The 56003-nt window shown below is 64.4% G+C and carries 53 protein-coding genes, 1 tRNA gene and 1 pseudogene (2 of these 55 running past the window's edge); 25 read left to right on the top strand and 30 right to left on the bottom strand.

The window, feature by feature from the left end; translation table 11 throughout:
• The 5 genes from ACNJX9_RS05115 to ACNJX9_RS05095 all read left to right on the top strand — a co-directional run.
• Positions 1–300, top strand: the final stretch of a protein-coding gene (locus ACNJX9_RS05115) for an ABC transporter substrate-binding protein (RefSeq protein ID WP_439408030.1). It extends 927 nt beyond the left edge of the window; only the last 300 of its 1227 coding nucleotides appear in the window; its start codon lies beyond the left edge, outside the window; the stop codon is at positions 298–300.
• Positions 301–561: 261 nt separating this feature from the next.
• Complete coding sequence (locus tag ACNJX9_RS05110; protein ID WP_057759520.1) at positions 562–1791, top strand: ABC transporter substrate-binding protein; 1230 nt, start codon at positions 562–564, stop codon at positions 1789–1791.
• A gap of 173 nt (positions 1792–1964) precedes the next feature.
• The gene (locus ACNJX9_RS05105; RefSeq protein ID WP_439408029.1) at positions 1965–3194 is read left to right on the top strand and encodes an ABC transporter substrate-binding protein; all 1230 of its coding nucleotides are present in this window, start codon (positions 1965–1967) and stop codon (positions 3192–3194) included.
• A 202-nt stretch (positions 3195–3396) separates the two neighbouring features.
• Positions 3397–4680 (top strand): glycerate kinase type-2 family protein, encoded by a 1284-nt coding sequence (locus tag ACNJX9_RS05100; RefSeq protein ID WP_439408028.1) that lies wholly within the window; start codon positions 3397–3399, stop codon positions 4678–4680.
• Positions 4681–4887: 207 nt separating this feature from the next.
• Positions 4888–6984: a sensor domain-containing protein gene (locus tag ACNJX9_RS05095; RefSeq protein WP_439408027.1), complete on the top strand. Its 2097-nt coding sequence runs from the start codon at positions 4888–4890 to the stop codon at positions 6982–6984.
• Between the two features lie 24 nt (positions 6985–7008).
• Here ACNJX9_RS05095 and ACNJX9_RS05090 read toward each other — a convergent pair whose 3' ends face one another.
• The 7 genes from ACNJX9_RS05090 to ACNJX9_RS05060 are packed head-to-tail and all read right to left on the bottom strand — an operon-like array spanning position 7009 to position 14425.
• Complete coding sequence (locus ACNJX9_RS05090) at positions 7009–7533, bottom strand: NADH-quinone oxidoreductase subunit B family protein (protein WP_439408026.1); 525 nt, start codon at positions 7531–7533, stop codon at positions 7009–7011.
• A 3-nt stretch (positions 7534–7536) separates the two neighbouring features.
• Entirely contained in the window at positions 7537–9057 is a 1521-nt protein-coding gene (locus tag ACNJX9_RS05085; protein ID WP_439408025.1) for a hydrogenase large subunit, read from the bottom strand.
• A 2-nt stretch (positions 9058–9059) separates the two neighbouring features.
• Entirely contained in the window at positions 9060–10499 is a 1440-nt protein-coding gene (locus ACNJX9_RS05080; RefSeq protein WP_057759531.1) for a hydrogenase 4 subunit F, read from the bottom strand.
• Positions 10496–11158: a hypothetical protein gene (locus ACNJX9_RS05075; protein WP_057759534.1), complete on the bottom strand. Its 663-nt coding sequence runs from the start codon at positions 11156–11158 to the stop codon at positions 10496–10498. The genes ACNJX9_RS05080 and ACNJX9_RS05075 overlap by 4 nt, the downstream gene beginning before the upstream one ends.
• A 3-nt stretch (positions 11159–11161) precedes the next feature.
• Positions 11162–12118: a respiratory chain complex I subunit 1 family protein gene (locus ACNJX9_RS05070; protein ID WP_439408024.1), complete on the bottom strand. Its 957-nt coding sequence runs from the start codon at positions 12116–12118 to the stop codon at positions 11162–11164.
• Entirely contained in the window at positions 12115–14115 is a 2001-nt protein-coding gene (gene hyfB / locus ACNJX9_RS05065; RefSeq protein ID WP_057759538.1) for a hydrogenase 4 subunit B, read from the bottom strand. The genes ACNJX9_RS05070 and hyfB overlap by 4 nt, the downstream gene beginning before the upstream one ends.
• Positions 14116–14155: 40 nt before the next feature.
• Positions 14156–14425 (bottom strand): helix-turn-helix domain-containing protein, encoded by a 270-nt coding sequence (locus tag ACNJX9_RS05060; RefSeq protein WP_057759540.1) that lies wholly within the window; start codon positions 14423–14425, stop codon positions 14156–14158.
• 50 nt (positions 14426–14475) lie between these two features.
• On the opposite strand from ACNJX9_RS05060, the gene ACNJX9_RS05055 reads away from it, so the two are divergent.
• Positions 14476–14712 carry a hypothetical protein gene (locus tag ACNJX9_RS05055; protein ID WP_439408023.1) on the top strand — a complete coding sequence of 79 codons (237 nt, stop codon included), beginning with the start codon at positions 14476–14478 and terminating at the stop codon, positions 14710–14712.
• Between the two features lie 81 nt (positions 14713–14793).
• On the opposite strand, the gene ACNJX9_RS05050 is transcribed toward ACNJX9_RS05055, so the two are convergent.
• Positions 14794–15327, bottom strand: coding sequence for a MarR family winged helix-turn-helix transcriptional regulator (locus ACNJX9_RS05050; protein ID WP_057759545.1), 534 nt, complete (start codon positions 15325–15327; stop codon positions 14794–14796).
• 177 nt (positions 15328–15504) lie between these two features.
• Between ACNJX9_RS05050 and ACNJX9_RS05045 the strand changes: the two genes are divergently transcribed.
• Genes ACNJX9_RS05045 through ACNJX9_RS05035 form a run of 3 tightly spaced genes read left to right on the top strand, consistent with a single transcriptional unit; the run spans position 15505 to position 19050 of the window.
• Entirely contained in the window at positions 15505–16545 is a 1041-nt protein-coding gene (locus tag ACNJX9_RS05045; protein WP_057759547.1) for a branched-chain amino acid ABC transporter permease, read from the top strand.
• Positions 16546–16552: 7 nt separating this feature from the next.
• Positions 16553–18322 carry a branched-chain amino acid ABC transporter ATP-binding protein/permease gene (locus ACNJX9_RS05040; protein WP_439408022.1) on the top strand — a complete coding sequence of 590 codons (1770 nt, stop codon included), beginning with the start codon at positions 16553–16555 and terminating at the stop codon, positions 18320–18322.
• Positions 18319–19050 (top strand): ABC transporter ATP-binding protein, encoded by a 732-nt coding sequence (locus ACNJX9_RS05035; RefSeq protein WP_439408021.1) that lies wholly within the window; start codon positions 18319–18321, stop codon positions 19048–19050. Before ACNJX9_RS05040 ends, ACNJX9_RS05035 begins: the two co-directional genes overlap by 4 nt.
• Here ACNJX9_RS05035 and ACNJX9_RS05030 read toward each other — a convergent pair whose 3' ends face one another.
• Positions 19051–19593 carry a disulfide bond formation protein B gene (locus tag ACNJX9_RS05030; protein WP_439408020.1) on the bottom strand — a complete coding sequence of 181 codons (543 nt, stop codon included), beginning with the start codon at positions 19591–19593 and terminating at the stop codon, positions 19051–19053.
• A gap of 218 nt (positions 19594–19811) precedes the next feature.
• On the opposite strand from ACNJX9_RS05030, the gene ACNJX9_RS05025 reads away from it, so the two are divergent.
• The 5 genes from ACNJX9_RS05025 to ACNJX9_RS05005 all read left to right on the top strand — a co-directional run bounded on the left by ACNJX9_RS05025 (position 19812) and on the right by ACNJX9_RS05005 (position 24973).
• Positions 19812–19896: transfer RNA gene (locus ACNJX9_RS05025), tRNA-Leu, on the top strand.
• 613 nt (positions 19897–20509) lie between these two features.
• Entirely contained in the window at positions 20510–21529 is a 1020-nt protein-coding gene (locus tag ACNJX9_RS05020; RefSeq protein ID WP_439408019.1) for a substrate-binding domain-containing protein, read from the top strand.
• Positions 21530–21567: 38 nt separating this feature from the next.
• The gene (locus ACNJX9_RS05015) at positions 21568–23043 is read left to right on the top strand and encodes a sugar ABC transporter ATP-binding protein (RefSeq protein ID WP_057759557.1); all 1476 of its coding nucleotides are present in this window, start codon (positions 21568–21570) and stop codon (positions 23041–23043) included.
• Positions 23044–23078: 35 nt separating this feature from the next.
• A complete protein-coding gene (locus ACNJX9_RS05010) occupies positions 23079–24026 on the top strand; it encodes an ABC transporter permease (RefSeq protein WP_439410012.1) in 948 nt (315 codons plus the stop codon).
• Positions 24026–24973, top strand: a complete 948-nt coding sequence (locus ACNJX9_RS05005; RefSeq protein ID WP_439410011.1) for an ABC transporter permease — start codon at positions 24026–24028, stop codon at positions 24971–24973. The genes ACNJX9_RS05010 and ACNJX9_RS05005 overlap by 1 nt, the downstream gene beginning before the upstream one ends.
• Before the next feature lie 98 nt (positions 24974–25071).
• Here ACNJX9_RS05005 and ACNJX9_RS05000 read toward each other — a convergent pair whose 3' ends face one another.
• The 6 genes from ACNJX9_RS05000 to ACNJX9_RS04975 form a co-directional block, all read right to left on the bottom strand.
• Positions 25072–28170: an EAL domain-containing protein gene (locus ACNJX9_RS05000; RefSeq protein ID WP_439408018.1), complete on the bottom strand. Its 3099-nt coding sequence runs from the start codon at positions 28168–28170 to the stop codon at positions 25072–25074.
• A 379-nt stretch (positions 28171–28549) separates the two neighbouring features.
• Positions 28550–28882, bottom strand: a complete 333-nt coding sequence (locus ACNJX9_RS04995) for a hypothetical protein (RefSeq protein WP_057759560.1) — start codon at positions 28880–28882, stop codon at positions 28550–28552.
• A gap of 196 nt (positions 28883–29078) precedes the next feature.
• Positions 29079–30701, bottom strand: coding sequence for a chaperonin GroEL (groL, locus tag ACNJX9_RS04990; protein WP_439408017.1), 1623 nt, complete (start codon positions 30699–30701; stop codon positions 29079–29081).
• Between the two features lie 34 nt (positions 30702–30735).
• Positions 30736–31050 carry a co-chaperone GroES gene (groES, locus tag ACNJX9_RS04985; protein WP_439408016.1) on the bottom strand — a complete coding sequence of 105 codons (315 nt, stop codon included), beginning with the start codon at positions 31048–31050 and terminating at the stop codon, positions 30736–30738.
• A gap of 291 nt (positions 31051–31341) precedes the next feature.
• Positions 31342–32259, bottom strand: a complete 918-nt coding sequence (gene rpoH / locus ACNJX9_RS04980) for an RNA polymerase sigma factor RpoH (RefSeq protein WP_439410010.1) — start codon at positions 32257–32259, stop codon at positions 31342–31344.
• A 446-nt stretch (positions 32260–32705) separates the two neighbouring features.
• Positions 32706–32972, bottom strand: a complete 267-nt coding sequence (locus ACNJX9_RS04975; protein WP_083514881.1) for a hypothetical protein — start codon at positions 32970–32972, stop codon at positions 32706–32708.
• A 300-nt stretch (positions 32973–33272) separates the two neighbouring features.
• On the opposite strand from ACNJX9_RS04975, the gene ACNJX9_RS04970 reads away from it, so the two are divergent.
• Entirely contained in the window at positions 33273–33455 is a 183-nt protein-coding gene (locus ACNJX9_RS04970; protein ID WP_157083817.1) for a hypothetical protein, read from the top strand.
• Positions 33456–33507: 52 nt separating this feature from the next.
• Here ACNJX9_RS04970 and modD read toward each other — a convergent pair whose 3' ends face one another.
• Positions 33508–34440: a ModD protein gene (modD, locus tag ACNJX9_RS04965; protein WP_439408015.1), complete on the bottom strand. Its 933-nt coding sequence runs from the start codon at positions 34438–34440 to the stop codon at positions 33508–33510.
• A gap of 236 nt (positions 34441–34676) precedes the next feature.
• Here modD and ACNJX9_RS04960 point away from each other — a divergent pair, with 236 nt between their 5' ends.
• Entirely contained in the window at positions 34677–34952 is a 276-nt protein-coding gene (locus ACNJX9_RS04960) for a hypothetical protein (protein ID WP_439408014.1), read from the top strand.
• A 49-nt stretch (positions 34953–35001) separates the two neighbouring features.
• Here ACNJX9_RS04960 and ACNJX9_RS04955 read toward each other — a convergent pair whose 3' ends face one another.
• Positions 35002–35841, bottom strand: coding sequence for an SDR family NAD(P)-dependent oxidoreductase (locus ACNJX9_RS04955; protein WP_439408013.1), 840 nt, complete (start codon positions 35839–35841; stop codon positions 35002–35004).
• A 317-nt stretch (positions 35842–36158) separates the two neighbouring features.
• Between ACNJX9_RS04955 and ACNJX9_RS04950 the strand changes: the two genes are divergently transcribed.
• The gene (locus ACNJX9_RS04950; RefSeq protein ID WP_439408012.1) at positions 36159–36995 is read left to right on the top strand and encodes a xanthine dehydrogenase; all 837 of its coding nucleotides are present in this window, start codon (positions 36159–36161) and stop codon (positions 36993–36995) included.
• Positions 36992–37153, top strand: a pseudogene (locus tag ACNJX9_RS04945) ((2Fe-2S)-binding protein); the annotation flags it as partial. The gene ACNJX9_RS04950 and the pseudogene ACNJX9_RS04945, both read left to right, overlap by 4 nt.
• Before the next feature lie 311 nt (positions 37154–37464).
• Here the strand turns inward: ACNJX9_RS04945 and ACNJX9_RS04940 are convergent.
• Positions 37465–37914 carry a DUF6314 family protein gene (locus ACNJX9_RS04940; RefSeq protein WP_439408011.1) on the bottom strand — a complete coding sequence of 150 codons (450 nt, stop codon included), beginning with the start codon at positions 37912–37914 and terminating at the stop codon, positions 37465–37467.
• Positions 37915–38022: 108 nt separating this feature from the next.
• Between ACNJX9_RS04940 and ACNJX9_RS04935 the strand changes: the two genes are divergently transcribed.
• The 4 genes from ACNJX9_RS04935 (at position 38023) to ACNJX9_RS04920 (ending at position 43962) form a co-directional block, all read left to right on the top strand.
• The gene (locus ACNJX9_RS04935; RefSeq protein WP_057759589.1) at positions 38023–38256 is read left to right on the top strand and encodes a hypothetical protein; all 234 of its coding nucleotides are present in this window, start codon (positions 38023–38025) and stop codon (positions 38254–38256) included.
• Between the two features lie 267 nt (positions 38257–38523).
• On the top strand, positions 38524–41235 hold the full coding sequence (locus ACNJX9_RS04930; protein WP_439408010.1) for a DUF2235 domain-containing protein: 2712 nt from the start codon (positions 38524–38526) through the stop codon (positions 41233–41235).
• 139 nt (positions 41236–41374) lie between these two features.
• On the top strand, positions 41375–42046 hold the full coding sequence (locus ACNJX9_RS04925) for a response regulator transcription factor (protein ID WP_271603701.1): 672 nt from the start codon (positions 41375–41377) through the stop codon (positions 42044–42046).
• Complete coding sequence (locus ACNJX9_RS04920; RefSeq protein WP_439408009.1) at positions 42043–43962, top strand: sensor histidine kinase; 1920 nt, start codon at positions 42043–42045, stop codon at positions 43960–43962. Before ACNJX9_RS04925 ends, ACNJX9_RS04920 begins: the two co-directional genes overlap by 4 nt.
• A 127-nt stretch (positions 43963–44089) precedes the next feature.
• Here ACNJX9_RS04920 and ACNJX9_RS04915 read toward each other — a convergent pair whose 3' ends face one another.
• Positions 44090–44380, bottom strand: coding sequence for a hypothetical protein (locus ACNJX9_RS04915; protein WP_057759603.1), 291 nt, complete (start codon positions 44378–44380; stop codon positions 44090–44092).
• Between the two features lie 235 nt (positions 44381–44615).
• On the opposite strand from ACNJX9_RS04915, the gene ACNJX9_RS04910 reads away from it, so the two are divergent.
• The gene (locus ACNJX9_RS04910) at positions 44616–44840 is read left to right on the top strand and encodes a hypothetical protein (protein ID WP_439408008.1); all 225 of its coding nucleotides are present in this window, start codon (positions 44616–44618) and stop codon (positions 44838–44840) included.
• An 86-nt stretch (positions 44841–44926) separates the two neighbouring features.
• Here the strand turns inward: ACNJX9_RS04910 and ACNJX9_RS04905 are convergent, their stop codons facing one another.
• The 4 genes from ACNJX9_RS04905 to ACNJX9_RS04890 all read right to left on the bottom strand — a co-directional run bounded on the left by ACNJX9_RS04905 (position 44927) and on the right by ACNJX9_RS04890 (position 47949).
• The gene (locus tag ACNJX9_RS04905) at positions 44927–45607 is read right to left on the bottom strand and encodes a hypothetical protein (protein WP_439408007.1); all 681 of its coding nucleotides are present in this window, start codon (positions 45605–45607) and stop codon (positions 44927–44929) included.
• An 84-nt stretch (positions 45608–45691) separates the two neighbouring features.
• A complete protein-coding gene (locus tag ACNJX9_RS04900) occupies positions 45692–46477 on the bottom strand; it encodes a hypothetical protein (RefSeq protein WP_439408006.1) in 786 nt (261 codons plus the stop codon).
• Positions 46478–46610: 133 nt separating this feature from the next.
• Positions 46611–46859: a hypothetical protein gene (locus ACNJX9_RS04895; RefSeq protein ID WP_057759616.1), complete on the bottom strand. Its 249-nt coding sequence runs from the start codon at positions 46857–46859 to the stop codon at positions 46611–46613.
• 124 nt (positions 46860–46983) lie between these two features.
• Entirely contained in the window at positions 46984–47949 is a 966-nt protein-coding gene (locus tag ACNJX9_RS04890) for an NAD(P)H-dependent flavin oxidoreductase (protein ID WP_439408005.1), read from the bottom strand.
• A gap of 93 nt (positions 47950–48042) precedes the next feature.
• Between ACNJX9_RS04890 and ACNJX9_RS04885 the strand changes: the two genes are divergently transcribed.
• On the top strand, positions 48043–49605 hold the full coding sequence (locus ACNJX9_RS04885) for an AMP-binding protein (RefSeq protein WP_439408004.1): 1563 nt from the start codon (positions 48043–48045) through the stop codon (positions 49603–49605).
• Positions 49606–50013: 408 nt separating this feature from the next.
• Here ACNJX9_RS04885 and ACNJX9_RS04880 read toward each other — a convergent pair whose 3' ends face one another.
• From ACNJX9_RS04880 to ACNJX9_RS04850, 7 genes are all read right to left on the bottom strand, one after another.
• A complete protein-coding gene (locus tag ACNJX9_RS04880) occupies positions 50014–50787 on the bottom strand; it encodes a thioesterase family protein (RefSeq protein ID WP_439408003.1) in 774 nt (257 codons plus the stop codon).
• Positions 50788–50798: 11 nt separating this feature from the next.
• The gene (locus ACNJX9_RS04875) at positions 50799–51767 is read right to left on the bottom strand and encodes an NAD(P)H-dependent flavin oxidoreductase (protein WP_439408002.1); all 969 of its coding nucleotides are present in this window, start codon (positions 51765–51767) and stop codon (positions 50799–50801) included.
• Positions 51768–52014: 247 nt separating this feature from the next.
• Entirely contained in the window at positions 52015–53415 is a 1401-nt protein-coding gene (locus ACNJX9_RS04870) for an aspartate ammonia-lyase (protein WP_057759621.1), read from the bottom strand.
• A 29-nt stretch (positions 53416–53444) separates the two neighbouring features.
• Positions 53445–53972: a hypothetical protein gene (locus ACNJX9_RS04865; protein ID WP_439408001.1), complete on the bottom strand. Its 528-nt coding sequence runs from the start codon at positions 53970–53972 to the stop codon at positions 53445–53447.
• Between the two features lie 38 nt (positions 53973–54010).
• Positions 54011–54613, bottom strand: coding sequence for a YqaA family protein (locus ACNJX9_RS04860; protein ID WP_162268471.1), 603 nt, complete (start codon positions 54611–54613; stop codon positions 54011–54013).
• A 35-nt stretch (positions 54614–54648) separates the two neighbouring features.
• Complete coding sequence (gene hisE, locus ACNJX9_RS04855) at positions 54649–55053, bottom strand: phosphoribosyl-ATP diphosphatase (RefSeq protein ID WP_057759627.1); 405 nt, start codon at positions 55051–55053, stop codon at positions 54649–54651.
• 118 nt (positions 55054–55171) lie between these two features.
• Positions 55172–55537, bottom strand: a complete 366-nt coding sequence (locus tag ACNJX9_RS04850) for a hypothetical protein (protein ID WP_057759632.1) — start codon at positions 55535–55537, stop codon at positions 55172–55174.
• A 303-nt stretch (positions 55538–55840) separates the two neighbouring features.
• On the opposite strand from ACNJX9_RS04850, the gene ACNJX9_RS04845 reads away from it, so the two are divergent.
• Positions 55841–56003, top strand: the start of a protein-coding gene (locus ACNJX9_RS04845) for a glucan ABC transporter ATP-binding protein/ permease (protein ID WP_439408000.1). The gene runs 1643 nt beyond the window's last position; 163 of the gene's 1806 nt are visible here — the first part of the coding sequence; its start codon is at positions 55841–55843; its stop codon lies off the right edge, out of view.

Genomic DNA, 56003 nt, shown 5'->3' with positions numbered 1-56003 from the left:
TTCCTCGCGGCATACGACCCGAAGGCCAACAAGCTCGATGCCGGCATCGTGTTCGGCTACGCCGCGGCGCAGACCATGGTGAAGGTGCTGCAGATGTGCGGCGACAATCTCACCCGCGACAACGTCATGACGCAGGCAGCTTCCCTGAAGGACTTCGCGCCCGACACGCTTCTGCCCGGCATCACGATCAACACCGCACCCGACGATTTCGCGCCGATCAAGCAGCTTCGGATGATGCGGTTCAAGGGCAAGGCCTGGGAATTGTTCGGCGAGGTCATCTCGAGCGAACTGGGCCATTAGCGCGGCTCGCGCCCGGCACAGTCTGAACTTTTGAGACCGGCCTGACGCAACTCAAGGTTCGCGCAGGCGCGTGACGGCGGCAGTCCCGCCGACCGGAATATTCCGCGCTGCATCGATCAAATCGCATCCGCGACAGTCCCGCCCGGGGCGTTCTTCTTGCTGGCGCCGCAGGAAGGGTATTCAATATGACTCGGAGCGTCGCAACACCTGCGCTCCCAATCAAGAACGAACGACACATCGAAACGACCAAGGGAGATCAAGATGCCTGCAATGCATGTGCGTTTGGGGGCCCTTGCGGCTGCCCTCGCGCTCTCTGCGTCCCTGTCGACCGGGGCGTCAGCACAGAAGAAATACGACACCGGCGCTTCCGACACCGAAATCAAGATCGGCAACATCATGGCCTATAGCGGCCCGGCCTCGGCTTACGGCGTGATCGGAAAGACCGAAGAAGCCTATTTCCGCAAGGTCAACGCGGAAGGCGGCATCAACGGCCGCAAGATCAACTTCATCTCCTATGACGACGCGTACTCACCGCCGAAGACGGTGGAGCAGGCACGCAAGCTGGTCGAGAGCGACGAGGTGCTGTTCATCTTCAACTCGCTCGGCACGCCGCCGAACTCGGCGATCCAGAAATACATGAACTCGAAGAAGGTGCCCCAACTGTTCGTCGCCACCGGCGCCACGAAGTGGAACGATCCGCAGAACTTCCCGTGGACGATGGGCTGGCAGCCGAACTACCAGAGCGAGACGCAGATCTACGCCAAGTACATCCTGAAGGAGATGCCGAACGCCAAGATCGCCGTGCTGTTCCAGAACGACGATTACGGCAAGGACTATCTGAAGGGGCTGAAGGATGGCCTCGGCGCCAAGGCAGCTTCGATGATCGTCCAGGAGGAGAGCTACGAAGTTTCGGAGCCCACGATCGACTCGCACATCGTCAAGCTGAAATCGACGGGCGCTGACGTCTTCGTCAACATCACGACGCCGAAATTCGCGGCACAGGCGATCAAGAAGAACGCGGAGATCGGCTGGAAGCCGGTGCATTTCCTCAATAACGTCTCGATTTCAATCGGCAGCGTCATGAAGCCGGCAGGAATAGAGAACGGACAGGGCGTCATTTCGTCGGCGTATCTGAAGGATCCGACGGACCCGCAATGGAAGGACGATGCCGGAATGAAGGCCTGGAACGAGTTCCTCGACAAGTACTACCCCGATGCAAACCGGACAGATAACTCCGTCGTCTATGGCTATACCGTCGCGCAGACACTAGCCCACGTATTGAAGCAGTGTGGGGACGACCTGACCCGAGAGAATGTCATGAAACAGGCCGCGAGCATCAAGGATCTTGAACTCGGAATGATGCTGCCGGGGATCAAGGTCAACACGTCCCCGACCGATTTCGCGCCGCTCTCGCAGCTCCAATTGATGCGCTTCAAGGGCGAGACCTGGGAACGATTTGGCGACGTCATCAGCGGCGACGTCGGCGGCTGACGGCATCATCGGCGCCAACAGCGACTAAAGAAGCAGCCCCTGCGGCCTCCTCGCAGGGGCTTTTCCTTGAAGCTTCCGGCCAAATCGGGTTGAATTGCACCGCGCCGCCAACAACCATGGCGACAAAGAAAAGGAGCGCGCGCACACCAAGAAATTGAAAAAGGGAGATTGGAATGCCCGCTGTCACCGGCAAGCTTGCGGTCGCGTCACTGGCACTCGCGCTCATTGCGGCCTCGACCTCCATCGCATCGGCCCAGAAGAAATATGATACCGGCGCGACCGACACCGAGATCAAGGTCGGCAACATCATGCCCTACAGCGGACCGGCCTCCGCCTACGGCATCATCGGGCGGACAGAAGCCGCCTATTTCAAGAAGATCAACGAGGAAGGCGGCATCAACGGCCGCAAGATCAACTTCGTCTCCTACGACGACGCCTATTCGCCGCCGAAGGCGGTCGAGCAGGCCCGCAAGCTGGTCGAGAGCGACGAGGTGCTGTTCATCTTCAACTCGCTCGGCACGCCGTCGAACTCGGCGATCCAGAAATACATGAACTCGAAGAAGGTGCCGCAGCTGTTCGTCGCCACCGGCGCCACCAAGTGGAACGATCCGCAGAACTTCCCATGGACCATGGGCTGGCAGCCCAACTATCAGAGCGAAACGCAGATCTATGCGAAGTGGCTGCTCAAGAACAAGCCGGACGCCAAGATCGCCGTGCTGTTCCAGAACGACGACTACGGCAAGGACTATCTCAAGGGGCTGAAGGACGGCCTGGGTGCCAAGGCGGCGAGCATGATCGTCGCCGAGGAGAGCTATGAGACCTCCGAGCCGACCATCGACAACCACATGGTCAAGCTGAAGTCGAGCGGCGCCGACGTGTTCATGAACATCACGACGCCGAAATTCGCGGCACAAGCGATCAAGAAGGTCGCCGAGATCGGCTGGAAACCGCTACACTTCCTCAACAACGTGTCGGCCTCCGTCGGCAGCGTGCTCAAGCCCGCGGGCTTCGAAAACGCGCAGGACATTATTTCCGCCGACTATCTGAAGGACGTGTCGGACCCGCAGTGGAAGAATGATCCAGGCATGAAGGATTTCATCACATTCATGGACAAGTACTTTCCGGATGGCGACAAGCTCGACCACGGCACTATCGTCGGCTACGGCGTGGCGCAGACCCTGGTCCAGGTCCTGAAGCAGTGCGGAGATGATCTCACCCGCGCGAACGTCATGAAGCAGGCCGCGAGCCTGAAGGACTTCCGCACCGAGGTGCTGCTGCCGGGCATCCAGATCAACACCTCCCCGACCGACTTTGCCCCGATCAGCCAGCTGCAGCTGGAGCGGTTCAAGGGCGAGAAGTGGGACCTGTTCGGCGACGTGATCAGCGCCGACGTCGGCGGCTAGACCCGACAAGCCCGACAATAGCAAGGCCCCTGCGAGACGATCGCAGGGGCCTTTTGCTATGTGCCGTTTTTGATTACGCGATTGCACAATCGAATGATGGTAAAGGCTGCTTACCCTTTCGCGCCCGATGCGCTAGGCAGGGGCATGGCGACGTCCTCGCCACAGCTTTAGTCTGCTCAAGAGTTAGCCGAAAGCCATCGTCATGACCGACCGACGTCCCCTGCTCCGCGCGCTCTATGATGCCGCGGTGGCCGCCGCCCATCCGAACACGATCCTGGCGCCTCACTTGCGTCCCGCACCGAAGGGGCGCGTGATCTGCCTCGCCGCCGGCAAAGGCGCCGCCGCGATGGCTGCGGCCGCGGAGCGGCACTATCTCGACACGCTGGGGCTCGCGCCGGAACGCCTCGTCGGCATCGCCACCACGCGCCACGGCTACGGCGTGCCGACGCGCCGGATCCGCGTGGTCGAGGCCGGCCATCCCGTGCCCGACGAGGCCGGCCTGAAAGGCGCCGCCGACACGCTCGCGCTGGCGAGCGAGGCCGGCCCCGACGATCTGCTGCTGGTGCTGCTCACCGGCGGCGGCTCGGCAAACTGGATCGCGCCGGTGGACGGGATCAGCTTTGCGCAGAAGCAGGCGGTCAACAAGGCGCTGCTGCGCTCGGGCGCGCCGATCGGCGAGATGAATGTCGTGCGCAAGCATCTGTCGCGCATCAAGGGCGGACGTCTGGCACGCGCCGGCCAGAACGCCGCGGCAATCGTGACGCTCGCGATCTCCGACGTGCCGCATGACGACCCTTCCGCGATCGCCTCCGGTCCGACCGTGCCTGACACGACCACGCTGGCCGACGCGCGTGCGATCGTCGCGAAGTACAAGCTCGCCATCGACGATGCCGTCGCGCACGCGCTCGACAATCCCGCCAACGAAAGCGCCAAGCCCGGTGATGCGGCCTTCGCACGCGCCTCGTTCGAGCTGATCGCGCGCCCCAAGCAATCGCTGGATGCCGCGGTGAAACTTGCGAAGGAGGCCGGCTACGAGGCCATCGATCTCGGCGCCGATCTCGAAGGCGAGGCCCGCGAGGTCGCGGCCGATCACGCCAGGCTTGCGCTCCAGGCCCGCGCGCAAGGCAAGCGTGTCGCCATCCTCTCCGGCGGCGAGCTCACGGTGACCGTGCGCGGCCAGGGGCGCGGCGGCCCCAACCAGGAATACGCGCTGGCGCTGGCCTCGCTGTTGAAGGACACGCCTGACATCGCGGCGCTTGCCGGCGACACCGACGGCGCCGACGGCGGCGCCGGCCATCCCACCGATCCCGCCGGCGCGCTGATCGATGCGGCGACCTTCGCCAAGATGAAGGCGCAAGGGCTTCAGCCACAGACCTATCTGGACAACAACGACGCCACGACCTTCTTCGAAGCGACGGGCGACCTGCTGCAGCCGGGACCGACATTGACCAACGTGAACGACATCAGGGTGATCCTGGTCGACTGACGCCGCGGCGGCCGAAACCGTCTGCGACCGAGGGATCGCCATGGTTAAGGATCTCTGACTCCGCGCCGTACTGCGCCAAGCCGGTCACCGGAATCGCTGTCCTTAACCTCGCGTTCGCCGCAGTTTGAGGAACCTGCTGCTTATTTGGGCAAATCGTTGGGCTCGTTCACCACCGCCTGCTCTAATGCGCGCTCGGGGGCAATGCGCATGACTGAGAGTGACAGGCAGGTGGAAGGCATCGATCCGCTCGTGCTCGGCGAACTGCTGGCGTGCGCCACCAGCAATCTGTGGCTTGGAATCATCCTCTTCAGCAGCGACCGCAAGGTGATTTTCTGCAATCCGCGCTACCGCGAGATGTACGGCCTGTCACCCGAACAGGTTCGTCCGGGCACGCCGATCAAGGACCTGATCGAGCATCGGCTCAAGCTGGGCCTCAACATTCGCGGCGAAGCCGGCGCCTATGTCCGCGCCCGCACCGAAGGTTCGATCGCCAGCGAGCGGACCGTCCAGCAATTCGACGACGGCCGGATCATCGCCTACACCATCCACCCCTTGCCCGGTGGCGGCGGCATGGCGACCCACGAGGACATCACCGAGCGCGAGGAGCTCAGCGCGCGGCTGCAGGAACGCAATTTCCAGTTCGACATCGCCATCAACAACATGTCGCACGGGCTCTGCTTCTTCGACGCCGACCATCGGCTGCGGGTCTGCAATGCGCGCTATATCGACATGTACGGCCTGTCGCCCGATCGCGTCGGGCCCGGCACACCGCTGGCGGAGATCCTCGACATGCGTTTCGAGGCCGGCAGCGTGCCGGCGATGACGCGCGAGGAATATGCCAGATGGCGGACCGATGTCGCCACGTCGGCCGAGCCCACCGACAGCATCGTCGAGATGCGGAACGGACGCACCTTCAAGATCAGGCACCGTCCGATGCCGGATCTCGGCTGGGTCGCAACCCACGAAGACATCACCGAGCAAAGGAAGGCGGAGCTGCAGATCGCGCATATGGCGCATCATGACGCGCTGACGGACCTCGCCAACCGTGCGCTGCTCGGCCAGCGGCTCGGCCAAGCGCTCGAACAAGGCGGCCTGTTCGCCGTGCATCACATCGATCTCGACAAGTTCAAGGCCGTCAACGACACGCTCGGTCACCAGGCCGGCGACATCCTGCTCCGGGAGGTCAGCCGCCGCCTGCGGCGGCTCGCACGGGAGAGCGACACGATCGCGCGCATGGGCGGCGATGAATTCCTGATCCTGCAGACGCCGATTTCAGGCCAAGGCGACGCAGAGGTGCTGGCACGCGAGGTGGTGAGCGCATTGAGCGCACCGTTCGAGCTCGACGAACACCAGGCCATTGCCGGCGCGAGCGTCGGCATCGCCATTGCGCCGCGCGACGGCACGACGCCCGAGCAACTCCTGCACAATGCCGACGTCGCGCTGTACCGGGCCAAAAGCAACGGTCGCGGCGTCTACCGCTTCTTCGATCCGGCCATGGACGAAGAGGCGCAGAACCGTCGCGCGCTGGAGCGCGATCTGCGCAAGGGCCTTGCGGCCGGCGAGTTCGAGCTGCACTACCAGCCGATCGTGAAAGCCAGCGGCCACGAGATCAGCGGGTTCGAAGCCCTGATCCGCTGGCACCATCCGCGGCGCGGGCTGGTCGCGCCCGGCGACTTCATCCCGCTCGCGGAGGAGATCGGCTTGATCGTGCCGATCGGGGAGTGGGTGATCCGGCAGGCCTGCGCCACCGCGAGCCGGTGGCCGAACCATCTGCACGTCGCCGTCAACATCTCGGCCGTGCAATTCCGCCAGCCGGGCCTGGCTGAGGTGATCGTCAGCGCGCTGGCGGCCACCGGGCTTGATCCGGGACGACTCGAGATCGAGATCACGGAAAGCGTGCTGATCCAGGACCGCGATGGCGCGCTCGCGACGCTGCGCCAGCTCCGCGCGCTGGGTGTCAGGATCGCCATGGACGATTTCGGCACCGGCTATTCGTCGCTGACCTATTTGCAATGCTTCCCGTTCGACAAGATCAAGATCGACAGGTCCTTCGTCGGCGGCGTCGGCAACGATGCGGGGTCGCTCAGCATCGTGCGGGCGGTGGCGGCACTGGCGCAGGGCATGGGCATGACCACCACGGCAGAGGGCGTCGAGACCGACGAGCAGCGCGAGCGGATTTCGGCGGAGGGCTGCAACGAGATGCAGGGCTATCTGTTCAGCCCGCCTTTGCCCGCCGCGGAGATCGAGCGCCGTTTCCTCGCCGCTGACAGGCCCGCCATGCCGGACCGGATCGCCGCGGCGTAGTGGGCGCTCGCCCCGCCGCGGGGCTTACCGCTTGGCGCTGACGTGCTCGAGCAGCGCGAGCAGGCCCTTCAACAGGTCCGTCGGCGACGGCGGGCAGCCCTTGATGTGCAGATCCACCGGAATGGTCTCGGATACACCGCCGACGCAGGCGTAGCTGCCTCGGAAAATGCCGCCGTCGATCGCGCAGCCGCCGACCGCGACGACCCACTTCGGATCGGGTGTCGCGTTGTAGGTCCGCTCCAGTGCCTGTCGCATGTTCCTGGTCACGGGACCCGTCACCAGCAGCACGTCGGCATGGCGTGGCGAGGCGACGAAGCGCAGGCCGAAACGTTCGACATCGTAGAAGGCGTTGGACAGCGCGTGAATCTCCAATTCGCAGCCGTTGCAGGACCCGGCATCGACCTCGCGAATGGCAAGAGAACGCCCAAGCCTGGCCTGGGCGGCGCGATCGACTTTCGCGGCGAGCTCGGCCAACGCCGAAGCGTCCGGCGCCGGCGCGGGCTCCGTCAGCGAACCATGGGTGAGGCTTTCGAGCAGGGTCTTGCGCATGGCTTAGAGGTCCGCGCCCGAATAGGAACAGTTGAACGACTTGTTGCAGAGCGGGAAGTCGGCGATGATGTTGCCCTCGATCGCGGTTTCCAGCAGCGGCCACTGGAACCACGACGCATCGCGCAGATGGCAGCGTTCGACGCGTAACTCGCCATCGAGCCGCAGCCACGCCAGGACGTCGCCGCGGAATGCCTCCGTCAGCGCCAGACCTTCGCATCCGCCGCGCCCCGCCGGCGGTGCGGTCCTGATCTCCCCCGGCTCCATCAAGCCCAGGATCTGCGCGATCAATTCGACGCTCTGCTCGACCTCGCGGATACGGATCCAGACCCGCGCGTTGACGTCGCCCATATCCAGCACCGGCACCTCGAACGACAGATGATCGTAGGGCGCGTAGGCAAGTGTGCGGCGTGCATCGAAATCGCGGCCCGAGGCGCGGCCGACATAGCCGCCGGCGCCGAACTGCCGCACATAGTCCGCCTTCACGACGCCCGTGGTGACGGTGCGATCCTGCAAGGATGCGGTGTTGTCGTAAAGCTCGATCAGGCGCGGGAAGACCTTGTTGATTTCCGCAAGCAGCATTCGCAGCGCCGGGAGACCGTCCGGCGCGATATCGCGCGCCACGCCACCGGGCACGACGACGTCCATCATCAGGCGATGGCCGAACGCAATGTCCGCAGCGCGCAGGGTCCGCTCCCGCAGGATACCGGTCTGCGCATGCATCAGCGCGAACGACGCATCGTTGCAGATCGCGCCAATGTCGCCGAAATGATTGGCGAGACGCTCCAGTTCCGCCATCAGCGCCCGCAAATAATTCGCCCGCCGCGGCACCTGGATATCGAGCGCCGCTTCCGCTGCGCGTGCAAAAGCGAAGGCGTAGGCTACCGCGCTGTCGCCGGAGGTACGGTTGGCGAGCTTTGCCGCGGCCTCGAGGTCAGCGCCCTGCATCAAGGACTCGATGCCCTTGTGGGTGTAGCCGAGCCACTGCTCCAGCCGCACCACGTGCTCGCCATTGGCGGTGAAGCGGAAATGGCCGGGCTCGATGATCCCGGCATGGACGGGGCCGACCGCGACCTGGTGCAACGCCTCGCCCTCGGCCGGAAGGAACCGGTATGGCTGCGCGTCGCGCGATGCGTTGCGGCCGGAGAGCGGATAAGACCGGCCCCAGGCATCGTGATCGAGCCATGGCCGCAAATCTGGTCGCAGATCGTCAGCGGCGTCTGGAACAAGCCCGAACAGATCATGGATGGTCCGTTCCAGCCGAAGCGCAGGCGGATGACGGCTGGCGACGCTTGGAAACGTGCCGGCCGGACACGCGTAGGTGACGACCGCGATCTCGGCCGAGCTGCCATCGAGCATTGCCATATGCACAGCGGTCGGCTCGCCCCAGAAGCCGAGCAGCGTGAGGCCTCCCTCGACCAGCCGATCGATCGCCGCCTGCCAGCCCGCCTCCGTCACCACCGCACGTGGCCAGGGCCGATGCGACGGCACCGCATGAACATGGGGGATGCTGTCGAGGATGCCCATCGCTACCCCAGGAGCTTTGCGACGTTCTGGAAGCCGGCGACCAGCCCCGGCGGCAGATAGATGCCGGCCATCAGCACCAGCGCAAGATGCGTGAACATTGGTACATAGGACGCCTCCGCCGGCGCGGTAGGTCCCTTGGGTTCGCCGAACATCACGGCGCCGATGCGCAGCAACAGGCCGCCGAGCGCGATGATGATGCCGAGCACCAGGATGACCGTCAGCCAGGGCGCGTGCGAGAAGGCCGAGCTCACCACCAGGAACTCGCTCATGAAGATGCCGAGCGGCGGCAACCCGACGATGGCGACGACGCCGAGCATCAAGCCCCAGCCGAGCACGGGATTGGTCACCGTCAATCCGCCGATGTCGGCGATCTTCTGCGTGCCCTTGACCTGCGCGATATGGCCGACGGCGAAGAAGATCGCCGACTTGGTCAGCGAATGCATGGTCATGTGGAGCAGGCCGGCAAAATTCGCCAGCGGCCCGCCCATGCCGAAGGCGAAGACGATGATGCCCATATGCTCGATCGAGGAGTAGGCGAACATGCGCTTGATGTCGCGGCGGCGGTAGAGCATCAGCGACGCGAAGATCACCGAGATCAGGCCCATCGTCACCATCAGCGGCCCCGGCGCGATGGCGGCGAGATTGACCGCGAGCATCATCTTGAAGCGCAGCAGGGCGTAGAGCGCGACGTTGAGCAGGAGGCCGGAGAGCACCGCCGAGATCGGCGTCGGGCCTTCCGCATGGGCGTCGGGCAGCCAGGCGTGCAGCGGCGCGAGGCCGACCTTGGTGCCGTAGCCGAGCAGCAGGAAGACGAAGGCGACGTTGAGCAGCGCCGGGTCGAACTGTGCGGCGTGCTTCACCAGCACCGACCACACCATGCCGTCGAGCCCCTCGCCGACCACCGGGCGCGCCGCCATATAGACCAGGATGGTCCCGAACAGCGCCAGCGCGATGCCGACGCTGCCGAGGATGAAATATTTCCAGGCCGCTTCCAGCGCCTCGTGGGTGCGGTAGATGCCCACCATCAGCACGGTCGTCAGCGTCGCCACTTCAACCGCGACCCACATCAGGCCGATATTGTTGGCGATGAGCGCGAGGTTCATCGCGAACATCAGCGTCTGATACATTGCGTGATAGAAGCGCAGGAACGCCGGCGTCAGGCGCCCGGTCTCGATCTCGTGCTGGATATAGCTCGCGCTGAATACCGACGTGGTGAAGCTGACGAAGGTGGTCAACACGATGAAGACCTTGTTGAGATCGTCCACCAGCAGATACTGCCCCGACACCGGCTCGACCACGAACAGCGAAAGCGAAGTCAGGAAGGTCGCGAGCGCCGCCACCACGTTCAGCTTCGCCGTTTGCCGATAGCCCGGCAAGATCGCCAGCAGCGCCGCCGAGACGGCCGGGATCACGAGGATGGCGCTGAGGACGTCAATGCTCATCGCCGCTCCCCGCGAAATCGATCGAGGGCCTGCACGTCCACGCTGTCAAAGCGCTCGCGGATGCGGAACAGGAAGATACCGATCACGATGAAGGCGATCAGCACCGAGAAGGCGACGCTGATCTCGACCACCAGCGGCATGCCCTTTGCGCCGGTCGCCGCCAGCACCAGCCCGTTCTCCAGCGACATGAAGCCGACGACCTGGCTGACGGCGTTGCGCCGCGTCACCATGACCAGGAGCCCCAGCAGCACCACCGACAGCGCGAAGGCAAGGTCCTCGCGCGCGAGCGCGTCGGCGCCCGGCGTCACCCGCAGCATCACCACCATCGACAGGGCGACGAGGCCGATGCCGGCCATCATGGTCAGCCCGATCCCGATCACGTTCTCGATCTCGCGGTGGATGCCGAGCCGCTTGATGATCCGGTGCAGCGCCACCGGAATGATGATGGCCTTGAACACCAGCGCGATCAGCGCCGTGAGATAAAGATGCGGGGCTTGCTGCACATAGGCCTGCCACGCCACCGACAGCGCCAGCACGCCGGCATGCAGCGCGTAGACGTTGAGCAACGCATAGAGCCGGTCCTGGTAGAGCATCATGAAGCTCGCCAGCACGAGGGAGCCGGCGAGCAGGTGGGCGATGTCGAATTGCAGGCTGCTCATCTGTCAGAGGCTCCCTGACACGAAACGCAACAGGGTGGCGAGCAATGCCAGCATCAGCGCCGCGCCCAGAAACTCGGGAATCCGGAACACGCGCATCTTGGCGATTGCGGTTTCGAACAATGCGAGCAGGAAGCCAAGGACCGTCAGCTTGCCGAGATAGAGCAGCGCGCCGAAGACGAACCTGCCAACGCTCGCGTCCGCAGTCGCCATCCCCCATGGCAGGAACACGCAGGCGATCAGCGATACGTAGAGAAGGAGCTTGAGCTGCGAGGACAGATCGACCAGCGCGAGATGTCGCGCGGAATATTCCAGAACCATGGCCTCGTGCACCATGGTGAGCTCGAGATGAGTGGCGGGGTTGTCGACGGGGATCCGGGCATTTTCCGCCAGCGCCACGATGGTCAATGCCACGAATGCCATGCCCAGCGACACGCGCAGGCCGACGGCGTCCGAGCCCATGAACTCGGCAACGTTGGCGAGCTGTGTCGAGCCGGCGATCATCGCAACCGAAAACACCGTGATCAGCATCGCGGGCTCGGCGAGGGTGGCGATCATGACCTCGCGGCTGGAGCCGATGCCGCCGAAGGCGGTGCCGACATCCATGCCGGCGAGCGCCTGGAAGAAGCGGGCGCTGCCGAGCAGCGCGATGATGGCGATGAGGTCGGCGGTCCAGGAGAACAGCAGCCCGTTGCCGAAAGTCGGCACCAGCGAGGCCGCGACCCAGGTTCCCGCGAACATCAGATAGGGAATGACGCGGAACAGCCAGGATGCATTGTCCGCGAGCACGACGTCCTTGCGCATCAGGCGAATGAGGTCGCGATAGGGCTGCAGCAGCGGCGGCCCGCGCCGGCGCAGCAGCCGCGCCTTGACCTTGCGCACGAACCCGGTCAGCAGCGGCGCCAGCCCCAGCACCAGCAACATCTGGGCGCCCTGGGAGAGGATGTCGCGCAGCGCATTCATAGCGCCACCACCAACAGCAGCACGATCAGCGCCACGAAGACCAGGGTCAGGTAGCGGCGGATGGTGAGAAACTGCAGGATATTGATGCGGTCCGTCGCAAAAGAGACGGCCTTCGCGATCGGCGCGTACAGCGCATCCCAGATCAAATCGCGCAGCTCGACCCGAAGTCGCGCAGGGCGCGGCGAGGACGGCGGCGGCATCTCGCCGATCTCGCGCGCGGCAAAGATGACGCTGCCGAACACGCGGCGGATCGGCTGCGAGAAGCTGGAAGCCGAGTACTGGATCGCCGGGTTCGGATCGGGATAGCCGCAATCCCAGGCCGGTGCGCGGCGCAGGCGGTCGGAGGCCAGACGGTGAATGGCCGACGCCGCCGCCGTGCCGCAGAGGGCTGCGAACACGAACACCAGAAGGCCGTTATAGGAGCTGCGGCTTTCCGCGATCGGCACGATGGTGAGCCACTGCAATCCGACCTGATGCGGCATGACGTTGCCGACCATGGCCTTGCTCACCGGCGCCAGCGCATCGATGAGCAGCCCGGGCAGGATGCCGGCAATGAGGCAGAGGGCCGCGAGCAGCAGCATCGCGGTCAGCGAGAAGCGGTCGGTCTCATGCGCTGACGCCGCGACATCCGAACGCGGCCGGCCGAGAAAGCTGATGCCATAAAGCTTGACGAAGCAGGCCGCGGCAAAGGCGGCCGCGAGCGCCAGCAGACCGCCGACCGCCGGAATCGCCAGCTTGAGGCCCCAGGAGGGCAGTTGCGGCGAGAGCAAAATCGCCTGGAAGGTCAGCCATTCCGAAACGAAGCCGTTGAACGGCGGCAGCGCCGAGATTGCGACGCAGCCGATCAGCACCGCGAACGCGGTCTTCGGCATGCGATGGATCAGCCCGCCGAGCTTCTCCATGTCGCGCTCGCCGGTTGCTCCCAGCACCGCGCCGGCGCCAAAGAACAACAGACTCTTGAACAGCGCGTGGTTGAAGACGTGCAGCATCGCCGCGGTGAAGGCGAGTGCCGCCACCCAGTCGAGCCCTTGCGCCTTGAAAGCCAGCGCCAGCCCGAGCCCGGTGAAGATGATGCCGATATTCTCGATCGTCGAATAGGCGAGCACGCGCTTGATATCGCGCTGCATCAGCGCATAGAGCACGCCCAGCGTCGCCGTCGGACCGCCGACCAGCAACACCACCATGCTCCACCACCACACCGGTTCGGGCAGAAGGTCGAACACGATGCGCACGAAGCCGTAGACGGCGACCTTGGTCATGACGCCGCTCATGAGGCCGGAGACATGGCTGGGTGCAGCGGGATGGGCGAGCGGGAGCCAGGCGTGCAGCGGCACCAGGCCGGCCTTGGAGCCGGCGCCAAGCAGCACGAGGATCACCACCATGCCGGTCAACGCAGCGGAAGGATGCGAAGCCCGGATCGCATCGAAATCGTAGCCGGCGCCGCTCGCGAGCAGGCCGAAGGCGAGCAGCAGCGCCAGCGTGCCGAAACTCGCCATCAGAAGATAGACGTAGCCGGCGCGGACATTCTCGGCTTCCCGATGATGCGACACCACCAGCGCCCAGGAGGTCAGCGACATGAATTCCCAGGCGACCAGGAAGCTGAAGGCATCGTTCGCCAGCACGACGACGTTCATCGCTGCGAGATAGGCAGGATAGAACGGCAGCACGCGGCCGGGGGAATCCTCGTGCTTGGAGTAACCGAGTGCGAACAGGCTCGCGGCGGCGCCGCCCAGATTGACGACGACGAGGAAAAAGGCAGACAACGCGTCGAGCCGGACATGGGCACCGAGCCAGGGCAGTCCGATCGGCAGCGTCGCGCTCAACACCGGATGCGCGGGATCGAGCAAATGGAGGAGCGCGGTGGCGCAGAGCGTCGCCGTGATGACGAGGCAGGCGCCATAGAGCACGACCGAGCCGCGCGGACGCATCGACAGCGCGATTGCAGCCGGCGTCAGCGCCAGCAGAACCGCCACTGACCATAGCGCCACCGCGATCATGGCCGCTCCCGGATCATGATCTGCGCGCGCGTCATCATCGCTATTGGCTGCCCGCGCTCGGAGGTGGGGACTTCAGCCGCACGCCGCGCCCTCCCGCGCTCGACGCCGCACCCTCGGCGATCAGCTCGATGCCCGCCACCGACAGGGCCTCGACCAGCTTCATCAGGGAATCGACATTGCCGCGGATCACCCCTTCGGAGGCCTCCATGCGCTGGATCGTCGGCAGCGATAGCGAGCTGCGCTGCGCAAGTTCGCGCTGGTCGATCCCGAGCAAGGCTCGGGCGGCTCGAAGCTGCGCGGCGGTGATCACGGGCGGGATCTCCGTGGCAATGAGGGTGATTGATTTCCCAAGCTTAAGGTATGCAAAATGATGTTTCAAGCATCATTTTGTATTTGCAGCGCATCAATCCGACGACTTCCTCGGAGCTCACGCCCTGCGGGCGCCTGTTGCGCACTGATCGATGCTGCGACCTTCGCGACTATGAAGGCGATCTGCTGCAGCCCGACCCGACGCTGACAAGCGTGGATGATATCAGGGTAATTTTGGTGGATTGGGGTCGCACCTCTCCCGTCATTCCGGGGCACGCGCAAGCGTGAACCCGGAATCTCGAGATTCTCCGGTGCGCAAGTGCGCACCATAGTTCGATGCTTCGCATCGCCCCGGAATGACGAAATCGCTCAAAACTCGTTCGCGATCTTCGAGAGCATCCCGAGCAGGGCTTCGCGGTTGGCTTGCCCGAGCAGCTCGTTCAGCCGCGACTCGTGCTTGGTGGCGACGAGCTTCTTGGCGCGGGTCAGCACGGCCTTGCCCTTGTCGGTCAAGACCAGGATGTGCGAGCGGCGGTCGTTGGTGGAGCGGATCCGGGCGCAGAGGTCGCGGCTCTCGAGATTGTCGAGCAGCGCGACGAAGTTGGGACGGAGGATGCCGAGGGTGGAGGCAATCTCGGTCTGGTTACGGCCCGGATTCTTCTCGACCAGCAGCAGCACCGAGAACTGCGCCGGCGTCAGCTGGAGCGAGGCCATGCAGCGCAGGAAGTTCTCGAATACCTTGAGCTGCGCCCGCTTCAGCACGTAGCCGAGCTGCTCGGAGAGCTCGCCGAGCTGGAGGGCTTCGGCAAGACCTTGGCTTTGCCCTTCCGGCGCCTCCTTGCGGCCCTTGGTCGCCTCCGACGCCTTTTCGGCGGACTTTTCAGCGGGTTTGGAAACGGTCATCGCCTCGTGCTCGTAATCCCGTTAAATTCGGGACGGGTCGTCCCCCACCCTTGAAGTTATATTCGATAATTGTTATGGATCATATCAAATATCGTCAGCGTATTTCAATGGCTGTGTGAGGACCATCCACCGCAATTGCGGAGATCGGTCCTCGATCTTGAGGGGGAGCGTCCGGTCTTGAACACCACTATCATGCTGTTCCTGCTGCAGGACGGCATCACCAATGGCGCGATCTATGCGCTGCTCGGCCTGGCGCTGGTGCTGGTGTTCGCCGTCACCCGCGTCATTCTCATTCCCCAGGGCGAGTTCGTCACCTATGGCGCGCTGACCTATGCCTCGCTGGCCTCGGGCCAGATGCCGGGCACTGCCAAGCTGGCGCTGGCGATGGGCATCACCGCCTGCGCCTTCGACCTGTTCGTGGCCCGCAAGACGCTGCATGGCCGGCTGATCCTGCGCAGCGTCCTCGCCAATGTGGTGCTGCCGGCCATCGTGCTGGCACTGACGATCAGCCTGGCGGCGCAGAAGCCGCCGGTCGCGGTCTGCATCGCGCTGTCGCTGGTGATCGTCGCGATGATCGGCCTCTATCTCTACCGCATCGCCTTCCAGCCGCTGGCACACACCTCGGTGCTGGTGCTGCTGATCGCATCCGTGGGCGTCCACCTCGCGCTCCAGGGATTGGGCCTGCTGTTCTTCGGCGCCGAGGGCCAGCGCGGACCGGCGGTGCTGTCAGGCGCCTTCACCGCGGGCGCGCTGCGCTTCACCGGCCAGAGCCTCACGGTCTACGGCATCACCATCGCCTTCATCGTCGGTCTCTGGCTGTTCTTTGGGCTCACGCTGTACGGCAAGGCGCTGCGCGCCACCGCCGTCAACCGCCTGGGGGCGCGGCTAGCCGGCATCCGCACCACGCTCTCGGGGCAGATCGCCTTCCTGCTGGCCTCCATCATCGGCGCGTTGTCGGGCATCATGATCGTGCCGATCACGACGCTCTATTATGACAGCGGCTTCCTGATCGGCCTGAAGGGCTTTGTCGCCGCGATCATCGGCGGCCTCGTCAGCTATCCGCTGACGGCGGTCGCGGCCCTGTTCGTCGGCATCGTCGAGGCGTTCTCGTCCTTCTATGCCTCCAACTACAAGGAGGTGATCGTGTTCATGCTCCTGATCCCGGTGCTGCTGCTGCGCTCGCTCGCCGCGCCCGCGGTCGAGGAAGAGAAGGACTGAGGCCAAGATGCAGAGCCGGCTCCCCATTCTCGTCTTCGCAGGTGTCATGGCGGCGATCCCGTTCATCCCGGGCATGCCACCGTTCTGGATCGTGCTGCTCGACAATATCGGCCTTGCCGCGCTGGTCGCGATGGGCCTCGTGCTGCTCACCGGCGTCGGCGGCCTCACCTCGTTCGGCCAGGCCGCCTTTGTCGGCTTCGGCGCCTACACCACGGCGCTGCTGACGACGGCCTACGGCCTCTCACCCTGGCTGACCTTGCCGCTGTCGCTGCTGGTCAGCGGCCTGCTGGCGGTGCTGCTCGGCCTCGTCACGGTCCGCCTCTCCGGCCATTATCTGCCGCTCGGCACGCTGGCCTGGGGCCTCGGCCTGTTCTACCTGTTCAGCAAGCTGGAATTCCTCGGGCGCAACGACGGCATCTCGGCGATCCCGCCGCTGTCGATCGGCTCATTCAAGATGCTCTCACCGGGCTCGATCTATTTTGCGATCTGGGTCGCGGTGATCCTCTCGGCGCTGCTGACGATGAACCTCCTGGACTCGCGCACCGGCCGCGCCATCCGCGCGCTCCGCCGCGGCCATGTCGCAGCCGAAGCTTTTGGCGTGCACACGCCGCGGGCCAAGCTGTTGGTCTTCATCCACGCCGCCGTGCTCGCGGGCCTGTCCGGCTGGCTCTACGCGCATCTGCAGCGCGCGGTGAACCCGACGCCGTTCGGGGCGCAGGCCGGCATCGAATATCTCTTCATCGCGGTGGTCGGCGGCGCCGGCTATGTCTGGGGCGGCGTGCTGGGCGCGGCGATCGTCGTGATCCTGAAAGAGGTGCTGCAGAGCTATCTGCCGCTGATCCTGCCCGGCTCCGGCCAGGTCGAGACCATCGTGTTCGGCATCATGCTGGTGGCGCTGCTCCAGCTTGCCCCCGGCGGCGTCTGGCCCTGGCTGGTGTCGTTCCTGCCTGAACGCGCCGGCGGCAAGAAGCCCGATACCTCGCTGAAGCTGGAGCAGCGCAGCCGCGCGTCAGCCGAAGCGGGCGTCCTGCTCCAGGTCGAAAAAGCGCGAAAACAGTTCGGCGGCGTGGTCGCGGTCAACAACGTGTCCTTCGACGTCCAGGCCCGCGAGATCGTCGCGCTGATCGGACCCAACGGCGCCGGCAAGAGCACCACCTTCAACCTGATCACCGGCGTGCTGTCGGCGACATCGGGCTCGATCTCGGTGCTCGGCAGGAAGGTCGATCGCGCGCCGCCGCAGGAGATCGTCAAGCTCGGCATCAGCAGGACGTTTCAGCACGTCAAGCTGGTGCCCGACATGACCGTGCTGGAGAACGTTGCCATTGGCGCGCATCTGCGCGGCCATTCGGGACCGCTCGCTTCGATGCTCCGCCTCGACCGCGCCGATGAAGCAAAGCTGCTGGCGGAAGCCGCCCGCCAGATCGAGCGTGTTGGGCTTGCCGAGCAGATGCACCAGCTCGCAGGCTCGCTGTCGCTGGGACAGCAGCGTATCGTCGAGATCGCGCGTGCGCTGTGCGTCGACCCGATGCTGCTGCTGCTCGACGAGCCGGCCGCGGGCCTTCGCCACATGGAGAAGCAGCAGCTCGCCAAGCTGCTGCGCGAGTTGCGCGACGGCGGCATGTCCGTCCTTTTGGTCGAGCATGACATGGGCTTTGTGATGAACCTGGCCGACCGTATCGTGGTGCTCGACTTCGGCACCAAGATCGCCGAAGGCACGCCCGCCACGATCAAGACCAATCCCGAAGTGATCAAGGCCTATCTCGGAGTGGCGGCATGAGCGCGCTGTTGTCAGTCACCGACGCGCATGTCGCCTACGGCAAGGTCGAAGCCGTGCGCTCGGTCTCGCTTGAGGTCGGCACGAACGAGATCGTCACCATCGTCGGCGCCAACGGCGCCGGCAAGACCACGCTGCTGTCGGCGATCATGGGCATCCTGCCGCTGAAGGGCCGCGTCGCCTTTGCAGGGCAGGACCTCGCCCGGCTCGACATCGAGGATCGCGTCGCGATGGGCCTCGGCCTCGTGCCTGAACATCGCGAATTGTTCGTCACCATGAATGTCGAGGACAATCTCGAGCTTGGCGCCTTCCGCATCGAGAAGAGCCGGGCCAAGGCCTCGATCGAGCGGATCTACACGCTGTTTCCACGCCTCAAGGAGCGCCGCAAGCAACTCGCCGGCACCTTGTCCGGCGGCGAGCAGCAGATGCTGGCGATGGGGCGCGCGCTGATGGGCGAGCCGAAACTGCTGATGCTGGACGAGCCGAGCCTTGGCCTTGCGCCGATCATCGTCGCCGACATTTTCCGCATCGTCACCGAGCTCAAGGCCAGCGGCGTCTCCGTGCTGCTGGTCGAGCAGAACGCGCAGGCCGCGCTCAAGATCGCCGACCATGCCTATGTGATGGAGCTCGGCGAGTTCGTGCTGAGCGGCAAAGCCAGCGACATTGCGGCGAACGAGCGGGTGGCGGCGAGCTATCTCGGCTTCCAGCACGAAGGCGCGAGCGTGCTGTAGTTACGCGCGCGATGCCGTCCGTACGAATCCCCAGGCCGCGATCGCGGCCATCAGCAGCGAGATCAGCACGTTGTAGCCGGCGAGCGAGAGGCCGAGGAAGCGCCACTGCACCTCGTCGCAGCGCACCACCTTGACGGTGTCGAGCCGAGACAACAGGTCGCCGGCACTGCCGAGATTGACGACCGGGCCGGAGCAATCGGTCGGGCCCTTCCAGAACCCCCATTCGACGCCGGAATGGTAGGTGCCGAGGCCGGCATTGGCGAGCGTTGCCAGCACGAGAATCGCGAGTCCCGCCAGCAGCAGCGGCCGCGGCGACCCGCTCCGTGCCGCAAGCGCCGTGAGCGCCGCGAGCGGGATCGCGAGATAATAGGCATAGCGCTGCTCGAGGCAGAGCGGACAGGGCAGGATTTCCAGAACCAGCTGGAAGAACCAGGCTCCCGCGATTGTCGCCGCCGCGATCAGGGTGACGGCCAGCGAGGCGGTCAGCGCGGGGCCGCCGACTGCGGGGCGAGACGCTGATATTGCGGCACTCTGGGTCGTCACGGCGGCCTCTCCGGCTAGGGGCTTGGCTATAGATCTTGACGCGTTTTCTTGACGCGAACCGGCATCCACTTCGCTCGAAAACGCAGATAGCCTCTAACCCCGGCCCAAGCCCCTGTCGAGAACGATGGGGATCACTTTGGCGCGGGTTGACCCCGCCTTTCCCATGGCTATAGTCCGCCGGCTTCGCGACGCTCTCCTTTCGGAGGGGCCGACCGAGGGCCCCTGTGGCGGAACTGGTAGACGCGCTCGACTCAAAATCGAGTTCCGCAAGGAGTGCTGGTTCGATTCCGGCCAGGGGCACCAACTTCCCGCAACCAGATCCGCTTTGGATTGGCGGCCGCACATCGTTCTTGCGGACCATCCGCTCGATTCCGTCGTTCGGAATAGCGAAATTCGCTGCGATCACCTTGCTGCCCGATGCCGGCAAAAATACCAACAAATCGGCCGAGGCGCGCAGGCCCGAGTTGCCTGTCATCAGCCTAAGTTGATGTCGGCCAATTCACCCGAAGCAAAGTCACAATAGTCGACGCTTGTGCCTCTCATGCCGGAAGCGGATTGATTTCGCGGCTTTGCAACGCGTTGCCCTTCGCCGCCGGAGTTCGCGTGCATATGCCGTGACGAAGAGATCGTCTGTGCGTCTGGCTCTGCCTTTCCGAAGGCACGTGTCGAGCCGGGAGGCTTCGTCCGGACCCAGGCACTTCGGAGAGCGGGGACATCGGGCGGCCGGGTCGCCGCCGATTCAGAGCAGCCTCAAAATGGTTACCGCACTGCGGGGAGACTTCCCGTTTGACGGAGGATCAGCGAAAATGAGACTAACTGGGAAGCGCCACCTCGGGCGGGACTTGCTTTTCCGCCAATCTTTCGTGTGCAGTCTCTCGTCTTCGAGAATATCAAACAATGACTTGGGAGAGAAACCATGAAACCTGCTATCCTAATCGTGGCCATGTCAGCTATCGGCAGCGCGATGCTCGCCGGATCGGCCCTGGCCGACACCAGCGGCAAGAAGATCGCGTTCTCCAACAACTACGCCGGCAATTCCTGGCGCCAGGCGATGCTCAAGAGCTATGACATCGTCACGAAGAAGGCAGTCGCCGACAAGGTCGTCGCCGCGGCGGACGTGTTCACCACCGCCGACAAGGAAGTGCCGACCCAGGCCGCGCAGATCCAGAACCTGATCCTGCAGGGCTATGACGCGATCGTCATCAACGCGTCTTCGCCGGACGCCCTCAACGGCGCCATCAAGCAGGCCTGCGACGCCGGCATCGTCGTCGTGTCCTTCGATGGTATCGTCAGCGAGCCCTGCGCCTATCGTGTCGTGGTGGATTTCAAGGACATGGGCAAGCAGGAAGTGGCGCAGATGGCCAAATTCCAGCCCAAGGGCGGAAACCTCCTGGAAATCCGTGGCCTCGCCGGCACCTCCATTGACGAAGCCATCCACAACGGCATCCTGGAGGGGGTCAAGGATCATCCGGAGTTCAAGATCGTCGGATCGGTGACTGGCGATTGGGACCAGACCACGGCGCAAAAGGCGGTTGCTACCGTACTGCCTTCACTGCCCGAGGTCGTCGGCGTGGTCGACCAGGGCGGCGACGGCTACGGAGCCGCGCAAGCTTTCGCGGCGGCTGGCAAGCCGCGGCCGACCATCATCATGGGCAACCGGCAGGACGAACTGGAATGGTGGAAGGAGCAGAAGGCCAAGGACGGTTACACGACATGGTCCGCCTCGATCGCGCCGGGCGTATCGACATTGGCATTCTGGGTCGCCCAGCAGGTGCTGGATGGCAAGAAGGTTCCGCACGATCTTCTGGTGCCCTATCTCGCCTTCACGCAGGCCGACTTCGAAGCCGAACTGCCTAAAATCCCGAAGGGCAGTGTCGCGAGCCACGAATACACCCAGCAGGACGCCATCGATGCGATCAAAGCCAACATGAAGTGATGGGGCCATGGCTGACAGCCGCTCGGCGCAGGCAGTGAATGACCCTCGGAGCATCTGATATCGTCAGACTGGACGGCGTCGAAAAGCGTTTCGGCGCCGTCCGTGCGCTTGATAGCGTCGATCTGACAGTCCAGAGGGGCGAGTGCCTCAGCCTGGTCGGACACAACGGCGCCGGCAAATCCACGCTGATGCATATACTGGCAGGGACCGTCGCGGCGGATCGCGGGCGCGTGGTCATTGGCGGCGACGAGCAGAAGGCCTACTCGCCGGCGCGGGCCAAGCATCTCGGCATCCGCTGCGTCTTTCAGGAGCTGTCGCTCTGCCCCAACCTGACGGTGGCCGAGAACACACGGGTGTTTCATCCGGTGCTCACCGGCCTGAACTGGCGTCGCAAGGCCGGCGCGCTGATCACAAGCAAGCTCGACGAGATCTTCCCCGGTCACGGCGTCGGCGCCTCCGACCTGATTCAGGATCTTCCAATTGCGCGCCGCCAGATGGTCGAGGTGGCGCGGGCCTTCACTGCGACCGATGAGCCGGTGCGTCTCGTCATTCTGGACGAGCCGACCTCCTCGCTCGATAGTCACACGGCCGGGCAGCTGCTCGCCTTCATGCGGCGGGCCGTCGCCAATGGCATCAGCTGCATTTTCATCTCGCACCTGCTCGGCGAGGTCCTGCAAAACAGCGACCGTATCGTGGTGATGCGTGACGGGCGGACCATCGCTGCCGATCGCGCCGAGGCCTTCGACCGCAACCGGCTGGTCACCACCATGGGCGGCACGGAAGCGCCGACGACCGAGGCGAACGCCGGCGACCGTTTGGCGCGAGGGAAAACGCCCCTGCATGTTCGCGCGCGCCCGCGACAGCAGGGCGGATCCACAGACCTGGTCGCCCACGAGGGAGAGATCATCGGCCTTGCCGGGCTTGCCGGCCACGGCCAGACCGATCTGCTGCTGGCAATTTTCGCGGCTGCGACGAGCCCGCGCCCGGACGTCGCGGTCAACGCAACGGTTGCCTTGGTGGCCGGCGATCGCCAAGCCGACGGCATTTTCCCGTTATGGTCGATCGCGGAAAATATCGGCATATGCTCATTGCGCAAGCTGCGCCAGGGAGTTTTGATTTCGCGCCGGCGGGAGGACACGCTGGCCAATTTCTGGCGCGACAGGATCAAGATCCGCACGCCCGACATCCACAACAACATTCTGTCACTGTCAGGCGGCAACCAGCAGAAGGCGCTGTTTGCGCGCGCGCTTGGGTCGGAGGCGCGCATTGTATTGATGGACGACCCGATGCGCGGGGTCGATGTCGGCACCAAGCTCGAAGTTTATGATCTCATCCGCGAGGAGGCGCGCGGCGGGCGGACCTTCATCTGGTACACGACGGAGACCGACGAATTGAAGAAGTGCGACCATGTCTACGTGTTCCGCAACGGCGCTATCGTCGCCGACCTCGCCCGCGGTGAGCTGACCGAGGAAAAAGTGATCCAGTCCTCCTTCATCGGGACCGACCCGAGATGACGGCCAAGTCGAGTGTCGCGGCGCGGCCAGCATTCATGCCGTTCGGCAAGACGGATTCACCGCGGCTGCTGCGCGCGTTGCTGCCGGCCCTGTCGCTGGCGCTGGTGCTGCTTGCCATCGCCTGGCTGAACCAGCGCGCGATCAGCTATTTCGGCTTCACTCTCATGCTCAATCTGGCGATCCCGATCGCGCTGGCGACGGTCGCGCAGATGTTCATCATTACCGGCAACGACCTCGACCTCTCGATCGGCGCTTTCGTGGGTTTCGTCGGCTGCGTCACGGCGACCTGGCTGCGCGACACCCCTATCTTGGGAATCCTCACGCTGCTCGGCTGCGTCGGCGTATATGCGGCGCTCGGTGCGCTGATTCATTGGCGCAACCTGCCTTCGATCGTGGTGACTCTCGGCATGAACTTCGTCTGGCAGGGCCTCGCCGTGCTTCTGCTGCCTAAACCCGGCGGTCGGGCGCCGGACTGGCTTTTGGCGTCGATGAGTATCAAGCCGCCCCTGGTTCCGTTTCCGGTGCTGGCCGCGCTGATCATCGCTGCGGTCACCTATTTCGGCCTGATGCGAACATCCTATGGAGCTATCCTGCGCGGTTCCGGTGGCAACGCCACCGCGATCGGTCGCGCCGGCTGGTCGCTGCTGAAGGCCAAGATCGTGCTATACGCGTGCGCCGGCCTGTTCGGCGTGCTGTCGGGGCTCTCGTTGATCGGCATCACGACGTCCGGCGACGCCAACATCGGCAACGGCTACACCCTGCTCTCGATCGCGGGCGTCATCCTGGGCGGCGGCGAATTCGTCGGCGGACGTGTCTCCCCGATCGGTGCCGTGATCGGCGCGCTGACGCTGGCGCTGGCGGCTTCCCCGCTTCTCACCTTCATGCATCTTCCGCCGGACTGGCAGGTCGCCGCCAACGGGGCCATCCTGATCGTGGTGCTCGCCGCGCGCGCGTTGATCAGCCGCAGGGAGGTCGAACAATGATGGCGGCGCGGCGTTGGCTGTTCGCGAGTCCCTGGATGTGGTCCTATCTCGGCGCGGCCCTGGTGTGGATCGCGGCGATTATCTTCACTCGCGGCTATGGCGCCGGCGGCATGCTTATCGCCGCGCTGTCGCTTGCGGTGTTCACCGTGGTGGTCGGCATCGGGCAGATGTTCGTCATCACGCTCGGCCCCGGCAACGTCGATCTGTCGTTGCCGGCCAATATCGGGCTTTCCAGCGCGGTGGCCATGACCGTGATGGCCGGCGATGACCGCCTGGTCGCCATCGGCCTCGCCGCCGCACTCGGCTGCGGGCTTGCCATCGGCATCGTCAACTATCTCCTGATCCGCGCGCTAAGCATCCCACCAATCATCGCGACGCTTTCGGCGAGCTTCATTATCCAATCGATAGACATCAGCTACGGGCGCGGTCTGCAAATCAAGCCACCGCCGGGCTTTGCCGATTTCACCAACATCCAGATCCTCGGCATTCCCTTGCTCGCCATTCTCACGGCGGTCTTCACCGTCGCCGCCGGCATTGCTTTGCAGCGCACCGTTTATGGACGATCGGTGCTGGCGATCGGCCAGAACATTCGGGCGGCAAGGCTTGCGGGAATCCGGGTCGGCTGGGTGCGCTTTGCCACCTACGCGCTGTCGGGCACGCTTGGCGGTCTCGACGGGGCATTGCTGGCCGGCTATTTCCGGGGCGCGAACGTCGATATCGGCAATGAATATCTGCTCGCCTCTGTCGCGGTGGTCGTGATCGGAGGCACCTCGGTTGCCGGCGGCAAAGCCAATGTCGCGGGGCTTTGGGGCGCGGCGCTCTTCCTCGTCCTGCTCCTGACCATGTTGAACACTTTTGGAGTCAGCGCCGGCGTCCGGCTCCTGGTGACCGGCTTCGTCATCGTCGCCGTCATCTCGGCCGCCGGTGGAGAGAAAAAGCGGGACTAGGGTCAGGCACGATCGGAAAGGTCCCGACCTCGTCCTGCGAAGCTGCGTTGGCCCCTTGATTCACGACCGATTCTCGCGAGCCAGGCAGCAAACGACCTTCACTCGGCAGCGGCTGCGCGACGATGCGCTTGACTTGAAGCATCCCTCATTCGCTTCGTCGGTAGGAGGCTCCGCGGCCGGCCAATGAGATATCCCTGCATCTCGTCGCAGCCTTCCTGGACCAGGAGGGCCATCTGAGCGCTCGTCTCGATTCCTTCCGCCAGAACCGGAACTCCGAGCCCATGGGCAAGACCGATCACAGCCCGCACGATCGCGAGCGAACGCTCGCTCTGGCCGAGCGAGGCGACGAAGGACCTGTCGATCTTGATCCGGTCCAGCGGAAACGCTTCGAGATAGGACAGCGAAGAATATCCTGTGCCGAAATCGTCCAGCGCGATCAGGACACCGAGTGCCTTGAGCGCCTCCATCGTTCGCTTGGCTCGAGGAACATCTTCGATCAGGACGCCTTCGGTGATTTCCAGCTCCAGGCGAGCCGCCGAAAGGCCGCTCTGCCGCAGCGCCTGGCGGACCTGCCGATCGAGGTTTTCGCGGCGGAACTGAGCGGCCGAGACGTTGACCGCGACCCGTAGCGGCTGATCCCAGGAAGCCGCTTCCAGGCAAGCCTCCGTCAGGACCCAGTCGTCAATTTGCGCGATCGCGCCACTCTGTTCGGCGATCGGAATGAAGTCTCCAGGCGGAATGACGCCGCGCACCGGATGCCGCCAGCGAACCAGCGCCTCGTAGCCCAGCAGCGCGCCGTCGCGGTCCTGCTGCGGCTGATACTCCAGGTACAGCTCTCCCCGCTCAACGGCGCCTCGCAGATCGTGCTCCAGCGCGCGGCGGTTGCGCAGTTGCTGGTCCATGGCGCTGGTGAACAGGCGAATGGCACCCCTGCCCTCGTGCTTGGCCCGATAAAGCGCTGCATCCGCGTTTGCCAACAGCGCGACGGCATTGTCCGCATCTCTCGGATACAGGGCGACGCCGACACAAAGGTCGATTTTGAGGGCACGGTCCTCGACCTCGATCGGTTGCTCGAACTGTTCCCGCATGCGCGTGGCGAGCAGCTCGGCGGTCGCTGGCAGCGGCAACTGATCGGCGATCCCGATGAATTCGTCACCGCCGACGCGCGCCACGTAGGCCCCTTGCGCGGCCTCCTGCAGCCGTCTTGAAGCTTCGCGCAGGACGGCGTCGCCGACGGCGTGACCGAAACGGTCGTTGATCTCCTTGAAATGATCGAGGTCGATGCAAAGCACGGCGAAGGCGCCGTCGGTGATCTCCGCGCGCTCGATAGCGGTGCCGAGCTGCTCGTCCAAGGCAGCCCTGTTGGGCAGCTCGGTGAGGGCGTCATGACATGCCAGATAGCTAATCCGCTGCTGTGCTCGATTTCTTTCGGTCACGTCGAAGGCCACACTGACATGAGCCGGTTGCCCATCATACAGCAGCGGCCTGGAATCGATCACGACCTGAATCGCTTCTCCGTCGGCCGTCTTGTGCAGCTCGCAATCCCGCTTGCCATGCTCTTGATCATGAGATTCCAAGTCATGCTCGTACATCACCAGGAGGTCCTGGCGAGAATAGCCGTAGTGCCGGCACATCGCGCCGTTCACAGCCAGCAGGCGCCCCGTGGTCGCCTCAGCCACCCACATGGGAAGAGGATTTTCCTCGAAAAGGAGGCGGAAGGATGCCTCCCGGCGCTTCAGGTCAGTGATGTCGATCCGCACTCCGATGCTGCCTCCGTCACTGGTTCGCCTTTCCTCGACCCGGACCCAGCGGTCACCGACCAGATGCTGCTCATGCGAGTAGTGCGGCAATGCGTGGCGGGCCAGGCGGTCGGCAAGCCACTGCTCTTCCCGCCCCACGGCCTCCGGGTACTGTCCCGCCGCCAGGCCGGTGCGAAGAATGGTCTCGAAAGGAGACCCGACGGCAAGTGCTTCGCGGCTTGCCGCGTAGAGGTCGGCATATCGACGATTCCAGAGAACCAGACGATCGTCCTTGTCGAAAACAGCAAGCCCTTCGGGGACCACATCGAGGGCCTCGGTCAGGTGGGTGTGAGCGGCGCGGGCAGCTGCTTCGGCCTGCTCGGCCGCGGCCTTGGCTTCCGTAAGAGCCCTCTCGGTGCGATGACGCTCGGTGATGTCCTCGTGGGTCGCGACCCAGCCCTTTCCCTCCATCGGGCGATGCCGGATCCGCACCATCCGGCCGTTGCTCAATTCGACGGTCGTATCCGAGCTCTCGGCGATGATCGGAGCGCTGTTGCGCCAGACGAGATAGTCCTCTTTCGCCATCTTCGGCGCGCTGCCGACCGAATAGCGGAGATCGACGATGTCGTTCAGCTTCATGCCGGGCCGGACCAGCTTCGGATCCAGATCGTAGACCTCGAGATACTGCCTGTTGCAGACGATCAAGCGCTGATCATCGTCAAAGAAGCAGAGGCCTTGGGACATGTTGTTGAGCGCCCTGTCGAAGCGCTCCGCGAACGCGGTTGCAGTCTGCTCTGCGGCCCGCGCGCGATCTCCCTCCGCAGACAGTCGTCCGTGGGTCTCGACCAGCTTAACGAAGGAGCGGAAATTGGTGTTGATCATCCTGGCGAGCAAAGTGAGCAGCGCCAGCAGATTGATCCCGACCGAGACCAGGACAGCATCGCCGGAGAGCAGCAGAAGCGTCGCGATCGGTGCGCCGGCAATCAACATCACCAGACGAGACGCCGGCGGGAAACTGCCAAGACAGTAGGCGATCCCGACGCAACCCATGAAGAGGAGCAGAGCAACCGATGCGCGCAGGCCGGGCTCGACCGTCATGAACAGCGCCAGGATCCAGGTCACGAAGCCAGCGCTGAGCACCACCGCGGCGAGGCGAACTCTTGCGAGTTCTCGGTACGATTCGGCGGCGGTCAGGTCGGCGTTCCTCAACCGGAACCACTGGGCCACCCGAACCAGGCAGGCTGCCAGGAGAACGGCCGGCAAGGCAAATCGCAGCCAGATGGACACGGTGTTCGGAAGGACCAGGCCCACACTGACACTGTTGACCAAGAGCACGGCATAGAGAACCGGCACCTGCTCGCGGAGCACGCGGAACTGCTCGACAAGCACGGAACTGCCGAGAGGATTGGTCGTGTCGCCTATAGCGAAAGAAGCACGTAAGCGCGCGAAGAAGCCCATCAGATCGTCCTGCCCGGCCCGAGGCTAGGGGAGAGAGACGAAGGACCCGTAAATGCAGGTGGTGTTTCAGGCCTTAACGGATCGCCGCTTGCGCATCAAAGGACAGGCTCAGGACTAACATATGTTAATCGCAGGGAGGTCCGCAGCACAGCAGTGCGTCTCCCTCGTCGCAGTTGAGAGCAGGCGCTGGTAGTGACCGATCACCTTCTGACTGCCTCGAATGAGGAAGTCGTGGATGCCAAGCTCGAGTGCTGTGCTTGAGGCTGCATCGGAGCTACCGCGCGCGGAATGCCTCGCCGAATTCCGGTCCCGGTATGATGGTCGCTCGCTCTTCATGGCATTGCCAAGAGGGCGGCCCTCGCGGGCCGCTCTCTGACGTTCAGCTCGTTGCCGCAGGTCCCGCGGAATGGGGCGCCGTCTGCGGCCAAATGCCGGAGGGCGCGGAGGCCGGCGGCAGCAAGGTGTCGATCTTCATCGTTGCTGGCGCGGGCTGCCACTTCAGCCACGGCATCGTGTCGAGATAGCGGATTGGCGGCAGTGGCAGTCCAGTGAAGGCGCCCGGTGTAGCCTCGGCTCCCCGCGGGCTTTCAACGCCGTAAGCACCGAAGGCCGTCAGGGATATTGCGCTGCCCATGAGCAGAGCGAGCAGGCCTCGCCGCAGATTGCGGTTGGTCTCCGTCCGGGCGGAGAACGTATGGTGATGGCTCAGCATCTATACTCCTCCAATCGTTCGAAAACAGATCCAGGCAAGGGTGACCAAGCTCAGGTAGAACATGAACCAGTGGATCGCGTCCTGTCTCATCCTGAGCCGACGACGAATAGACTTGTTCATGGCAGACTCCTTTTCAGAAGTGATCCTTTCTCCTCTCGTTGGGAGAGCCCGGCCTTGATCGGCCGGGCTCTGTTGTTCAGAAGTCCATGACGGGAGCTGCCGGAGCCGGTTCAGCTTTCTTCGGCTTCTCGGCCACGAGCGCCTCGGTCGTGATCAGCAGCGATGCGACCGACGCGGCGTCCTGCAACGCGGTGCGGACGACCTTGGCGGGATCGATCACACCGGCTTTCACGAGGTCCTCGTACTCGCCGGTCGCCGCGTTGAAGCCCCAGTTGTAGCTCTGGTGCTCCAGAAGCTTGCCGACAATCAGTGAGCCATCCTCGCCGGCGTTCTGCACGATCTGCCGAGCCGGCACCTGGATGGCGCGTCGAACGATGTCGATGCCGGCCTTCTGGTCCGCGTTCGCGGTCTTGATGGCCTCGAGCGCTTTCAGCGAACGCAGAAGGGCGACCCCGCCTCCGGGGAGAATGCCTTCCTCCACCGCCGCGCGCGTCGCATGCATGGCATCGTCGACGCGGTCCTTGCGCTCCTTGACTTCGACCTCCGTCGCTCCGCCCACGCGGATGACCGCGACGCCTCCGGCAAGCTTGGCGAGGCGCTCTTGCAGCTTTTCACGATCATAGTCGGAGGTCGTTTCCTCGATCTGGAGCCTGATTTGCTGGGCGCGCGCCTCGATATCCTTCTTGGCGCCCGCACCGCCGACGATGGTGGTATTGTCCTTGTCAATGACCACCTTCTTGGCGCGCCCGAGCATCTTCACTGTCACTTTTTCCAGCTTGATGCCGAGGTCCTCGCTGATGACATTGCCGCCGGTCAGGATCGCAATGTCCTCCAGCATGGCCTTGCGGCGATCGCCGAAGCCCGGCGCCTTGACGGCCGCGACCTTCAGTCCGCCGCGCAGTCTGTTGACGACCAATGTCGCAAGCGCTTCACCTTCGATGTCTTCCGCGATGATCAGGAGCGGCTGACCGGACTGAACGACCTGCTCCAGCAGCGGCAGCATGGTCTGCAAGCCCGACAGCTTCTTCTCATGGATCAGGACGTAGGGATCCTCGAGCTCGACGCGCATCTTCTCGGTGTTGGTGACGAAGTATGGCGAGATGTAGCCGCGATCGAACTGCATACCCTCGACCACTTCGAGCTCGGTATGCAGGCTCTTGGCCTCCTCGACGGTAATCACGCCCTCGTTGCCGACCTTGTTCATGGCGTCGGCCAGGAAGCGGCCAATCTCGGTATCACCATTGGCCGAGATCGTGCCCACCTGGGCGATTTCGTCGTTGGAGGTGATTTTCTTGGCGTGTGATTTCAGGTCGGAGACGACAGCGTCGACAGCGAGGTCAATGCCACGCTTCAGGTCCATCGGATTCATACCGGCGGCGACGGATTTGCTGCCTTCCCTGAAGATGGCCTGGGCGAGCACAGTTGCCGTCGTGGTGCCGTCGCCCGCAAGATCATTCGTCTTCGACGCGACCTCGCGCACCATCTGCGCGCCCATGTTCTCGAACTTGTCCTCCAGTTCGATCTCCTTGGCGACGGTCACGCCATCTTTGGTGATGCGCGGCGCACCGAACGATTTCTCGATGACGACGTTGCGCCCCTTCGGACCGAGTGTGACCTTCACCGCGTTTGCCAGTGTGTCGACGCCCCGCAGCATGCGCTCTCGGGCCTCGGTTGCGAACTTCACGTCCTTGGCAGCCATCTTGATCTCTCCTTTCTCTATGACTGTCGGCGCGCTATGCGGCCTTCTTGACGGCGCCTGCCTTGTCGACGACGCCCAGAAGGTCGCTTTCCTTCATGATCAGGAATTCCTCGCCGTCGATCTTGACCTCTGTGCCAGACCACTTTGCGAACAGGACATGGTCACCGGGCTTGACGTCGAGTTGAACGAGCTGGCCCTGTTCGTTGCGCGCGCCGGGGCCAGCGGCGACAATCTCGCCCTGCTGCGGCTTCTCCTTTGCTGTGTCCGGAATGATGATACCGCCGGCGGTTTTCTCTTCGGCGTCGAGACGTCGCACGAGCACGCGATCGTGCAAGGGACGGAAATGCATGCACATCCTCCTTGGGTAGGTTCAGCGATGTCCAAAATCCGGGTCCGTAACGGCCCCCGGGCGGAAAAGCACGTAGGAGCGGGGGAACCACTTTCAAGAGGAGGGAAGAAAATTTTTTGCGGTGCAGGCCGGCGCGTCGCTGTCGCGCGCGGCTCGCACCGGAGGCTCCCCCCGGGCATCCGGAATTGCTCGCCGCACGTTGAAAATTGAGACCATCAAACCGAGATGTTTTCTCGGCCCGGCTGCTGATCCAGCGATCAGCAGCCGGCCAGCGCCGTTTGTGGACTGCTTCTAGGATGCGCTCGCTGAAGCAGCCTCAAGATCCGGAAGGTGTGCGGACAGCATCGTCTTGATGCGCTTCAAGGCGCGCTGCTCGATCTGGCGGATACGCTCGCGAGAAATCCCGAAGACATGAGCAAGATCGTCGAGCGTGCTTTGCTCCTCCGCCATGTAGCGGGCTTCGACGATGGTGCGTTCTCGCGGAGAAAGCGCACTCAGCGCCTCCGAGAGCGCGGCCTTCCGCCGTTCACGGTCTCCGGTCTCCATCAGCAGGGTTTCAGGATCAGGGGATGAATCGACCAACCTGTCCTGCCATTGCTGGCCTTCTTCGTCGCTGAGTTGAACGTTCAGCGTCAAGTCGCCGCGGATCCGCCGGTTCATCTCGACGACGTCGGCTTCCTTGACCTGAAGATGCTCGGAGATCTGCTTCGCCTGCTCCGGCGAGAGCTCGCCATCCTCAGGCGCACCAAGGCGTCGCTTCAACTTTCGAAGGTTGAAGAACAGCTTTTTTTGCGCTGCAGTTGTGCCTAGCTTAACGAGTGACCACGATCTCAGGACGAATTCCTGCACGGACGCCTTGATCCACCAAGCGGCATAGGTCGCGAGGCGAAATCCCTTCTCGGGGTCGAACCGCTTGACGGCCAGCATCAGTCCGACGTTGGCTTCCGAGATGAGGTCGGTGATGGGCAATCCATAGCGCCGATATTTCAGCGCGATCTTCGCGGCCAATCGGAGATGGCTCGTCACCAGACGGTAAGCAGCTTCGCGATCCCCGGAATCCCGAAGACGCCTCGCATACATCACTTCTTCGGATGCATCGAGCAGCGGGAAGCTGCGGATCTCCTGCAGGTACCGGGACAACCCGGCTTCCGAATGGATGGCAGGAAGGGCTGACTTGATTGACATGACTTGCCCTCCTTCAGAAACCATCGCCGCCCTCGAGCTCTGGCGAGCGGGCAGAGGGAATATGCGGCCACGAGACCCCACCGACGTGAGTGAGACCGATCGACTGCCAAACGACGTTACGGGTAGCTTTCATATCCAAATCCTCCATGGAGCAAAATGGTACGAGCCGCCGTGTCGCCTGGCTCAGCTGGGCCCTGAGGCGCCCAAGGACGCGCAGGCCGGCGGCGCCCAAAGAACCGCGAACCCAACGGGTTGTTCCTCGTATCAGCTCGCCAATTCGTCGGAAGCCAAACTGTCGCGGCCCGACGAGGCCGGGACGTTTGCGACGCACGGGGCTTACTCCAGAGAGCGGGCGATGCAGCAGCCAAATCTGGAGGGCTGCACTTGTTGCCGAAGCAACCGATCCTTGATGTCAGGGGGTATTGCGGCGTTTTTGACAAAGGCCCGGCAAGAACCAGGCCTTCCTTTCATCACCAGTACCAGTACGGATCAACCGGCGGATAGTAGCGGACGGCCCGATACGGGCGCCCGTAGTAGTAAGGCGGGCCGTAGACCGGCCCATAATAGACCGGTGGTGCGGTGGCGGCCGCCAGTGTTCCAGCGAACAGTCCGAGAGCAAGCCCGGGACCGATACCCGGACCGCCCCAGCCATGATGACGCCAATGGGCCGAAGCCGGCGCAACCGATCCGATGAGGAGCGTTGCCGCCGCGACGACTGCAAGAGCAAGCTTTCTCATGTCGTTTCCCTCAATTTACTACGCGCAACTGCGCACTTGTCTCCTTGTCATGGTCCACTTCGCCGAACCTCGGTTCGGCTATTCACTGAATTAGAACTGTAAGGTGCGAGTTCAAGTAACCCGTCGATGAGACCTGTCGATCTTGCCGGCGTTCTGGCGGAGCATCTCCCGGATCAGCAGGTCAATATCGCTCTGCTCCAGCGTCCCTCTCGAGGAGCCTCTTGAAACCTGGCCAGTGTGTTCTAATTCGAAGTGTGCGGTGCGGATCGCGCTGCACTCCGCGGGCCTGGTAGATTGGCGATGGACGATTATCGCGACCTCGTGACGGCTGCTCTGGTGCTGTTCTTCGCGGGTCTCATCTTGGTTGCCGGCCAACTCTATCTCGAACACAGCACCAGGCAGGATCCCGGCACGGAGATCGAACTACGGCATGTGCCGACGTCATCACCAATCTTGAGCTCGCGTGGGTCCAGCCGGGCTTGATGTCGGGGCCGCGCACGCCGCGCCGGATGTGCTTTCTCAGTGGTGGCGGGAGTCAGGCTTCCACTACATCGTCGTCGAACGCCTGCCGCTCCGTCCGACCGAAATTCGACAAGGGCGAGCGTCGCCTTCCATCCGTGGCAGCGATCCATACCTGCACGTCCTTTGGCTTGGCCAGATACGGCGCTGACGTCACCAGGACATCGCTGCCGGCCTCTGCATAGGCTGCAGCGTTGGCTGCATTGACGCCGCCGGCAGCAGCGATGATGGGGCGTTCGCGTGTATAGGCCATCGACGCCATGCGTTTGACCAACGCGGCGACCTCGGCTGGCGAAAACCTCTCCGCCTGGATCACGTCGAAACCGGCGACCGCGGCGGCAAGGGCCGCATCGGCCGTCTTCACCTCGATCACGAGTTTCTTCTCTGGCGCGGCCCGGCGTAATCGTTCGACCGCCTGAAACAGCGGCAGCTCGCCGAGAAACGCGCGGTGCTCGGGAAACACCAGCACGGTCTCGGACAGGCCGAGCCGATGCATCACGGCGCCGCCGGCCTTAACCGCCGCGACGGCAAAGCGCTTGGTACCCGGCACGTTCTTGCGGGTGCAAGCGACCGGAATCTGCGGCGCCACCGCCCTCGCCGCGTCGACGATGGCGCGGGTCTCGCTGGCGACACCCGACCAGATTTCGATCAGGGTCTGCGCGACCTTCCAGCTCCGCAGCAGGCCGGCGGCCGGCCCGCGTGCCTCGAGGATCGGCGCACCCTGCTCCAGCGTCGCGCCGGATGAAGCGAACAGCTCAACCTCGCAGCCGGCGAGCGCGATGATCGCGGCGGCATCCTCGACGAGCGCCAGGACCATCGATGCGCGCGCGACAAACCGCATGACGCCATCGATCGCACCGATGCCAAGCGCCTCGGTGGTAAGGTCGCCGTAAGGCACATCATCTTCCAGCAGACGCTCGAGCTCGGCACGCGATGCAACGGTTGCCATGGCCCGCTTCCTTTCATTGGCGTCGGCTTGCCGACGACTTTGTCGCAAACCCGACACGGATCGTCGGCGCTTCCGCCGCAAGGGACAGGAAGTTGCGCTTTTGACGATCAATTCTGCAAGGCGCGCACCAGACTCCGCCTGCCCTGTCCGGCACGCCGATTGCTGAGCCCGTAACGGCCGGCGCCTCGCGGCAATCGGGCTCGCGCGGGGGCGGCCACCGTCCGCTGGAGTTCATCATGAGACCGTTTCGCAAGATCGCCGTCGCCACGGGCTTGCTACTCGCATGCGCCGAGGCGCAGGCTGCACAGACCAACGTCGCCGTGGCCGCCAACTTTGTCGATGCCGCGAAGGAGATCGCCGCCATCTTCAAGCAGAAGACCGGACACGAGTCGCGCTCAACTTGTCAGCATTGCTGCAAAAAGATTCCGTCGCACTTGCCCGCTTTCTCAGCCGTTTCGCGGATTTTACCATCGCAATGCGCGGCGGGCATAAAAACGAGATTTCCGCCTTGATCCAGCGCAAATCGAACAAGCTTCTTTTTGCGACCGATCCGAATGGCGATCACACGTGCTGCCCGCCGTTGATCGGTACTTCCGCACCCGTGACATAGCTCGCCGCATCCGAGCACAGGAAGAAGATCACTTTCGCGACCTCGTCCGGCGTACCGACACGATGCAGCGGTATGATGGGCGCCAGCCTGGCTTCGGTCTCCGGCGACAGGATGTCCGTCTTGATCTCTCCGGGGGCGATCGCGTTGACGCGAATACCGAACGGCGCGTAGTCGTGGGCCATTTCGCGGGTGAGGCAGGCGAGCGCGGCCTTAGAGGTCGCATAGGCGGTGCCGGCGAACGGATGCACCCGGGAGCCCACGATCGAGGTGACGTTGACGATCGCGCCGCCGTCGCGCTTCAGCTCGTCGAGCAGGCCCTGCGCGAACAGCACCGGCGCAAGCAGGTTGACGTGGAACACGCTCATCCAGGTTTCGACCGGCGTCGTCAGCGAATTCAATCGCGTGCCATCGGCGGCCTTGGGCGAGATGCCGGCATTGTTGATCAACGCATGTAACGGGGCACCGTTGAGCCGCTCCTTGATCTCGGCCACCGCGCGCGGCAGCGCGCGATGGTCGCTCAACTCGACCTGCACATGGTTGTCCGCCCCCGAATCCCATGGACACAGACCACCGTCGAAGGGCTGGCGGGAACAGGTGACGATCCGCCAGCCGGCCTCGGAGAACAGCTTTCCCGTCGCGTGGCCGATGCCCCGGGACGCACCGGTCAGCACCAGCGTCTTCCGCTCGCCAGCTTGCGCGCGCGACTTGTCACCGTGGAACGGACACAGCGCGACGTCGGATGCCGGCGGGCCAGCCGACGCAGCATTGCGATCCAGCAGATCAAGCGTCACGGAAGCTCCTCACTGCGCCCGACGGGACGCAAGTACAATGACGACGCGGGGAAGTTTGCAGGAATTGGGCCACCGGCGGCCACCCAATCGCTGAGGTTTTCGCTGCCTTGTGTCGGCTTCGCGACACGCTGCAGGATTTGCAACATGCGCGCGTGCGCTTTCGGACCAAGCGGCGCGGTCGCTGCGTTCTTCTCCTTTGTCAATGTTGGCCGGCAGTTGAGGGGCGGTTTTCAAGCGTTCTAAATGGCCCGGCTCTTGCTCCTTCCGTTGCAAGCTCGATGTGCCTCGCTGCACCTTCCCTGCAAACGCGGTTTCAGATGCTCCAGCCGAATGACCACCAGCTCTTCGCCGTTATCCTCGGCACCAACGAGATCGCATCTGCAGTCGCCATCCGACTCGTGCGCGCCGGATATTGCGTTGTGCTGTCCCACGATCCCGACCCGCCGGTGATCCGGCGCAAGATGGCGTTTCATGACGCCCTCTTCATCGACACCATGCAGGTCGAGGACGTCGTCGCCGAGCGCGTCGACAGCGGCGTACAGGTCTATCAGGCGCTACGCCGGCCGGCGCAGGTCATGGTCACCTGGCTCGGCCTGCTCGATCTGCTGCCGGTACGTCACATCGACCTGCTGATCGACGCGCGCCTGCAGAAGCGCCGGATCACGCCCGACCTCAGGCGGCTCGCCCGCCTGACCATCGGGCTCGGCCCAGGCTTCTCGACCAACTTCAATTGCGACCTCGCAGTGGAGACAAGACCGGGCAAGATCGGGCTCGTGACCGACACGCGCTGGACCGATGCGGCCGATGGTGTAGCGAGCTCGCTGGGCGACGTCGGCGCGGAACGCTTCGTCTATTCGCAATTCGCGGGACGCTGGCACACGCCGATCGAGATCGGCACCCGCGTCTACCGCGGTCTCGTGCTCGGCCATCTCTCCGGTGCTCCGCTGCTCGCGCCGCGCGACGGTATCTTGCGCGGCATCGTCCGCGACGGCAGCGATGTGCCGGCCGGCGTCAAGTTGCTCGAGATCGATCCGCGCGGCCGCGATGCCCAGTGGACCGGAACGGACGACCGCGGACGCGCCATCGCCAACGCCACCATCGCCGCCGTCAGGCTCCACGCCACACGACGCGTCACGCAGCGGAATCCGGCATGATCGTCTGTTCCTGCAACATCATCAGCGATCACGACATCAGGGACGCGGTCGTCGCGACGGACGACGCACTGTTTTCGCCCGCTCAGGTCTACGACTGCCTGGGATGCACCGTCAGGTGCGGACGATGCTCGCAATCGGTAAGACGTATCATCGATGAGTTGCCGCCTCGCGACATGCGATGCACGAAACACCCGAACTCTCTACCGGCGTCGTCCTCACCCGGCGCGATCTAACCGACGAACTTCGCTTGCTGCCAGAGCCTTTCGCAAGACCGCCTGTCCCTTCTTTGTGATGCCTGCGACCGAACGACGGAGATCACCCGTCAGCGCAAGGAGGGCGGCCCCGCTCCGGGCGTCGCCGCAAACTGTTCGCGCATGATCGACAGCAGCTTCGGACCTGCAAGCCCGCGCAATTCTTCCGGCGCATTGCGCGTGAACTGCCTGCCGATGTCGCGAGGCGACAGCGGGCCTCACGCCGCCCGCGTATAAGTCGTGATCATGATGTAGTCCTTGCGCGGACCCGACACGACGTGGCGAATGGCGAAGCTGCCTTCGGGGCGAAAGGTGTAGGTCGACTGATAACGATCGAAATGACACAGATGGTCGGCGCTTCCGGTCAAGACGGCGTCATCAGAGCCAGCGAGTTCGATCGCGTGGAAGAGCCGCGACGGGCTCTCCTTGAAGAAGACGTCGAATCCGCGGCGGTGCTCGCGGAAGACGTATTCGCGCTCGGCCTCGAGTTCTGTGCCGGTCAGGAGCTTCAACCGTCCCTGTTCGCGATAGGCGAGGCCGTCCGGGTCCAATGGCGTGAAGGTCGCAAGACCCTGCATGCTCCCCTGCCCCGCGATGAGCCTGTTGAACGACCAGCAGCCGATCAGCCGCTTCATCACCTCGGAGGCATCACCCCAACCGTCGGTCATAGTTCCGTTCCTATCTCTCGGACCCCTAGCCTACCGGCGACGCGTTCGACTTCTCCCGACCAGTACCTATATCCTAAGGCGGACGCGTGTCGATGCAGCGAGCAAGTGATGGCCAGGAGACCCCCGACAGAAGCGGATGCCGACGACCTGCCTCGCTATTTCGTCTGGGTGCGCGGGCTCGAAGGGCCGGAGCCGCAGAAATGGGTCGCCATGGATTTTGGCGTGGGTGACTGGAAGCGGGAGCAAGTGCTGGCCTGGCTGGAGTTGCCGATGGACGAGCGGCGCCTGCCGCTGTCGATGCTGGCACGGCGCTATCCGCCGCCGAAGGTAGAGACGTTGTAGAGGCGTTCGCCGAAATGCACGGCCCGCATCGCTTTCTCAGCCGCCCACTGACCCGACGAGATCCAGGAGCTTGCCCGGGCATTTCTTTCGCCGACTGTGGCCTGGTTCATAGACGGCCCGAGCGAAACAGCGCCATCCTTATTGCTACCTCAGCGCGTTAACAGGCAAAGTACATCCAATATTTCATAGTGCGTCTATCGATTGAATTCAGAGGATGCCGCCCTGTCAGGACTTGAGGCGTCCCCGAACGGAATTTCGGAGCGGCCCATGACCCACCATGATGGAATGCCGCACGGCAGTCCTGCGGCACCGGACCATCCGCAGGCTGATCGGAGTACGACTGCATCGGACGCGCGGGCGCCGCGCAAGCTGGTGCTGTTCGCCGATGGCACCGGCAACGCCTTCACGACCCAGGAGTCCAGCGTCTGGCGGCTCTATGAAGCGCTCGACCACACCCAGCCCGACCAGATCGCCTATTACATCAAGGGTGTCGGCACCGCCGGCTGGGCACCACTTGCGGCGCTCGATGGCGCCACCGGCATCGGCGTTCCGGCCAACGTTCGCAAGCTCTATCGTTTCCTGTGCTGGAACTGGCGGCCGGGCGACGAGATCTACATCTTCGGCTTCAGCCGCGGCGCCTTCACCGCGCGCACGCTGGCGGCCCTGATCGCAAGCCAGGGTCTGGTGCCGGCGGTGATCGGCGACGAACCCGTCTCGCATGCCGAGATGGAGCGCAACGCCATGTCCGCCTGGCGCGAATACCGCCGCGAGACGGTGCCCTGGAAGCAAAGCCTGCCGACGATGTGGATCGCGCGCCTGATCCGGGACATCGTCCTGTACTTCTATCATTTGATCTGCGGACACCGCTCCTACACCAAAGTCCGCGCGGCGATGAACGGCCGCAAGGACGTCAATATCGACTTCCTTGGACTGTTCGACACGGTCGAGGCCTTCGGCGTCCCGATCGAGGAGCTGCGCGTTGCGATCGACTGGGCGATCTGGCCGATCTCGTTCCGCAACCACCGGCCTTCACACAAGGCAAAGCACATCTGTCACGCCCTGGCGCTCGACGACGAGCGCACCACCTTCCATCCGCTGCGGATCGACCAGTCTCATCTCGCGGCCGATCAGACGGTCAAGGAGGTATGGTTCGCCGGCGTCCATTCCGACATCGGCGGCGGCTATCCGGACTGCACATTGTCCTTCGTTCCGCTGGTCTGGATGGTCGACCAACTCGGCAACCAGCTTCGCTTCCAGAAGGGCACCGTCGAGCATTTCAGGGACTATCAATCGGCGATCGGGCCAATGCATGATTCCCGCAGCGGCGCGGCGGTGCTGTATCGCTATGGCCCGCGTCCGGTCCTGGCGGGCAAGGCCAACGGCGGCACGCCTGTGGTGCATTTCGCCGTGGTCGAGCGCATGCTGCACGGCTGCGACGACTATGCGCCGATCATGCTTCCCGCCGACGCGAGGGTGCTGATGCCCGATGGCACCAAGCTCGACCTCACCGACGAGGGGACGCGCGAGGCGATGAAAGCCGCCTATCTGGCGAAGGCCAGGGGATCGCGACGGCAGAAGGAAGCCGAGGCGTTCACCGCGATGAGCATGCCCGACGCCGAAATGGCCTCGCTCACGCGCGACACCGTATGGTGGCGGCGCGTCGCCTATTTCGCGCTGCTGTTCATGGTCGGCGTGATCGCCGCCTGGCCGTGGATCTCTTATCCGCTGGTGCAATGGTCCAAACAACCGGTGGGCCATGAGGGGATCTCCCTCATCGCGAACATCGACTGGGTGCTGGGAGCCGTGGTGGCTCCGTTCGCCAATCTCGTCAGGGCCGTGATGCCGTCCTATGCGGCACCCTGGCTCGACATTGCGATCTATTATCCGTTCATGACGTCGATCGTGGGCGCCCTGGCCTGGTGGATCTGGAACAAGAATTCGGAGCTGCGTGACACCATCCAGGAACGCGCGCGCCTCGCCTGGAATACGCCCCGCCGCAAGGCGAGCCTGAGCCATATCGACAAGCCGGGCCCGCTGTTGAGGTTCGGCCATTGGATGCGGACCAATGCCGGACCGGCAGGCCTCGTCATCACCAAGGGCCTCGTGCCGGCCATCTTCCTGCTCACGATCTTCGGCTCGACGGCTCTGATCCTGTCGAACAGCCTGTTTACCGGCCGCGTCGCGCTCGGAAAGGTCTGCACCGCAAGCCAGGATGCTGCCGGATCACCTCAGATCGGCGCGCCGGTGCGTGACGACCCGACCGATGCGATCGCGCTGTTCGATACCAGGACGTTCTGCTGGTGGAGCGGGCTCGCGGTCGAGAAAGGCCGCAAATATCGCGTCTTCATCGATGTCAAGGAGCCCTGGTTCGACCGCACCACCTTGAGCGGAGCGAATGGCTTCCGGACGCATGGGCTGCGTCATACCATCGCTTTGCCCGAGCTGCGTCTGTATGCGGCAGACTGGTTCCAGCCTGTGGTTCGCATCGGGACGAAAGGAGTGATTGAGCTTCCCTTGCAGGCAATCAACGTGATCCCGGCCGACGCATTGCCGCGGCGGACCAAGCCGACGCTTCCTGCGGAAGACGATGTTGCAGGACGGGATCAATATCCTGTCAGCCTCGACGATATCGAGCGGTTCAAGGACGAGCTGAAAACGCTCGGCAATTTCGAGCCGATCCCGCAGGACATGCTCGCGGATGCAGGGCAGGTCTGGCGGAACGAAGGGCTGACCGACCGCATCGTCGCCGAGTTCATCGCCCCCGACTCCGGCGAGCTGTTCTTCTATGTCAACGATGCGGTGCAGGTCTTTCCGCAGCTCCTGCCGGCATCGATGGTGCCGCCGTGGCTCATGGCGATCCAGGGCCCACCGGACCTGTTTTATCGCAACAACACCGGTACGGCGAAAATCTCGGTGCAGCGTCTGCCCGCCCCTGCGCTGCCGGCTGCGAAGACCGCCTCGCCGCTGGCAAGCAAGTAGCGGCGGGCGAGTTGGGCAAACGAAGCCGTTGGGCTCTCGACGCATTGCTCCGCCCCCATGATTATGGGTGTCGCGCCCATCCTGCCGCCGCTAGACTGGCCGCACACGCCGCGGGGGACACGCGGCCGGGACCTTGATCATGACGGACCAGGACGAGACCGGTGAGGCCATCACCATCCTCCTCGTCGAAGACGACGCACCGACCTGCTGGCGCCTTCAGGACGCCCTGACCAAGGCTGGCTACGAGGTGCGCACCGCCGGCACGCTCGGCGAAGCCCGCAGCGCGCTTGCCGCCGGCGCGCCCCGCGTGCTGCTGACCGATCTGCGGCTGCCCGACGGCCATGGCGTCGAGCTGATCCGCGAGACCAGGCAGCGCTTTCCCAACACCGAGATCATGGTGATCTCGGCGCTGGGCGACGAGGAAAGCGTGATCTCCGCCATCACCGTCGGCGCCACCGGCTATCTGCTCAAGGACGCCTTCCCGACCGACATCGCGACAACCGTGCGCGACCTGGTCGCCGGACATTCGCCGATCTCGGCCTCGATCGCGCGCTTCATCGTGCGACGAACGCAGAATTCGGCCGAGCCGGCGCCGGGGCCGGTGCTCAACACCGCAAAGCTGACGCCGCGCGAGATCGACATCCTCTGGGGCATCGCCAAGGGATTCAGCTACGCCGAAATCGCAAGCCACCTCGGTCTGTCCAGGCAGACCGTCCCCGGCCACATCAAGAGCATCTATCGCAAGCTCGAGGTGCACACGCGCAGCGAAGCTGTGTTCGAGGCCGTGCAGCAGGGCCTGATCAAGCTGTGAGCGAGGTCGCTGCGAAGGCGGTGATCATCAGGCACGGGCTGCGGCCCGCGCGCATTGTGCCCTATCTGCTGCTCCAGATACTGATCGTGATCGCCACCCTCCTCGGGCTGCGGCTGCTGCAGCCGCGCGACCCCGATGCTTTTGCCGTGAGCGAATTCTCACTGCGCGAGGCCGGCACGACACGGCCCGTGACGCTGCCTGAATTCACCGCGTCGCGCTATTCGCTCGCCGAGCCGCCGCTTTATTCGGGCAGCTTCGTGTTCAAGGCCGATGGCGCTGACACGACCTGGTCGGTCTTCCTGCCACGCTTCAGCAACGGCGTGGAGGTCGCGATCAACGGCGTCGCGATCCTGGACTCCCGGCGCGATCCCACGGCCAACCGGCCCGACCGCAATACGCCGGAGATCGCGGTGATCCCAGCTTCGCTGCTGCACGAAGGCAGCAATGAGATCACCGTGCGGCTGTTCGTGTGGGGACCGCTGCGCGGCTTCCTCGACACGGTCTATGTCGGCCCGGACGCCGCCTTGCGGCCGGCCTACGAGACCCGCACGCTGCTGTTCGTCACGCTGCCCGTGGTATTCTCCGCCTGGCAATCGATCCTCGCCGTCATCCTCGCCATCATGTGGCTGATGCGGCGTCACGAGCCTGTCTATGGCGTGCTCGCGGCGGCAATGGTGCTCGGCGTCGTGCAAGCCTTCATCACGCCGCCGGTGCCACCGGCCGCCTCGTCCAGACTTGTCGCAGTGCTGCTCTCCTCCGCGCCGATCGAGAGCGCACTGATCGTGGCGTCAGCCGTGCTGTTCCTCGGCTGGCACTGGCCGCGTCATGGCGTGCTGCTGTTCGTGCCTGGGCTCATCGTGATCGCGGGCGGCCTCATCGCTGGTCCGCCACTGCCGCGCATTCTCTTCATGCTTCTGGGCATCCCCACGGTTGGATTGTGTCTGGTCCTGATGGCCGGCATCGCGGCCTATGCCGTGCTGCGACGACAGGACGTCGTCAGCTTCGCGCTTGGCTGCGCGGCGACCATCGTGCTGACCTGCTGGGCCCACGACATGCTGTCGGTGTTCGAGATCCTGCCCAACGAACGCACCTTCGTCTCGCGACTGTCCTATTCGGCGCTGCTGATCGCGATCGGCGCCGGCCTGACCTGGCGCTTCGCCCGGGCGCTGAACCAGGTCGACAGCTTTGCCGGCCAGCTCGTCGCCCGCGTGCGCGAGGCCGAGGAACGGCTGAAAGCGAGCTTTGCCCGCGAGGAGGCGCGCGCCCGGGCCGCGGCGCTGGCCAACGAGCGCACCCGGCTGATGCGCGACTTGCATGACGGCCTCGGCGGCCAGCTCATCAGCATCGTCGCGCTCTCCGAGCGCGGGCAAGAGGGGGCGACCATCACGGACGCTGCGCGCGCCGCGCTGAGGGATCTGCGCCTGGTCGTCGATTCCATGGACGACATCGGCGGGGACCTCATGCTCGCGCTCGGTTCCTGGCGCGAGCGCGCGGTCATGCAGCTGCGGCCGCATGAGATCGCGCTTCATTGGCGCGTGGCAACGCCGCAGGGCCTGCCGCTGCACCCCGAGCTGCGGCCCTGGCACGTCATCCAGGTCGTGCGCATCCTGGACGAGGCCGTGACCAACGCGGTCAAGCATGCGGCCGCGCGCCACATCACCGTGACGGTGGAGACGCGCAACGACGGCCAGGGACCATATGGCGTCATCAGCGTCGCGGACGATGGCCGCGGCTTTATGCTTGGCGACGACGGCGAAGCTGCGGGTGCGGGCCAGACCGCGCGTGGCGTGCACAACATGAGAAGCCGCGCGAGACGTTGCGGTGCGGTGCTCGAGCTGAGCTCGGATGGATCGGGCACACGCGTACGGCTGCAATTGCCGCAGATCTTTCCCGACAATGATGCGGCCGGCGGCTGAAAAGCCCCCTCCCCGGGCGCAGGGGACGTGCGGGGAGAGGGACCGGGCCGGGATGTAGGATTGCGAAGGACGGGGGTTCGTTCGCAGCCCTTGGCCCGAAAGCGATCAACTCAATCCAACGAAGTCATCACCGCACGCCGACGCGATTGACCGGGCCGCCACGATTCATCGGCGTGCCGGCGCGAACACCGACACCCGGCGCGCCCACGCCGGGTGTCACCACGGCTGCAGCCGCGACCGGCGCTCCCGGTGCAACCACCACCGCCGCATCCGGTCGCACCACGCAGCCCTTGGGCACGCCGACCGTCTTGCAGTAGACCACCGCCTGCGCCGGGCTCGTGCCCAGCGAAACCGTCGCCGCACCCGCCAGCATCATCACCGTCAACCCGGCGCTCAGCGCTCCCACTCTTTTCGACATTGTTGTTCTCCTGCTTCCCGTTCGGCGCCCTGGTGCAATCACCTGATCATGCGGCCGACGTGCACCCTCAATGGCAAAAGACTGACCACCAAGACATGCCATGAAGATGGGGGTGCGGCAGGCAAGCCTGCGAGCCGATGCCATGAACATGGCATGGACCCGCCATGGATCTCCGCGAGATGGTCCGCCCCGCTTGATCCCCAGCGGGACCACCGCAATTGCAAAGAGGTGCTTTATGAAGACTTCAATTCTTGCCGCGCTGCTGCTCGCCGAAGCTGTCCTGCCAGCCGCGGCGCAATCTGGCCCCACGCCGCAGGAGCAGATGGCCTGCCGCGGCGACGCCAGCAAGTTCTGCGCGGAGCACATTGGCAAGCCCCCGGAGATGAATGCCTGCCTGCGCGACAACAAGACAAAGCTTTCAGACGGCTGCCGCAAGGTGGTGGAGTCGCACGGCGGCTGACATATAGGCGGCGGCTTACAGCCGCCGTCTCAATGCTGAGGGGAAGCATCGCATGCCGCGCACATTCGGGTGCGCGACATCACATCCTAGTCGTCATCATCCCCGAACAGCCGGATCTGCGGGAAGCCGCTGCGTGGCCGACCGGCAAAATCACGCGCCTCGGAATCCTCGCGGACGCTGCGCGCGACATCATCCCAATTGGTCTGGTCGCGCATGCCACGCGCATCGCGTTGTTCATAGCGACGACGCTCGGCCCAGCGCTCCCGCCGTTCCGCCCGGCGACGCTCGGATGCGGCGCGCTTGACGTCGGAATCCCTGGCCTTGGCATAGGCATTCTCGGGCGAGGATGCCGGCTCCGTCGAGGCCTGCTGCTCGGCGGGCTTTGTCCCTTGCGGAGACGGTGAAGGCGCGGGCTTGGGCGGCTCGGCCGCTGCGGTCTGCGCACGCGGCGGCACCGGCGGTTCAGCTTTGGCCTCGTTGGCCGGCGCTTCGGGCTTCGCGTCCGGCTTGGCTTCGGCCTGCGCCGGCGGGACGACCATCGTACCGAATACCTGCGAACCCGTGAGGTACTGCACGCGCTCCGACGGCGCCTTCGTCATGGCTGGCGCGTTGGCCTCAGTGCGCTGTGCCACCTTGCTGGTGTCGGGCCCGTGCTTGGGCGCGATTGGATTCATGATGTTGCCGGCAACGATGCCGCCGCCGAGGCCAATAGCAATGGCAGCAACGATCGATCCGGCACCGACGAAATAAGCTGTCGAGGCGCGCATTGGCCCACTCCCTGTTTGGAGCGAGCAACGCGTTGGGATTGCCGGATGTTCCTGAAAGACGCAGTTCCCTGGGAGGGAACGAGGTTAGATCTGCTGCGCGACCTTCTCCAGCCCGATGATGCGGGCGAGCTTGCGCACTTCTTCCTTCTGATCATCACGCAGCTGGAACAGCAGCGGCATCGCGGCAGACTTCAGCTGCTGGACCTCATCGCAATTCGGATCGATCTGCACGTTGGGCCCGTTGGGATTGGAGAGCTTGTTCGCCGAGATCTTCTTGACGACGTTGCGCAACGCGGTCTCGACCGAGGGCCAGTAATATTCCTGCGACGAGGACAGTTTCAGGCGATCCCGGATGCCGGCGATCTGGACGTCGGAGAGCAGGGAGTAGGTCTTTTGCGGCTGCGGCTTCGCGATCGGCTTCGGCTTTGCCGATGCTTCGAGCGCGGCGGTGGTTTCTGCGGGAGCCGGCGACTCCAAGGACGCAACCCTCGTCTCGCCAGACTTGGTCTCAAGGGCCTTGGTTTCAACAGCCTTGGTTTCAACAGCCTTGGTCTCAACGGCTTTCGGCATCGGGAAATCGGACGGCGCGGCTGCGGCAAAGGCCTGACGCAGCGGCTCGGTCAGCACCGGCGCCTGCGACAGCCTGTCGGCAGGAACCTGGACCGGGTCGATGGCGGCCGAGGCCAGCGCCAGAGTTGGAACCAGCCGGTCCGCCTTGGCAGCGCGGTTGGCAGCAAGCGGCTTCGGCGGAGCCTGGGTGATCATTTCGGCACTGACACTGGGCACGCTATCGCGGCCGAGGATGGCAGTGGTGGCGGCACCGAGGACAAGGATGCAGGTCAGCACGGTGATGGTGATGGCTCTGGACAAACGTCTCTCCGGAAGGACCGCTTCACGATGTTGTTAGAGATGCCCGGCAAAAAGGCGCGAATTAAGGCTTGAGTGTGCCTTTGCGGCGACAATCGGCTCGCCTCAGGCGACAAAGCCAAAAAGCTCCAGGAAATCAAGCCGCTATGGCCAGATCGTAGGCATCCTGAATGTCGGCGACGATCTCGGAGGCCTCCCACACCGCGCGCGGCTCGACCGATTGCAGCGTCACCGTCCAATTGCCGCCCCGGCGGGTGCGGGGGACGCGGACGATGTCGAAGCGGACATTGCGGCAGAGCGGGTGACGGGCCAGCGCACGGGCGACGCGGACGCGGATCTCGTCCAGCGTGGCTGATGTCTTGCTGTTGAGAATATCGAAATCCATCGCCTGTCCCTCTCGTCCTGATTGGCGGCCGTGAGGGGGATTCTTGGCGGGCGATGGTTAATCTGCCGTTAAATGCGGACCTGCGGAGCCATGCGGGATTAACCGAGCCGGGCGGCGCGGGACGTTAACGCTCCCTTGCGGCCCGGTACTCCGCGACCGTTCGCGCAACGAGGTCATCGACCGCCATCACGTCAGTGACTCCAGACGTCGAGTGCCCGCCGCTCCAGATATCGCGCCAGCGCTTCGGCCTGATCTCGCGCGCGCCGACGTCGATGTCCTTGCCGATGTCGATGGCGCCACGCGCCGGCAGGTCATTAGGGTCGAGCCCGGCCGCGATGATCGACGGCTTTAGCATGCTGGTCTGCAAGCCAGTGAACGCGGTGGTGAGCAGGATGTCGTCGGCGCTGCTCTCGACCAGCATCTGCTTGTAGCGGTCGTCCGCCATGCTCTCGCGCGTCGCGATGAATTTCGTGCCCATGTAGCCGAGATCGCAGCCGAGCACTTCGGCCGCATGCAGCGCGCGGCCATCGCTGATGCCGCCGGCGAGCACGACAATGCCGTCGTAGAACGCGCGCACCGCGCGGACGAAGGCGAACGGATTGAGCCAGCCGGTTTGTCCGCCGGCGCCCGCCGTCAGCAGCACCAACCCATCGGCGCCTGCGGCCGCTGCGCGCTCGGCGTGGCGGATCGAAGCAACGTCGGCCAGCACCAGGCTGCCTGCGTCTTGCAGCGGCTTCAACACGGGTGCGGGCGAGCCGACCGAGGTGATGACGATCTCAGGCTTGTGCTTGAGCAGCACGGCGAGATCCTGCTCGAGCCGCGCGTTGGAGCGATGCACGATCAGGTTCGGACAGAGCGGCGCAGCCTTTCGGCCGGCCCGATCTTCGTGGTGCCGCAACCGCGTTGCGATCTCGGTGAGCCATTGATCGAGCTGTTCCGTGCTGCGGCAATTCACGGTGGGGAAGCTGCCGATGACGCCGCTCCGGCAAGCCGCGACCGTCAACTCGACGCCCGACACCAGGAACATCGGCGCCGCGATCAGCGGAAGGCTGAGACGATCGCGAAAAATTTTCAGTCGATCGGACGTCACTCTCGCCTCCTCGTTCCATTCCGCATGCTCTGTGCTAGCGTCACCGGCAACATTGGCACGCGAGAAGCCGATGACAAAGCAACGAGGAAACATATGTCCGATCCGCTCCACGCATCGTCCCCGACTTGTGCGCAGACGCTACGGGCGCTGGCGCGCTATCCCGGCCGCACCGCTTTCGCATGGCCCGGGGGATCGCTGAGCTATCAGGGCACGCTCGATCTGATCGGACGCATCCAGGGCGCATTCATGCGGCTCGGCCTGCAGCCGGGTGCGCGCGTCGCGTTCCTCACCGCCAACCGTGCCGACACCTGGTGCGCCGGCGTTGCCGCGCAATTGTCGCGATGCTGCATCACCTGGCTGCATCCCCTCGGATCGGAGACGGACCAGCTGTTTCAGCTCGAGGATTCCGAGGCCCAGGTGCTGGTTGTCGATGTGGCTGCGTTCCGCGATCGCGGCGGCGAGCTTGCCGCGAAGGCAAACCTGCTCAAGGCTGTCTTCACGATGGGACCGGCCGAGTACGGCGTCGATCTGCTGGCGGCGATCGAGAGCGCTGGACACGCCAGCGCGCGGTGCCTCGCAACTCTCGACGATCTCTCCACACTGAATTACACCGGCGGCACCACGGGCAAATCCAAGGGCGCGCTGCGCTATCACCGCGAGAACGCCGGAGCCGCCGGCGCGATCCTCGCCGATTTCGAAATCCCCGACGCCGCGCGCTACCTCACGGTGGCGCCGATCAGCCACGTCGCCGGCACCAAGGTGCTGCCGACGCTGATGCGCGGCGGCACCGTGCACATGCTGAAGGGTTTCGACCCCGAGGCCGTGCTGGCGACGATTGCGCGCGAGCGCATCGATTTCACGCTGTTCGTGCCGACCATGATCTATGTGCTGCTCGATCATCCCGCGCTTGATAAGACCGATCTGTCCTCGCTCGAACTCGTGCTCTACGGCGCCTCGGCGATGTCGCCGAGCCGGCTCGTCGAAGGCATCGAGCGCATCGGCCCGGTGTTCTCGCAGCTCTACGGCCAAACGGAATGCTATCCGGTCTCGGTGCTGCGCAAGAAGGATCACGATCCCAGGACGCCAGAGCTGTTCCTGTCCTGCGGCTTCCCGATCGCGGCCTGCGAGGTCAAAATCCTCGACGACAACGACCAGGAGGTGAAGATTGGCGAAGCCGGCGAGATCTGCGTGCGTGCGCCGCACGTGATGGCGGAGTACTGGAAGCGGCCTGACATCACCGCCGAGACGTTGAGGAACGGCTGGGTTCATACCGGCGACATCGCGCGTCAGGACGAGCGCGGCTACCTGTTCATCCTCGATCGCAAGAAGGACATGATCGTCACCGGCGGCTTCAACATCTTTCCGCGCGAGGTGGAGGACGTGCTGTCGCAACATGCCGATGTCGCGATGGTCGCGGTCGTCGGCGTACCCGACCAAAAATGGGGCGAGGCCGTCACCGCCATCGTCGTGCCGCGCGAGGGTACGAAGCCCGATCCGGACGAGCTGATCAACATGGTGCGGACGCGAAAGGGCTCGGCCCACGCGCCGAAGCAGATCCAGTTCGTCAAGCAGCTGCCGATGACCGGCGTCGGCAAGGTCGACAAGAAGGTGCTGCGCGCCGGCTTCTGGAGCGGGCGGGACCGGATGGTGGGGTGATCTCCCTGATTGCAGCGACCGGTTCGGATGACACGCATTGCGCGAAATCCCGGGAATGTTGAGCCCTTTCACCCGGGATTATACGGTGCTGTTGTGGCCTCGACACCACAATGCGCGGCCGAATGCGTGTCCGCGCGGCCGGCGCGATTGCCCGCGAATCCGGGAATCAACTAGACCGCTGATGGGGCTGGGAAGCGGAGTGGGACATGAGAGTCGCTTCCCTGGAAAGTGCAGTCGCCGCGGTCACGTTGATCACGGCTATCATCGTGGTGCTGTGGGAGATCAAGATCTTCTACGGATTCTGAACTGGCAGGATGCCGCGTCGAAAATGACCAAGCATCCCTTCCGCGGCGGCGGAAGCCTGCCGTTCAATCGGCCCAGCAGCAACGGCAGTGCTTGCCGTGACACTCACCGCTTCTCGATCACCAGGCTCTGCACCGCGCGACCGAAATAGCCCCGCCGATCAGCCAAACGCGACATCGCAAGGCCGGCACCATCGGGGCCGATCCAGGAATCGCCATCGAGCAAGATCCAGTCCCCCACCGGCTGACGCGCCAGGCTCACCGTGAGGTCGGCATTGATGTAGGTCCAGGCCCGGAAGTCGAGCGTCGAGGCGGTGCCGTTGGAGAAATCGGCGGCGACCACGGCGCGCATCGCCTGCGAGACCGCTTCGCCTTCGACCAGCGGATGGTCGAGACGAAACCAGATCGCGCCGGCGCCGGCCTGGCCGAAACGGCCGCGCGCGGCGCGCATCGAGACCATGCCCGCGAACGGACTGATCGCGCCGTGGCCGTCCTCGACGAGCGAGTCCTCGGGCGACGGCAGGGTAACAGGCAGATCGCCGACGTCATCCGGCAACGGCTGTGACTGCTGCCTGATCTTGAGAACGGTGGCGCCGACGACTTGTACATCGTCGGCGAAGAGCTTGATCTCGCAAAGCTGGATCTTACGACCTTCGCGCAGCACCTCGGTCTCGATGGTGAGCGGCGCAACCGGCACCGGCCGCATCAAATCGATGGTGACGCGCGCGACGTTCATCGGCACAGGCGCCGCAATGCGCTCTGCCGCCCATGTCACCAGCGCCGACGGCGCCGAGCCGTGCTGCATGCGCCGGTCCCAGGGGCCGGCGGCATCAGGGCTGGTGACGACGCTGTTGCCGTCGACGCGGTAGATGGCACTCATTGCGGGCGCCATCACAACGGCGGATCGATCGCCTCGTCGTATTCCTTCTTGAAGCGCGCGATCAGATCGGCAGCGGGGATAATGCCGTCGATGCTGCCGATGCCCTGGCCGGAGCCCCAGATCTCCTTCCAGGCCTTCGGCTTGGCACGCTCGCCGGAAGCGTCGGTGCCGAAATTCATCTTCGAGGGATCCGACGTCGGCAGGTTTTCCGGATCCATGCCGGCGGCGAGGATCGACGGCTTCAGGTAATTGCCGTGCACGCCGGTGAAAAGATTGGAATAAACGATGTCGTCGGCCGTCGAGCCGGCGATCATCTCCTTGTACTTGTCGACCGCATTGGCTTCCTTGGTCGCGATGAAGGCCGAGCCGATATAGGCGAAGTCGGCGCCGAGAATGCGCGCGGCGCGGATCGCCCTGCCATTGCCGATGGCGCCCGACAGCGCTATCGGGCCGTCGAACCATTTGCGCGTCTCTGCAACGAACGCCAGCGGCGAGATGGTGCCGGCATGGCCGCCGGCGCCGGCCGCGACCAGGATGAGGCCATCGGCGCCCTTCTCGATCGCCTTGTGGGCAAACTTTTGATTGATCACGTCGTGGAAGACGATACCGCCCCAGCCGTGCACGGCCTGGTTCAGCTCCTCGCGCGCGCCGAGCGAGGAGATGATCATTGGCACCTTGTGCTTGGCGCAAAGCTGCATGTCGTGATCGAGCCGGTTGTTCGACTTGTGCACGATCTGGTTGACCGCGAACGGCGCCGACGGCTTGTCGGGATGCGCGCGGTCATAGGCCGCGAGCTCTTCGGTGATCCGCGCCAGCCACTCGTCGAGCAGCTCCGGAGGCCGCGCGTTCAGCGCCGGAAACGAGCCCACCACGCCGGCCTTGCACTGCGCGATCACCAGGTCCGGCACCGAGATGATGAAGAGCGGCGAACCGATCACAGGGATCGACAGGCGTCCCTTGAACAGAGCAGGCATGGACATTGCGGCGCGATCCTTTGCTGGCGGAGGCATGAGAGGTTGGGACCATACCAACAAGGCAATCTTTCCACTGTCAAGTATTGCGTTGTGACGCCGTGCCCGACGCGGCACTCGCAATTCCAACGCACGGAATTCCTCTCCCGTCATTCCGGGGCGAGGCGCAGCGTCGCGCCCGGAAATCCATCGGGCCTCGGCGCGAGTTGCAGAATGGATTCCGGGCTCGCGCCAAGAGGCGCGCGCCGGAATGACGTCAGGAAATCAAATCCGGATTGATCAGCCGCTCGAACGAGAACATCTCGTCCCATTTCTCCTGCGTCAGCAGCTTGCGCTCGGTCACCACGATCTGGTGCAGCGACTTGCCGCTCTTGTAACCTTCACGCGCGATCTCGGCGCATTGCTTGTAGCCGAGCAGCGGCTTCAGCACGGTGACGATGCCGAGCGAGTTCAGCACCATGTTGCGGGTGTGCTCCGCATTGGCGGTGATGCCGACGACGCAATTCTCGCGCAGGCTGTTGACCGCGCGCTCCATGGTGCGGATCGAGAAGAACAGCGCGAACGAGATCACCGGCTCCATCACGTTGAGCTGGAGCTGGCCGGCGGATGCCGCCAGCGTCACCGTGGTGTCGAGACCGATAACGAGGAAGCTGGTCTGGTTGACGACCTCGGGGATCACGGGATTGACCTTGCCCGGCATGATCGATGAGCCCGGCTGCAATTGCGGCAGGTTGATCTCGTTGAAGCCGGCACGCGGGCCCGAGGCTAGCAGGCGGATGTCGTTGCAGATCTTGGTCAGCTTGCTCGCGGTGCGCTTCAGCACGCCGGAGAGTTGCACATAGGCGCCGGTGTCCGAGGTCGCCTCGACGAGGTCGCCGGCGAGGATGAAATCGACGCCGGTCAGCGCGCTCAAATGCCTGACAGCGAGCTTGGGATAGCCGACCGCCGCCGTCACCGACGTGCCGATCGCGGTTGCGCCGAGATTGATCTCGCGCAGCAGCGCGCGCGCCTCCGAGATGCGGTCGACCTCCTCGCCGATCGTGGTCCCCCATCCGCGGAATTCGGCGCCGAGCGACATCGGCACCGCGTCCTGCAGATGGGTGCGGCCCATCTTCAGGACGCGGTCGAATTCGCGGCCCTTGGCGAAGAAGGCCTCCTGCAGCTGGCGCAGCGCCGTCATGTAGCTCTCGAGGCGCAGGATCAGCGCCAGCCGAAACGCGGTCGGATAGGTGTCGTTGGTCGACTGGCCGTAATTGACGTGGTCGTTCGGGCTGACATGCTGGTAGTCGCCCTTGTGGAAGCCGAGCGATTCCAGCGCGAGGTTGGCGATCACCTCGTTGGCGTTCATGTTGGTCGAGGTGCCGGCGCCGCCCTGGATGAAGTCGGTGACGAACTGGTCCATCATGTCGCCGGCGATGACGCGGTCGCAGCCGAGGATGATGGCATCGGCGACCTTGGCGTCGATCGCGCCGAGGTCGCGATTGGCCATCGCCGCGGCCTTCTTGACGTAACCCAGCGCCTTCACGAAGTAAGGCTCCTGGCTCATCGGAATGCCGGTGATGTGGAAGTTCTCCTTCCCCCTGATAGTCTGGACGCCGTAGTAGATGTCGTCGGCGATCTCACGCGGTCCGAGGAAATCCTGCTCCGTACGGCTCATGGGCGCTCCTTGCTGCTCGCGCGACGTCCCTAGTTCTGGCACAGCGCGCTGGTGACGACGGTATCGGTGCGGCAATCATCCGGCTTGCGTTGCCTGCCCGGAATGAGAACCTTGGCCGAGCACTTCTCGGCGGAATCGGTGTTGAGGCTCTTGCCTTCCTTGTAGCCCTTGCTCTGGCAGAGCTGGTTGGCGGCGAGCTTGCAGTCGGGCGCACCGTTGGAGGAGATCGGGCAGGCCGCGCGACCGGAGACCATGGTCGACGGCGTCGCCAGCCGCGACAGGTCGTTCATGGCCTCGCTTGGGCTTTTGATCGGCGGCAGGATCGAGGGCAGCTTGTCGAACAGCTTGCCCATTTCATTGATCAGCCCGGGGTTTTCCGCTGGCGCGGGCGGCGCTGAGGGGGCGGGCGGCGGCGCGGCCTGAGGCCCCTGCTCCTGCACGCCCAGCGATTGCGGCACCGATTGCGCCCACCCGATCCCGCCGGCACCGAGCAGGAGCAGCACTGCTGACATCAGCGTCCCGAGCCGCACGGCCGGATTGGCGGATCGAACCATCATGAGACCAACCGTAGCCGACGCTGGCGCGGCGGCAAAGTTCAGATCAGCTTGATCGCCACAACAAAGCCGAGCACCAGCACGGCAGCACCGAGCGCGACCCACAGACCGAGATGCCGCTCGATGCGCTCCCGGATCCAGTCGCCATAGCGGTTGAGCAGGATCGCCACGATGAAAAAGCGTCCGCCGCGCGCGACGATCGAGCACAGCACGAAAAGAGCGAGATTGTAGCCGGCAAAGCCCGAGGTGATGGTGACGAGCTTGTAGGGGATCGGCGTCAAGCCCTTGAGCAGGATGATGATGGCGCCCCACTGGGCATAGGAGGCGCGGAAAGCGTCGACCTTGTCGCCGAGGCCATAGACCTGGATCAGCCAGTGGCCGACCGAGTCAAACAGCAGCGCGCCGATGGCATAGCCGAGCAGGCCGCCCAGCACCGACGTCGCGGTGCAGATCGCCGCATAGACCCAGGCGCGCTGCGGGCGCGCCAGGGACATCGGGATCAGCATCACATCCGGGGGAACGGGAAAAAAGGAGCTTTCGGCGAAAGCCACGGCACCCATGATCCAGAGTGCGTAAGGCTTGTGGGCGGCGTCGATGCACCAGTCGTAGATACGTTTCAGCATGGCGCCGCGATGAAGCACCATGGGACGGATTTGTCCATCGCGAGTTTTGTGACGATTTAATGCCTTTTTCGCGCCGCGCGGCCTTCCAGCGCGACAATAGGCCGCCGCCTGGAGATGCTCGGTGAGGCGACCTTAGGCAGCTTCATCGGCGACTTCGGCAGCTTTTCGGCGATGCCGAGCATGTCCTCACGCCGCGACATCTCGCGCCAGACGTCTTCGGGGCGGACGCCTGCGGACGCCCAGAGCACGGTGAGATTGTAGAGCAGGTCGGCGCTTTCCCGGACCACGGCCTTGGCGTCGCCGTTGACCGCATCGATCACGACCTCGATCGCCTCTTCCGCCAGCTTCTTCGCCATTTTGGAGGGCCCACGCTGAAACAGCCGGGCGGTGCGCGATGTTGCCGGATCAAGATCCCTGGCCGCGAGCACAGCCAGATATAGCCGCTCAAGCGAATCACTCATTTACGCAAAACTACTCTAAACCAATGGTAGACACGTTAACACGCGACAACAAAAGCGAAAAACAAGCCGGCGCGGCAAGCGCGCCGGCTTGTTGGTGGATAGGCTTGTGGCCGACCGGTCAATAGCAAGCGTAGCCGGACCAGCCGTGGGAGCAGACCTTGGTGTAGCCGCCATACTGCTCTGCATAGCCCGACCCATAATAATAGCCGGGACCATAGGCGGGGCCGCTGTAGTAGGCCGGGGCGCTGTCGTAGTAGTAGCCCGGACCCGGATCATAGGCGTAGGCGTCGCGGGTCGCGGCGATCGCAAGCCCGGTACCGATGGCGCCGGCAATCGCTGCACCGGCCAAGGCCGCGCCGCCGCCGCCATGCCAGTGGCGGCCTCCGGCGAACGAGGCGGTGGGGGCGACACTGGTCAGTGCCAGCACCGCGGCAGTGGCGAGAACGGCCTTGCGGCCGGCAAATTTTGAAAATCGGTCAAACATGTCCTGGACCCTCCTTGGGACCTTCGTTGGTGCCTCGAGACAGGCTCATGGCTCTCAAACACCTGTTGCCCAAGTTAGGTTCCCCAATCCCAACACAAGCTGAACGGGCTTGCGTGATCGTGACGCGACCGCCGCTCATCTCCCGTTCAGGTTAGGTGATGCAGGCAAACCCCGGCATGCCGCTTCTCAGCGCCCCCGGCGAGAGATCGGGATAGAACAAAGCTTCCGCTGTATCTCGCCGGCGATCCCAGTTTAGAATGTCACCTCAAGATCATACCGCCTGCCTGGGTCAGCGCCTGCCTCATGTCCATTTTCCGTCTCTACACCCGCGTTCTCGAACTGCTCGGCAAGGAGGCGCGGCTGGGCTGGCTGCTGGCATTCGCCAATCTGCTGCTGGCCGGCTCGCAATTCGCCGAACCGGTGCTGTTCGGGCGGATCGTCGACGTGCTCTCCGGCAAGACGGTCG

This window comes from Bradyrhizobium sp. BLXBL-03 (assembly GCF_051853015.1).
Classification (GTDB): domain Bacteria; phylum Pseudomonadota; class Alphaproteobacteria; order Rhizobiales; family Xanthobacteraceae; genus Bradyrhizobium; species Bradyrhizobium manausense.
Note: the sequence above shows the minus strand (reverse complement) of the source record. Positions and strands in the feature narration are given on the sequence as shown.

Excerpts from the sequence above, each read along its gene's own strand:
- ACNJX9_RS04895 (WP_057759616.1), bottom strand. The coding sequence starts at position 46,859 with ATGGATTTCGATATTCTCAACAGCAAGACATCAGCCACGCTGGACGAG.
- ACNJX9_RS04925 (WP_271603701.1), top strand. The coding sequence starts at position 41,375 with ATGACGGACCAGGACGAGACCGGTGAGGCCATCACCATCCTCCTCGTC.
- ACNJX9_RS04915 (WP_057759603.1), bottom strand. The coding sequence starts at position 44,380 with ATGTCGAAAAGAGTGGGAGCGCTGAGCGCCGGGTTGACGGTGATGATG.
- ACNJX9_RS05080 (WP_057759531.1), bottom strand. The coding sequence starts at position 10,499 with ATGAGCATTGACGTCCTCAGCGCCATCCTCGTGATCCCGGCCGTCTCG.
- ACNJX9_RS05035 (WP_439408021.1), top strand. The coding sequence starts at position 18,319 with ATGAGCGCGCTGTTGTCAGTCACCGACGCGCATGTCGCCTACGGCAAG.
- ACNJX9_RS05020 (WP_439408019.1), top strand. The coding sequence starts at position 20,510 with ATGAAACCTGCTATCCTAATCGTGGCCATGTCAGCTATCGGCAGCGCG.
- groL (WP_439408017.1), bottom strand. The coding sequence starts at position 30,701 with ATGGCTGCCAAGGACGTGAAGTTCGCAACCGAGGCCCGAGAGCGCATG.
- ACNJX9_RS04935 (WP_057759589.1), top strand. The coding sequence starts at position 38,023 with ATGGCCAGGAGACCCCCGACAGAAGCGGATGCCGACGACCTGCCTCGC.
- ACNJX9_RS04865 (WP_439408001.1), bottom strand. The coding sequence starts at position 53,972 with ATGATGGTTCGATCCGCCAATCCGGCCGTGCGGCTCGGGACGCTGATG.
- ACNJX9_RS04870 (WP_057759621.1), bottom strand. The coding sequence starts at position 53,415 with ATGAGCCGTACGGAGCAGGATTTCCTCGGACCGCGTGAGATCGCCGAC.
- ACNJX9_RS05075 (WP_057759534.1), bottom strand. The coding sequence starts at position 11,158 with ATGAGCAGCCTGCAATTCGACATCGCCCACCTGCTCGCCGGCTCCCTC.
- ACNJX9_RS04930 (WP_439408010.1), top strand. The coding sequence starts at position 38,524 with ATGACCCACCATGATGGAATGCCGCACGGCAGTCCTGCGGCACCGGAC.
- ACNJX9_RS04905 (WP_439408007.1), bottom strand. The coding sequence starts at position 45,607 with ATGCGCGCCTCGACAGCTTATTTCGTCGGTGCCGGATCGATCGTTGCT.
- ACNJX9_RS05050 (WP_057759545.1), bottom strand. The coding sequence starts at position 15,327 with ATGACCGTTTCCAAACCCGCTGAAAAGTCCGCCGAAAAGGCGTCGGAG.
- ACNJX9_RS05090 (WP_439408026.1), bottom strand. The coding sequence starts at position 7,533 with ATGCGCAAGACCCTGCTCGAAAGCCTCACCCATGGTTCGCTGACGGAG.
- ACNJX9_RS04995 (WP_057759560.1), bottom strand. The coding sequence starts at position 28,882 with ATGCTGAGCCATCACCATACGTTCTCCGCCCGGACGGAGACCAACCGC.
- ACNJX9_RS05100 (WP_439408028.1), top strand. The coding sequence starts at position 3,397 with ATGACCGACCGACGTCCCCTGCTCCGCGCGCTCTATGATGCCGCGGTG.
- ACNJX9_RS04970 (WP_157083817.1), top strand. The coding sequence starts at position 33,273 with ATGGACGATTATCGCGACCTCGTGACGGCTGCTCTGGTGCTGTTCTTC.
- ACNJX9_RS05110 (WP_057759520.1), top strand. The coding sequence starts at position 562 with ATGCCTGCAATGCATGTGCGTTTGGGGGCCCTTGCGGCTGCCCTCGCG.
- modD (WP_439408015.1), bottom strand. The coding sequence starts at position 34,440 with ATGGCAACCGTTGCATCGCGTGCCGAGCTCGAGCGTCTGCTGGAAGAT.
- hisE (WP_057759627.1), bottom strand. The coding sequence starts at position 55,053 with ATGAGTGATTCGCTTGAGCGGCTATATCTGGCTGTGCTCGCGGCCAGG.
- ACNJX9_RS05000 (WP_439408018.1), bottom strand. The coding sequence starts at position 28,170 with ATGGGCTTCTTCGCGCGCTTACGTGCTTCTTTCGCTATAGGCGACACG.
- rpoH (WP_439410010.1), bottom strand. The coding sequence starts at position 32,259 with ATGGTTTCTGAAGGAGGGCAAGTCATGTCAATCAAGTCAGCCCTTCCT.
- ACNJX9_RS05105 (WP_439408029.1), top strand. The coding sequence starts at position 1,965 with ATGCCCGCTGTCACCGGCAAGCTTGCGGTCGCGTCACTGGCACTCGCG.
- ACNJX9_RS05085 (WP_439408025.1), bottom strand. The coding sequence starts at position 9,057 with ATGGGCATCCTCGACAGCATCCCCCATGTTCATGCGGTGCCGTCGCAT.
- ACNJX9_RS05015 (WP_057759557.1), top strand. The coding sequence starts at position 21,568 with ATGACCCTCGGAGCATCTGATATCGTCAGACTGGACGGCGTCGAAAAG.
- ACNJX9_RS05040 (WP_439408022.1), top strand. The coding sequence starts at position 16,553 with ATGCAGAGCCGGCTCCCCATTCTCGTCTTCGCAGGTGTCATGGCGGCG.
- ACNJX9_RS04880 (WP_439408003.1), bottom strand. The coding sequence starts at position 50,787 with ATGAGTGCCATCTACCGCGTCGACGGCAACAGCGTCGTCACCAGCCCT.
- ACNJX9_RS05095 (WP_439408027.1), top strand. The coding sequence starts at position 4,888 with ATGACTGAGAGTGACAGGCAGGTGGAAGGCATCGATCCGCTCGTGCTC.
- groES (WP_439408016.1), bottom strand. The coding sequence starts at position 31,050 with ATGCATTTCCGTCCCTTGCACGATCGCGTGCTCGTGCGACGTCTCGAC.
- ACNJX9_RS05005 (WP_439410011.1), top strand. The coding sequence starts at position 24,026 with ATGGCGGCGCGGCGTTGGCTGTTCGCGAGTCCCTGGATGTGGTCCTAT.
- ACNJX9_RS05055 (WP_439408023.1), top strand. The coding sequence starts at position 14,476 with ATGCAAAATGATGTTTCAAGCATCATTTTGTATTTGCAGCGCATCAAT.
- hyfB (WP_057759538.1), bottom strand. The coding sequence starts at position 14,115 with ATGATCGCGGTGGCGCTATGGTCAGTGGCGGTTCTGCTGGCGCTGACG.
- ACNJX9_RS04875 (WP_439408002.1), bottom strand. The coding sequence starts at position 51,767 with ATGTCCATGCCTGCTCTGTTCAAGGGACGCCTGTCGATCCCTGTGATC.
- ACNJX9_RS05010 (WP_439410012.1), top strand. The coding sequence starts at position 23,079 with ATGCCGTTCGGCAAGACGGATTCACCGCGGCTGCTGCGCGCGTTGCTG.
- ACNJX9_RS05070 (WP_439408024.1), bottom strand. The coding sequence starts at position 12,118 with ATGAATGCGCTGCGCGACATCCTCTCCCAGGGCGCCCAGATGTTGCTG.
- ACNJX9_RS04940 (WP_439408011.1), bottom strand. The coding sequence starts at position 37,914 with ATGACCGACGGTTGGGGTGATGCCTCCGAGGTGATGAAGCGGCTGATC.
- ACNJX9_RS04910 (WP_439408008.1), top strand. The coding sequence starts at position 44,616 with ATGAAGACTTCAATTCTTGCCGCGCTGCTGCTCGCCGAAGCTGTCCTG.
- ACNJX9_RS04885 (WP_439408004.1), top strand. The coding sequence starts at position 48,043 with ATGTCCGATCCGCTCCACGCATCGTCCCCGACTTGTGCGCAGACGCTA.
- ACNJX9_RS04950 (WP_439408012.1), top strand. The coding sequence starts at position 36,159 with ATGCTCCAGCCGAATGACCACCAGCTCTTCGCCGTTATCCTCGGCACC.
- ACNJX9_RS04975 (WP_083514881.1), bottom strand. The coding sequence starts at position 32,972 with ATGAGAAAGCTTGCTCTTGCAGTCGTCGCGGCGGCAACGCTCCTCATC.
- ACNJX9_RS04860 (WP_162268471.1), bottom strand. The coding sequence starts at position 54,613 with ATGGTGCTTCATCGCGGCGCCATGCTGAAACGTATCTACGACTGGTGC.
- ACNJX9_RS04850 (WP_057759632.1), bottom strand. The coding sequence starts at position 55,537 with ATGTTTGACCGATTTTCAAAATTTGCCGGCCGCAAGGCCGTTCTCGCC.
- ACNJX9_RS04960 (WP_439408014.1), top strand. The coding sequence starts at position 34,677 with ATGAGACCGTTTCGCAAGATCGCCGTCGCCACGGGCTTGCTACTCGCA.